This is a genomic window from Streptomyces mayteni, assembly GCF_054783955.1.
On the sequence record NZ_BAAGPR010000043.1, the window covers coordinates 1 to 56,700 of the forward strand.

53 protein-coding genes and 2 pseudogenes (1 of these 55 only partly in view) are annotated in these 56,700 nt (G+C 71.3%); 40 read left to right on the forward strand and 15 right to left on the reverse strand.

Going from position 1 to position 56,700, the window contains the following annotated elements; genetic code table 11:
• Positions 1–218: 218 nt before the first annotated feature.
• From ACYVPE_RS19715 to ACYVPE_RS19730, 4 genes are all read right to left on the reverse strand, one after another.
• On the reverse strand, positions 219–1,013 hold the full coding sequence (locus ACYVPE_RS19715; protein WP_461034964.1) for a succinate dehydrogenase/fumarate reductase iron-sulfur subunit: 795 nt from the start codon (positions 1,011–1,013) through the stop codon (positions 219–221).
• Positions 1,010–2,899 (reverse strand): fumarate reductase/succinate dehydrogenase flavoprotein subunit, encoded by a 1,890-nt coding sequence (locus ACYVPE_RS19720; protein WP_461034965.1) that lies wholly within the window; start codon positions 2,897–2,899, stop codon positions 1,010–1,012. The genes ACYVPE_RS19715 and ACYVPE_RS19720 overlap by 4 nt, the downstream gene beginning before the upstream one ends.
• Positions 2,900–3,012: 113 nt before the next feature.
• Complete coding sequence (locus ACYVPE_RS19725; protein ID WP_461034966.1) at positions 3,013–3,843, reverse strand: hypothetical protein; 831 nt, start codon at positions 3,841–3,843, stop codon at positions 3,013–3,015.
• A gap of 49 nt (positions 3,844–3,892) precedes the next feature.
• Complete coding sequence (locus ACYVPE_RS19730) at positions 3,893–4,192, reverse strand: hypothetical protein (protein ID WP_461034967.1); 300 nt, start codon at positions 4,190–4,192, stop codon at positions 3,893–3,895.
• Between the two features lie 324 nt (positions 4,193–4,516).
• Between ACYVPE_RS19730 and ACYVPE_RS19735 the strand changes: the two genes are divergently transcribed.
• From ACYVPE_RS19735 to ACYVPE_RS19805, 15 genes are all read left to right on the forward strand, one after another.
• Positions 4,517–6,460, forward strand: a complete 1,944-nt coding sequence (locus tag ACYVPE_RS19735; protein WP_461034968.1) for an ABC transporter family substrate-binding protein — start codon at positions 4,517–4,519, stop codon at positions 6,458–6,460.
• 631 nt (positions 6,461–7,091) lie between these two features.
• Positions 7,092–7,832 carry a hypothetical protein gene (locus tag ACYVPE_RS19740; protein WP_461034969.1) on the forward strand — a complete coding sequence of 247 codons (741 nt, stop codon included), beginning with the start codon at positions 7,092–7,094 and terminating at the stop codon, positions 7,830–7,832.
• A 58-nt stretch (positions 7,833–7,890) separates the two neighbouring features.
• Positions 7,891–8,361 (forward strand): hypothetical protein, encoded by a 471-nt coding sequence (locus tag ACYVPE_RS19745; protein WP_461034970.1) that lies wholly within the window; start codon positions 7,891–7,893, stop codon positions 8,359–8,361.
• Between the two features lies 1 nt (position 8,362).
• Positions 8,363–9,547: an efflux RND transporter periplasmic adaptor subunit gene (locus ACYVPE_RS19750; protein WP_461034971.1), complete on the forward strand. Its 1,185-nt coding sequence runs from the start codon at positions 8,363–8,365 to the stop codon at positions 9,545–9,547.
• The gene (locus ACYVPE_RS19755; protein ID WP_461034972.1) at positions 9,544–10,254 is read left to right on the forward strand and encodes an ABC transporter ATP-binding protein; all 711 of its coding nucleotides are present in this window, start codon (positions 9,544–9,546) and stop codon (positions 10,252–10,254) included. The genes ACYVPE_RS19750 and ACYVPE_RS19755 overlap by 4 nt, the downstream gene beginning before the upstream one ends.
• Positions 10,251–11,450, forward strand: a complete 1,200-nt coding sequence (locus tag ACYVPE_RS19760; RefSeq protein WP_461034973.1) for an ABC transporter permease — start codon at positions 10,251–10,253, stop codon at positions 11,448–11,450. Before ACYVPE_RS19755 ends, ACYVPE_RS19760 begins: the two co-directional genes overlap by 4 nt.
• 49 nt (positions 11,451–11,499) lie before the next feature.
• Positions 11,500–13,827 carry a glycoside hydrolase domain-containing protein gene (locus tag ACYVPE_RS19765; protein WP_461034974.1) on the forward strand — a complete coding sequence of 776 codons (2,328 nt, stop codon included), beginning with the start codon at positions 11,500–11,502 and terminating at the stop codon, positions 13,825–13,827.
• Between the two features lie 32 nt (positions 13,828–13,859).
• Entirely contained in the window at positions 13,860–14,237 is a 378-nt protein-coding gene (locus ACYVPE_RS19770) for a hypothetical protein (protein WP_461034975.1), read from the forward strand.
• Positions 14,234–14,890 carry a hypothetical protein gene (locus tag ACYVPE_RS19775; RefSeq protein WP_461034976.1) on the forward strand — a complete coding sequence of 219 codons (657 nt, stop codon included), beginning with the start codon at positions 14,234–14,236 and terminating at the stop codon, positions 14,888–14,890. Before ACYVPE_RS19770 ends, ACYVPE_RS19775 begins: the two co-directional genes overlap by 4 nt.
• A 210-nt stretch (positions 14,891–15,100) precedes the next feature.
• Positions 15,101–16,969, forward strand: coding sequence for a translational GTPase TypA (gene typA / locus ACYVPE_RS19780; RefSeq protein ID WP_461034977.1), 1,869 nt, complete (start codon positions 15,101–15,103; stop codon positions 16,967–16,969).
• 395 nt (positions 16,970–17,364) lie between these two features.
• The gene (locus ACYVPE_RS19785) at positions 17,365–18,993 is read left to right on the forward strand and encodes a peptide ABC transporter substrate-binding protein (protein WP_461034978.1); all 1,629 of its coding nucleotides are present in this window, start codon (positions 17,365–17,367) and stop codon (positions 18,991–18,993) included.
• Positions 18,994–19,087: 94 nt separating this feature from the next.
• A complete protein-coding gene (locus ACYVPE_RS19790) occupies positions 19,088–20,017 on the forward strand; it encodes an ABC transporter permease (protein WP_461034979.1) in 930 nt (309 codons plus the stop codon).
• Positions 20,010–20,996: an ABC transporter permease gene (locus ACYVPE_RS19795; protein ID WP_461034980.1), complete on the forward strand. Its 987-nt coding sequence runs from the start codon at positions 20,010–20,012 to the stop codon at positions 20,994–20,996. The genes ACYVPE_RS19790 and ACYVPE_RS19795 overlap by 8 nt, the downstream gene beginning before the upstream one ends.
• A 13-nt stretch (positions 20,997–21,009) precedes the next feature.
• Positions 21,010–22,044: an ABC transporter ATP-binding protein gene (locus ACYVPE_RS19800; protein WP_461034981.1), complete on the forward strand. Its 1,035-nt coding sequence runs from the start codon at positions 21,010–21,012 to the stop codon at positions 22,042–22,044.
• A complete protein-coding gene (locus tag ACYVPE_RS19805) occupies positions 22,037–23,074 on the forward strand; it encodes an ABC transporter ATP-binding protein (RefSeq protein WP_461034982.1) in 1,038 nt (345 codons plus the stop codon). The genes ACYVPE_RS19800 and ACYVPE_RS19805 overlap by 8 nt, the downstream gene beginning before the upstream one ends.
• A 65-nt stretch (positions 23,075–23,139) precedes the next feature.
• Here the strand turns inward: ACYVPE_RS19805 and ACYVPE_RS19810 are convergent, their stop codons facing one another.
• Together ACYVPE_RS19810 and ACYVPE_RS19815 are read right to left on the reverse strand one after the other, a co-directional pair.
• Positions 23,140–23,367: a hypothetical protein gene (locus ACYVPE_RS19810; protein ID WP_461034983.1), complete on the reverse strand. Its 228-nt coding sequence runs from the start codon at positions 23,365–23,367 to the stop codon at positions 23,140–23,142.
• Positions 23,364–24,077: a hypothetical protein gene (locus ACYVPE_RS19815; RefSeq protein ID WP_461034984.1), complete on the reverse strand. Its 714-nt coding sequence runs from the start codon at positions 24,075–24,077 to the stop codon at positions 23,364–23,366. The genes ACYVPE_RS19810 and ACYVPE_RS19815 overlap by 4 nt, the downstream gene beginning before the upstream one ends.
• Before the next feature lie 173 nt (positions 24,078–24,250).
• Between ACYVPE_RS19815 and ACYVPE_RS19820 the strand changes: the two genes are divergently transcribed.
• The 3 genes from ACYVPE_RS19820 to ACYVPE_RS19830 all read left to right on the forward strand — a co-directional run bounded on the left by ACYVPE_RS19820 (position 24,251) and on the right by ACYVPE_RS19830 (position 25,967).
• Positions 24,251–25,108 (forward strand): helix-turn-helix domain-containing protein, encoded by an 858-nt coding sequence (locus tag ACYVPE_RS19820; RefSeq protein WP_461034985.1) that lies wholly within the window; start codon positions 24,251–24,253, stop codon positions 25,106–25,108.
• Positions 25,105–25,305 carry a DUF397 domain-containing protein gene (locus ACYVPE_RS19825; protein ID WP_461034986.1) on the forward strand — a complete coding sequence of 67 codons (201 nt, stop codon included), beginning with the start codon at positions 25,105–25,107 and terminating at the stop codon, positions 25,303–25,305. Before ACYVPE_RS19820 ends, ACYVPE_RS19825 begins: the two co-directional genes overlap by 4 nt.
• 104 nt (positions 25,306–25,409) lie before the next feature.
• Positions 25,410–25,967: a choice-of-anchor K domain-containing protein gene (locus ACYVPE_RS19830; RefSeq protein WP_461034987.1), complete on the forward strand. Its 558-nt coding sequence runs from the start codon at positions 25,410–25,412 to the stop codon at positions 25,965–25,967.
• Between the two features lie 224 nt (positions 25,968–26,191).
• On the opposite strand, the gene ACYVPE_RS19835 is transcribed toward ACYVPE_RS19830, so the two are convergent.
• Entirely contained in the window at positions 26,192–26,659 is a 468-nt protein-coding gene (locus ACYVPE_RS19835; protein ID WP_461034988.1) for a hypothetical protein, read from the reverse strand.
• 2 nt (positions 26,660–26,661) lie between these two features.
• The gene (locus ACYVPE_RS19840) at positions 26,662–27,249 is read right to left on the reverse strand and encodes a MarR family transcriptional regulator (RefSeq protein ID WP_461034989.1); all 588 of its coding nucleotides are present in this window, start codon (positions 27,247–27,249) and stop codon (positions 26,662–26,664) included.
• Between the two features lie 128 nt (positions 27,250–27,377).
• Here ACYVPE_RS19840 and ACYVPE_RS19845 point away from each other — a divergent pair.
• From ACYVPE_RS19845 to ACYVPE_RS19855, 3 genes and pseudogenes are all read left to right on the forward strand, one after another.
• A pseudogene (locus tag ACYVPE_RS19845) lies at positions 27,378–27,566 on the forward strand (ATP-dependent endonuclease); the annotation flags it as partial.
• Positions 27,567–27,751: 185 nt separating this feature from the next.
• The gene (locus ACYVPE_RS19850) at positions 27,752–29,380 is read left to right on the forward strand and encodes a nuclease/transposase family protein (protein WP_461034990.1); all 1,629 of its coding nucleotides are present in this window, start codon (positions 27,752–27,754) and stop codon (positions 29,378–29,380) included.
• A 5-nt stretch (positions 29,381–29,385) separates the two neighbouring features.
• Positions 29,386–29,817: pseudogene (locus ACYVPE_RS19855) on the forward strand (ATP-dependent endonuclease); the annotation flags it as partial.
• 28 nt (positions 29,818–29,845) lie between these two features.
• On the opposite strand, the gene ACYVPE_RS19860 reads toward ACYVPE_RS19855, so the two are convergent.
• The 3 genes from ACYVPE_RS19860 to ACYVPE_RS19870 all read right to left on the reverse strand — a co-directional run bounded on the left by ACYVPE_RS19860 (position 29,846) and on the right by ACYVPE_RS19870 (position 31,505).
• Positions 29,846–30,460, reverse strand: coding sequence for a DinB family protein (locus ACYVPE_RS19860; RefSeq protein ID WP_461034991.1), 615 nt, complete (start codon positions 30,458–30,460; stop codon positions 29,846–29,848).
• 55 nt (positions 30,461–30,515) lie between these two features.
• Complete coding sequence (locus ACYVPE_RS19865; protein ID WP_461035016.1) at positions 30,516–30,992, reverse strand: nitroreductase family deazaflavin-dependent oxidoreductase; 477 nt, start codon at positions 30,990–30,992, stop codon at positions 30,516–30,518.
• A 96-nt stretch (positions 30,993–31,088) separates the two neighbouring features.
• Entirely contained in the window at positions 31,089–31,505 is a 417-nt protein-coding gene (locus tag ACYVPE_RS19870; RefSeq protein WP_461034992.1) for a VOC family protein, read from the reverse strand.
• Between the two features lie 51 nt (positions 31,506–31,556).
• On the opposite strand from ACYVPE_RS19870, the gene ACYVPE_RS19875 reads away from it, so the two are divergent.
• Together ACYVPE_RS19875 and ACYVPE_RS19880 are read left to right on the forward strand one after the other, a co-directional pair.
• Positions 31,557–32,369: a helix-turn-helix domain-containing protein gene (locus tag ACYVPE_RS19875; RefSeq protein ID WP_461034993.1), complete on the forward strand. Its 813-nt coding sequence runs from the start codon at positions 31,557–31,559 to the stop codon at positions 32,367–32,369.
• 110 nt (positions 32,370–32,479) lie between these two features.
• Positions 32,480–33,418, forward strand: a complete 939-nt coding sequence (locus tag ACYVPE_RS19880) for an aminoglycoside phosphotransferase family protein (protein ID WP_461034994.1) — start codon at positions 32,480–32,482, stop codon at positions 33,416–33,418.
• Between the two features lie 32 nt (positions 33,419–33,450).
• Here the strand turns inward: ACYVPE_RS19880 and ACYVPE_RS19885 are convergent, their stop codons facing one another.
• Positions 33,451–34,617, reverse strand: coding sequence for a WD40/YVTN/BNR-like repeat-containing protein (locus ACYVPE_RS19885; RefSeq protein ID WP_461034995.1), 1,167 nt, complete (start codon positions 34,615–34,617; stop codon positions 33,451–33,453).
• A gap of 231 nt (positions 34,618–34,848) precedes the next feature.
• Between ACYVPE_RS19885 and ACYVPE_RS19890 the strand changes: the two genes are divergently transcribed.
• The 14 genes from ACYVPE_RS19890 (at position 34,849) to ACYVPE_RS19955 (ending at position 51,587) form a co-directional block, all read left to right on the forward strand.
• A complete protein-coding gene (locus ACYVPE_RS19890) occupies positions 34,849–36,489 on the forward strand; it encodes a peptide ABC transporter substrate-binding protein (RefSeq protein WP_461034996.1) in 1,641 nt (546 codons plus the stop codon).
• 6 nt (positions 36,490–36,495) lie between these two features.
• Entirely contained in the window at positions 36,496–37,419 is a 924-nt protein-coding gene (locus tag ACYVPE_RS19895) for an ABC transporter permease (RefSeq protein WP_461034997.1), read from the forward strand.
• Positions 37,420–38,137: 718 nt separating this feature from the next.
• Positions 38,138–39,157, forward strand: coding sequence for an ABC transporter permease (locus tag ACYVPE_RS19900; RefSeq protein WP_461034998.1), 1,020 nt, complete (start codon positions 38,138–38,140; stop codon positions 39,155–39,157).
• A 40-nt stretch (positions 39,158–39,197) separates the two neighbouring features.
• Positions 39,198–40,202 carry an ABC transporter ATP-binding protein gene (locus ACYVPE_RS19905; protein WP_461034999.1) on the forward strand — a complete coding sequence of 335 codons (1,005 nt, stop codon included), beginning with the start codon at positions 39,198–39,200 and terminating at the stop codon, positions 40,200–40,202.
• Positions 40,195–41,223, forward strand: a complete 1,029-nt coding sequence (locus tag ACYVPE_RS19910; protein WP_461035000.1) for an ABC transporter ATP-binding protein — start codon at positions 40,195–40,197, stop codon at positions 41,221–41,223. The genes ACYVPE_RS19905 and ACYVPE_RS19910 overlap by 8 nt, the downstream gene beginning before the upstream one ends.
• 341 nt (positions 41,224–41,564) lie before the next feature.
• Positions 41,565–42,551 (forward strand): ABC transporter permease, encoded by a 987-nt coding sequence (locus ACYVPE_RS19915; protein ID WP_461035001.1) that lies wholly within the window; start codon positions 41,565–41,567, stop codon positions 42,549–42,551.
• A 106-nt stretch (positions 42,552–42,657) separates the two neighbouring features.
• Entirely contained in the window at positions 42,658–44,469 is a 1,812-nt protein-coding gene (locus tag ACYVPE_RS19920) for an ABC transporter substrate-binding protein (protein WP_461035002.1), read from the forward strand.
• A gap of 133 nt (positions 44,470–44,602) precedes the next feature.
• Positions 44,603–45,583, forward strand: a complete 981-nt coding sequence (locus ACYVPE_RS19925; RefSeq protein WP_461035003.1) for an ABC transporter permease — start codon at positions 44,603–44,605, stop codon at positions 45,581–45,583.
• Positions 45,584–45,595: 12 nt separating this feature from the next.
• Positions 45,596–46,672, forward strand: a complete 1,077-nt coding sequence (locus ACYVPE_RS19930; RefSeq protein WP_461035004.1) for an ABC transporter ATP-binding protein — start codon at positions 45,596–45,598, stop codon at positions 46,670–46,672.
• A 14-nt stretch (positions 46,673–46,686) separates the two neighbouring features.
• Positions 46,687–47,742 (forward strand): ABC transporter ATP-binding protein, encoded by a 1,056-nt coding sequence (locus ACYVPE_RS19935; RefSeq protein ID WP_461035005.1) that lies wholly within the window; start codon positions 46,687–46,689, stop codon positions 47,740–47,742.
• Positions 47,743–47,926: 184 nt separating this feature from the next.
• Positions 47,927–48,121, forward strand: a complete 195-nt coding sequence (locus tag ACYVPE_RS19940; protein ID WP_461035006.1) for a hypothetical protein — start codon at positions 47,927–47,929, stop codon at positions 48,119–48,121.
• A 66-nt stretch (positions 48,122–48,187) separates the two neighbouring features.
• Positions 48,188–49,069 (forward strand): N-acetyl-1-D-myo-inositol-2-amino-2-deoxy-alpha-D-glucopyranoside deacetylase, encoded by an 882-nt coding sequence (gene mshB, locus ACYVPE_RS19945; RefSeq protein ID WP_461035007.1) that lies wholly within the window; start codon positions 48,188–48,190, stop codon positions 49,067–49,069.
• Entirely contained in the window at positions 49,066–49,491 is a 426-nt protein-coding gene (locus tag ACYVPE_RS19950) for a DUF6113 family protein (RefSeq protein ID WP_461035008.1), read from the forward strand. Before mshB ends, ACYVPE_RS19950 begins: the two co-directional genes overlap by 4 nt.
• Positions 49,492–49,763: 272 nt before the next feature.
• Positions 49,764–51,587 (forward strand): hypothetical protein, encoded by a 1,824-nt coding sequence (locus ACYVPE_RS19955; protein ID WP_461035009.1) that lies wholly within the window; start codon positions 49,764–49,766, stop codon positions 51,585–51,587.
• Between the two features lie 20 nt (positions 51,588–51,607).
• On the opposite strand, the gene ACYVPE_RS19960 is transcribed toward ACYVPE_RS19955, so the two are convergent.
• Complete coding sequence (locus tag ACYVPE_RS19960) at positions 51,608–52,597, reverse strand: GNAT family N-acetyltransferase (RefSeq protein WP_461035010.1); 990 nt, start codon at positions 52,595–52,597, stop codon at positions 51,608–51,610.
• Positions 52,598–52,724: 127 nt separating this feature from the next.
• On the opposite strand from ACYVPE_RS19960, the gene fdxA reads away from it, so the two are divergent.
• Positions 52,725–53,051, forward strand: a complete 327-nt coding sequence (gene fdxA, locus ACYVPE_RS19965; RefSeq protein WP_132822096.1) for a ferredoxin — start codon at positions 52,725–52,727, stop codon at positions 53,049–53,051.
• A 105-nt stretch (positions 53,052–53,156) separates the two neighbouring features.
• On the forward strand, positions 53,157–54,260 hold the full coding sequence (gene dapC, locus ACYVPE_RS19970) for a succinyldiaminopimelate transaminase (RefSeq protein WP_461035011.1): 1,104 nt from the start codon (positions 53,157–53,159) through the stop codon (positions 54,258–54,260).
• Positions 54,261–54,303: 43 nt separating this feature from the next.
• Here the strand turns inward: dapC and ACYVPE_RS19975 are convergent, their stop codons facing one another.
• Entirely contained in the window at positions 54,304–54,726 is a 423-nt protein-coding gene (locus ACYVPE_RS19975; protein WP_461035012.1) for a hypothetical protein, read from the reverse strand.
• A 303-nt stretch (positions 54,727–55,029) separates the two neighbouring features.
• Positions 55,030–55,962, reverse strand: a complete 933-nt coding sequence (locus tag ACYVPE_RS19980) for a hypothetical protein (protein ID WP_461035013.1) — start codon at positions 55,960–55,962, stop codon at positions 55,030–55,032.
• Positions 55,963–55,997: 35 nt separating this feature from the next.
• On the opposite strand from ACYVPE_RS19980, the gene dapE reads away from it, so the two are divergent.
• Positions 55,998–56,700: the 5' portion of a succinyl-diaminopimelate desuccinylase gene (dapE, locus tag ACYVPE_RS19985; protein WP_461035014.1), read on the forward strand. Its footprint extends 404 nt past the window's final position; only the first 703 of its 1,107 coding nucleotides appear in the window; its start codon is at positions 55,998–56,000; its stop codon lies off the right edge, out of view.

Genomic DNA, 56,700 nt, shown 5'->3' on the forward strand with positions numbered 1-56,700 from the left:
CCCCACCCCCGGCCCGGCGGCGCAGCCGCCGAAGGCCGGCCGGGCCCGGCCCGGCCCGCCGGGGCCCCCACCGCGCGAAGCGCGGAACAAGGGGCGGGTGGGCGGGGAAAAAACCGCGCGGAGCGCGGGGTACCAACCCCAGCCGGGCGCGTCAGGGCCCACCCGCGCGGAGCGCGCGGGAAAGGGCGGGTGGGTGGGGAGAAAACCTCGGGTCGGCGTCAGGTGCGGCGGCGGCGGATCGTGTTGCCGAGCCAGACGAGGGGGTCGTACTTGCGGTCGGCCGCCCGTTCCTTCATCGGGATGAGCGCGTTGTCGGTGATGTGGATCGACTCCGGGCACACCTCCGTGCAGCACTTGGTGATGTTGCAGAAGCCGAGACCGTGGTCCTCCTGGACGGCCCTCGCCCGGTCGAGGCCCTGGCGGTCGGCCTCGTCCAGGGGGTGCATGTCGAGTTCGGCCATCCGCATCAGGAAGCGGGGGCCGGCGAAGGCCGGTTTGTTCTCCTCGTGGTCCCGAACCACGTGGCACACGTCCTGGCACAGGAAGCACTCGATGCACTTCCGGAACTCCTGCGACCGAGACACGTCCTCCTGCCGCATCCGGTACTCGCCAGGACCGACGCCCTCGGGTGGCACGAAGGACGGGATCTCGCGCGCCTTCTGGTAGTTGAAGCCGACGTCCGTGACCAGGTCGCGGACCACGGGGAAGGTGCGGAGCGGGGTCACGGTGATGGTCTGGCCCGGCTCGAAGAGCGACATCCGGGTCATGCACATCAGCCGCGGCTTGCCGTCGATCTCCGCGCTGCACGAACCGCACTTGCCCGCCTTGCAGTTCCACCGCACCGCCAGGTCGGGGGCCTGGGTGGCCTGGAGGCGGTGGATGATGTCGAGCACGACCTCGCCGTCGTGGACCTCGACCGTGAAGTCCTGGAGGCCGCCGGAACCCGCGTCGCCGCGCCAGACCCGCAGCCTCGTCTCGTAGCCGGATCCACCGGCAGCAGCCTGCTCGCTCATCGGGCCGTCAGCTCCTCGTCCGTCAGGTACTTGGCCAGCTCTTCCTTGTCGAAGAGGTCGAGCAGGTCGGGCCGCATCGGCGGCAGTTCGCGTCGTTCGAGCGCGACCCGGCCGTCGTCGCCCAGCGCGCACAGCAGGTTGACCCGGCGCCACTCGCGGTCCATGCCCGGGTGGTCGTCCCTGGTGTGGCCGCCGCGCGACTCGGTGCGCTCCAGGGCGGCCAGCGCCACGCACTCGCTGACCAGCAGCATGTTGCGCAGGTCGAGCGCCAGGTGCCAGCCAGGGTTGTACTGCCGGTGGCCCTCGACGCCCGCCCCGTCCGCGCGCTGTCGCAGCTCGCCGAGGCGGGACAGCGCCTCGTCCATCTCGGCGGCCCGGCGGATGATGCCCACCAGGTCGTTCATCGTCTGCTGGAGCTCCTGGTGGATGGTGTACGGGTTCTCGCCGCCGTCCGCCGGCTCGAAGGGCCGCACCGCCTCGGCGGCGGCTGCCGCGACCGCCGACTCGTCGGCCACCGGCCGTTCCTCGGCCGGCAGCGTGGCCGCGTGGCGGGCGGCGTGCAGCCCGGCGCGTCGGCCGAACACCAGCAGGTCGGAGAGGGAGTTGCCGCCGAGCCGGTTGGAGCCGTGCATGCCGCCGGCGACCTCGCCGGCCGCGAAGAGCCCGGGGACGCCGGTGGCGGCCGCGGTGTCCGGGTCGACGTCGACGCCGCCCATCACGTAGTGGCAGGTCGGGCCGACCTCCATCGGCTCGCGGGTGATGTCCACGTCCGCCAGCTGCTTGAACTGGTGGTGCATGGACGGCAGTCGGCGGACGATCTCCTCGGCCGAGAGCCGGCTCGAGACGTCCAGGAACACCCCGCCGTGCGGCGAGCCGCGTCCCGCCTTGACCTCGGCGTTGATGGCCCGCGCCACCTCGTCGCGCGGCAGCAGCTCGGGCGGCCTGCGGTTGTGGTCCGGGTCGGCGTACCACCGGTCAGCCTCGGCCTCGTCCTGCGCGTACTGCGCCTTGAAGACCTCGGGGATGTAGTCGAACATGAACCGGCGGTTCTCGCTGTTCCGCAGCACCCCGCCGTCGCCGCGCACCGACTCGGTGACCAGGATCCCCTTCACCGACGGCGGCCAGACCATGCCGGTCGGATGGAACTGCACGAACTCCATGTTCACCAGCGGCGCCCCGGCCAGCAGGGCGAGCGCGTGCCCGTCGCCGGTGTACTCCCAGGAGTTGGAGGTCACCTTGAACGACTTGCCGATGCCGCCGGTGGCCAGCACCACGGCCGGCGCGTCGAAGGCGAAGAACCGGCCGGACTCCCGCTCGTAGCCGAACACGCCGGCCACCGCGCCGTCCCTGGTCAGCACGCGGGTGACGGTGCACTCCTGGAAGACCTTCAGCCGCGCCTCGTAGTCGCCGGTCTGCGCGAAGTCCCGCTGCTGGAGGGCGACCACGCGCTGCTGGAGGGTGCGGATCAGTTCGAGCCCGGTGCGGTCGCCGACGTGGGCCAGCCTCGGGTACTCGTGGCCGCCGAAGTTGCGCTGCGAGATCCGGCCGTCCGCGGTGCGGTCGAACAGCGCGCCCCAGGTCTCCAACTCCCAGACCCGGTCCGGGGCTTCGCGGGCGTGCAGCTCGGCCATCCGCCAGTGGTTGAGGAACTTGCCGCCGCGCATGGTGTCCCGGAAGTGGACCTGCCAGTTGTCGCCCTCGTTGACGTTGCCCATGCTGGCCGCGATGCCGCCCTCGGCCATCACCGTGTGGGCCTTGCCGAACAGCGACTTGCAGATCACGGCCGTGCGCAGGCCCTGTTCGCGGGCCTCGATGGCCGCCCGCAGGCCGGCGCCGCCGGCCCCGACGATCACCACGTCCCACGACTCCCGCTCCACAGTGCTCACTTGTGCTCCTCGCTCGGATCGCTCGGATCGCTCGGATCGTTCTGGCCGTTCACTTCGGTCGGGTGGTCGGGTGGTCGGGTGGTCGGGTGGTCGGGCCGGTCGGGGGGTGGTGGTCAGAAGAGCCGGGGGTCGGAGAACGCGTCGACGGCCAGCAGGTAGACGTAGAGGTCGGTGAGCGCCAGGCTGGTCAACGAGGCCCAGGCCAACGCCATGTGCCGGCCGTTGAGCCGGCTGACGAGGGTCCACAGGCGGTAGCGCACCGGATGCGCGGAGAACGTCTTGAGCCGGCCGCCGATGATGTGCCGGCAGGAGTGGCAGGAGGCCGTGTAGCCCCACACCAGCGTGATGTTGACCACGGCGAGCACCGTGCCGAGGCCCATGTGCCCCCACTCGTAGTGCTCGTCGCGGAAGGTCAGCACCGTGTCGTAGGTGAGGACGACGGCGATGGCGGCCGAGGCGTAGAAGAAGTAGCGGTGCGCGTTGTTGACGATCAGCGGGAAGCGGGTCTCGCCGCTGTAGCTGCCGTGCCGCTCGGCGACGGCGCAGGCGGGCGGCGAGCCCCAGAAGCCGCGGTAGTACGCCTTGCGGTAGTAGTAGCAGGTGAGCCGGAAGCCGAGCGGCAGGGCGAGGAAGATGAGCGCCGGCGAGAGCCCCCACCAGTCCCCGAACAGCGCCCAGTTGGGGCCGCCGCGCATCTCCTCGCAGTTCGAGGCGAGGCACGGGGAGTAGAACGGCGAGACGTAGGGCGCCGCGTAGTAGTCGGCGTTGGCGAACGCCCGCCAGGTGGCGTAGACGACGAACGCCAGCAGCGCGGCGACAGTGACGGTGGGGCCGAGCCACCAGCGGTCGACCCGCAGGTGCCGCTCGGCGATCGCGGCCCGCCCGGCCCGGCCGGTCTGGCCGGCCCGCCCGGACGTGTCGGTCGTGGATTCGGTGCTGGCCACGGGATCCTCCCGGAGGGTGCGGGCTCGTCGTCAGGTCGCGGGTCAGGGCCTAGCCGGGTGCCGGGCCGTGCCGCCCGCCGAGGCCCTCGTCGTCGACGTCCACCCAGAGCCGGTGGTCGTACGGCGTGTCGGGCACCAGGACCACCTCGGCGGCGCCGGTCGGCTCGGCGGGGGACGCGGCCGCCGCCGCGGCGGCGAGCAGCGCCAGGCTCTCGCGCAGCCGCTCGGCGTCCCCGCGCAGCCGGCGCGTCTCGATCCCCGGCCCCAGGTCGCGCTCCAGGCGCAGCACCCGGCGGGTCAGATCGTCCACACAGCGCCGCGCGGCCGTTAACTCCTCGTGCAGCGACATCGCTTGCCACCTCCGTTGGTGGAGCCGCACCGGACGATGCGAGTGTGACGCGAGACACAGGCGGTTGGGAAGAGGGCCGTCACCAAGGCCCCACCCTCGGCCCCGGCCGGTGTGCGCCCGCTGCTCCCATCGGGTGGCCTGGGGCCGGCCGACGCCGTGTCGTCCCGCCCGGCCCGTGCCTCTCCCCTTTCAGTGGCCTCAGAGGCGCGCATACATGTGATCAGCGCACCGGTGAGCCGGAGGTAGGACATGTCAGGAGGGCCATCGAGACCGGGCAGCCGGCGCGGGAGCCGGGCGCGGGGGAGCCGGGCGCGCGGGACGGCCATGGCGGCGCTCGCCGCCGCCGGCGCGTTGCTGGCGCCCGCGCTGGTGACCGGGTGCAGCGGCGAGGGCGACGAGGACCAGGCGCTCGCGATGGGCGCGCAGTCGGTGCCGGACGTCGGCCGCGCCCAGCTGAAGAAGGGCGGCACCGTCCGCTGGGCCGTCGACGCCCTGCCCGCCACCCTCAACGCCTTCCAGCCGGACGCCGACCGGGTCACCGACCAGGTGGCAAGCGCCGTGCTGCCGATGCTGTTCACCATCGACGCCACCGGCCGGCCCCAGCTCAACACCGACTACCTGAGCGCCGCCGAGATCACCGAGCGCGAGCCCAGGCAGACCGTCGTCTACACCCTCAACCCCGAGGCCGCCTGGAGCGACGGCGAGAAGATCGGCGCCCAGGACTTCGTCGCCCAGTGGGAGGCGCTGCGCGGCGGGGACAAGAAGTTCCGGCCGGCGCGGAACGCCGGCTACGACCGGATCGAGAGCGTCGGGAAGGGCCCGAAGTCCGGCCAGGTCGAGGTCACCTTCGCCCAGCCCTACGCCGACTGGCGCTCGCTGTTCAGCCCCCTCTACCCGCGCTCGGTCACCGGTGACGCGGACGGCTTCAACGAGGGCAGCCGCACCGAACTCCCCGTCTCCGGCGGGCCCTTCACTCTCGGCGAGCGGGACGACAAGTCCGCCACCCTGACCCTGGAGCGCAACGACGAGTGGTGGGGCGACCGGGCGCTGCTCGACAGCCTGGTGCTCACCGCGATGCCGCGGGACGAGCGGCGGGCGGCGCTGGAGGGCGGCGAGCTCGAGGTCGCCGAGCTGGACCCGGACGACGCCGAGGGCCTGGTCCCGGCGGCCGCCGGCCCGCCGGCGGCGGACGACAAGCCGGCCGCCGACCCGGACGAGAGCCGGAGCGGCTTCGCCGTGCACCGCGCCTACGACGCGGCCTACACCCAGCTCGCCCTCAACGGCGCCGAGGGGCCGCTCGCCGACGAACGCGTCCGCTGGGCCATCGCCCGCGCCGTCGACCGCGCCGAACTCGCCGAGGACGTCCACGAACCGGCCGGCCTCCCGGTCAAGCCGCTCGGCAGCCACCTGCGGATGTCGGGCCAGGAGGGCTACCGCGACAACAGCGACGCGCTCGGCGCGCCGGGCGTCGACTCGGCCGCCGAACTCCTCGACGAGGCCGGCTGGCAGCAGGGCGAGGGCCCCGCCGGCGAGGACGGCAAGCCGGGCGCCGCCGTGGCCGCCCCGCTCGGCTCAGGATGGCCGGCGGCTCGGCAGCGCGCCGAGCTGCTGCGGCAGGCGGCGGACGCGCAGCGGGCCCAAGGGCTCGACGACCGGGCCGACGACACCGACAAGGACGCCAACGAGGCCGCGACCGAGGCCGAGGAACTGGCGGAACGGGCCGCCACGCCGGTGCGGACCAAGGACGGCAAGGAGCTGCGACTCCGGTTCGTCCTGCCGGACGGGCCAGGCGCCGGCCAGCTGCGGGACGTGGCGGGCCGGATCTCCGCGATGCTGGCGATGGTGGGGATCCGCACCGAGCTGGAGACGGTCGACGCGGGCGCCTTCTTCACCGACCACATCGAGCCAGGCGACTTCGACCTGTCGCTCTACTCCTGGCCGGCGACTTCCTACCCGGCGACGGACGCCCGCACGGTGTTCGCCAAGCCAAGGCCGGCGCCGGGCGGCGTGCTGACCGTCCAGCAGAACTACACGCGGGTCGGGACGGACTACATCGACCAGCTGCTCGACCAGGCGGTGGGGGAGCTGGACGAGTCGGAGCAGGAGGAACTGCTCAACAAGGCCGACGCCCACATCTGGGCCGCGGCCGGCTCCGTCCCCCTCTACCAGCGGCCGCAGCTGGTCGCGGCGCCGGTTGCCCTGTCGGGGGCGGGGGCGTACGGGTTGGCCACGCCGCGCTACCAGGACGTCGGCTACCACGCCGACTGACCCCGGACCGGTTGTTCTCCCTCCACTCTCCCCCAGCTAACGCTGGGAGGTGCCCCCCACAAGCCCTTCGTTCCGCGCTCCGCGCGAGGGTGGCGCTGCGCGCCGGCGGCCGCCGTGCCGGGCCCACCCACCCACCCACCCGCCATGGGGGAACCTCCCAGCCGCCAGGCTGGGGGAGTGGCCTCGCGCGGCGGCTGGCTGCCGGCCGGCCCGGCGGCGGAGCCGCCGCAGGCCAGGCCCGCACCTCCTGGCGGGGCGCAACCCGCCCCGGGCCTGGCCCGCGTGCCCCTGGCGAGCCGGGCGCCGACGCGCGGCGGTGAGAACCGGGTCGTGCTTCGCCAAACGAGACGCATGTGTGATCTGCGTCATCCGCGTTTCTCTTTGTGGCGCCATTGCTGTGGATGTTCGAGTCGCATATGGTTCTCGGGTCGGCCATGTCGGGGAGGGGATTGCCGCGTTCTTGTCGGAGGGGGCTTCGATGTTTTCTGGTGGTGTTTTGTCGCGTCTGATCCTTGTCGCGCTCTCGGTGGCTCTCGCCACTTCCTGTGTTTCGGATGGCTCTGGCGAACCGGGCGATTCAGATACTTCGTCGGAAGGGCCGGCGGGGTGGGAACTTCCATTACAGGCGTATATGCCGAACGAGGAGCAGATAGCACTCGTCGCCAATGCCAGGGAATTCCTGCTGTCTGAATGTATGGCGCGATACGGCTTCAGTTACGCGGCCGCACCCGAACTGCCGTTCTACGGGCCCGAGTCGATGACGGATCTGCGTTACGGAATTCATAACGCGGCCATGGCCGAACGGTACGGATACAAGCCACCCATCGATCTCCGGGCCGCGCGCGAGCAGGAGGCGCGTGCCCTCGCGGTGACTGCCCTCTCAGCCGAGGAGGAGGCCGTGATGACGGGGGAGCCCTCGGGGGGCGCGGCTCCCGCGCCCGAGGTACCGGCCGGCGGATGCGCGGGGGAGGCGGACCGGGCCGTCGCCACGCCTGGCGAGGAACCTGCCACGCTGGCGGCCGAGCTCAGCAACGACGCGTACCTCCGCGCCCAGCGGGAACCGGAAGTCGCGGCCGCCTTCACCGGCTGGTCCTCGTGCATGGCGGACCGAGGGTTCCGCTACGACCACCCCATGGCGCCCGTCGACGATCCCCGGTTCGCCGTGATCGACCCGTCCGCGGCGGAGCTCTCGACGGCCGAGGCCGATCTCGCGTGCCGTGCGGAGCACAGGGTCGTCGAGACCTGGTACGAGGCGGAGGTCCGGCTCCAGGAACGCGCCATTGAGAGCGACTTCGAGCAGCTCGACCTGGAAAGGGCCCGTCTCGCCGAGGCCGTCAGGGCCGCGGCGGACGTTCTCGGCACGCATTCCTGAACCGATGGCCGGCGAGAAGCCGGCCATGGGTCATCACCATCGGAGAAACGGAGACAGCATGCGAAGATTCGTCGTCCGTGGCGCGTTAGGGGCGGCCGCCACCGCATTCCTGCTCGTCGCGACATCGGCACCTGCCAACGCGGTCAACGTTCCGGAATCGCGCAACCTTCTCGATCCGCCGTCCTGTGAGTCACCCTCGGGAAGCAGCTTCCGGTTCAGCTTCCGTTACAACTCCAACCTCGCGGGCTCCTGGAAAAACCTCGGCTACGCCCACGCCAATTTCGCCGCCACCGACATCGGCGTCGGCGATCCCTTCGACTACCCCCTGGAATTCTGCTCAGGCACCGGGAACGGCGCGGGCCAGGGAATCAAGAACAACGCCGCCTCCGCGCGCAACCGGCACAGCTCGTACAGCGGTCGCGTGTACTACAACAGCTGGTGGCAGGGCGCGTACAACAACTTCCTTCCCGGCACGAGCGGGAACCTGACCTCCACCTACAACAACAACGCCTCCTTCCAGTGGTTGTGACGTGAGGTCCCCGTCGGCCACACCGGAGCGGCGGCGCCGCTGGGCGCTCGGCATCCTGATCACCGCGACGATCGCGTCGAGCGCCGGGGCCACCCTGGCGGCCCAGGTGATCAGGTCGCCGGCGCAGGCGATCGCCGAGTCCGCGCCACCACCACCGAGCCTGTTGACCGCCGAGGTCGAACTCCGGGTGCTCAGCGACTCGGTCGTGCTCCGCGGCGCGGTGACCGCCGGGCAGACCGTAGACGTCGCGCCCGTCGTTCAGGGTGACGGGATCCGGTTCCAGGTGGTGTCCAGGGCGCCGGTCGACGCGGGGGCCTCCCTCGCCCCCGGGCAGGTGATCGTCGAGGTGTCGGGGCGCCCCGTCTTCGTGTTACCGGGGGAGCTTCCGGCCTACCGCGACCTCGCCCCCGGGGCGCGGGGCGACGACGTGGCCCAACTTCAGGAGGCACTGCGGAGCCTGGGCCACGACGTCGGCGGCGACGAGCCGGGCGCCTTCGCCACCGGCACGGGCCGGGCTCTGACGGCCCTCTACGCGGACATCGGCTACGAACCGCCGTCCGCAACCACGGAGGGCGCGGGCCCCGTCGTGTCAGACGCGCCCCTGCTGCCGGCCGGGGAGGTCGTCTACCTGGCGGACTTCCCCGCCCGGGTCGACCGCGTCAGCACCCCGGTGGGTGCCGAGGTCACGGGCCCGGTGATGACGATCTCCGCAGGCGCCCTGCTGGTCCGCGGCGCGCTCCAGCCCCACCAGCGGGATCTCGTCAGAACCGGGCAGGAGGTCCGGCTCCTGTCCGAGCTCACCGGCGAGACGGTCGGGGGCCGCGTCACCACGGTCTCGGAGACCATGGCCGCCGACGGGGCGCCGGGATTCGCCCTGGTCGTCACGCCTGAGGAGCCGCTGGTCTCCGGCTGGGCCGGCCAGGACGTCCGTCTCACTGTGGAGGCCGCGACGACGGAGGACGAGGTGCTCGTGGTGCCGGTCTCCGCGATCTCGGCCCGGGCGAACGGCGAGATCTTCGTGCAGGTCCTGGAGCCGGATGGCGGTCGCCGCGACGTGCGCGTCACCACCGGAGTGACCGGCGACGGCTCGGTGGAGGTGACTCCGGTCGCCGGCGGCGAGAACGGGCTGAGGGTGGGGGACGAGGTCGTGGTTGGCACGGCGGTCGGCGGTGGTGTCGCCCCGTGACCGCTCCCGTCATCGAACTCCGGGGCGCCGCCCTGACCTACCCGGGCCCGCCGCCGGTGCTGGCCCTCGGACCGTGCGACCTCGTGGTGCGACGCGGGGAGTTCGTCGTCGTCACGGGCCCCTCCGGCTCGGGCAAGTCCACCCTCCTGAACATCCTCGGACTGCTGAACGCCCCGACCCGGGGCTCCTACCTCCTGGACGGCGTCGACACCGGTGCCATGCGGGACAGGGAGCGGACCGTGCTGCGAGGTCGCCGCATCGGCTTCGTCTTCCAGTCCAGTCACCTGCTGACGCGCCGCACGGCCGTGGAGAACGTGACCCTCGCGATGCTGCACGGCGGCGTTCCCCGTCGGGAGCGGGCCGGCCGGGCGCGGGAGGCCCTGGACCGGGTGGGGCTCGGGCACCGCGTCGAGACACTGCCCAGCCGGCTCTCCGGAGGCGAACGCCAACGCGTCGCCATCGCCCGCGCCCTGGCCGTCAGGCCGTCCCTGCTCCTGTGCGACGAGCCGACCGGCAATCTCGACACCGCCTCCACCGAGGGCGTCCTCAACCTGCTCACCGACCTGCACCGGGACGGCATCACGTTGGTGGTCATCACGCACGACCCGCTCGTGGCGGACCGCGGCGACCGGAGTCTGGTGATCCGCGACGGAGTCATGAGCCGGGGCGCGCTTGATGGCGCCGGCTGCCCGGTGGCCTCCCGATGAGGGATCTGCTGACCGAGGCCCTGGCCGGGGTACTTCAACGCCCGGCGCGCTCCGCCCTCACCGCGCTGGGCACCATCCTCGGCGTGGGCGCCACAGTCGCCGTGCTCGGTCTGACGGCCAGCGCCTCCTCGCGTATCGACGACCGGTTCAACGCCCTGACCGCGACCGAGGTCACCGTCGCCGACGTCAGCGGGGAGGCGGCCGTCGAGGGCGCGGTCACGACGGGCCTCGCCTTCCCCGACGACGCCCAGGCGCGGGTGGAGAGCCTCAACGGTGTGACCCACGCCGGGGTGCACTGGACCGTCGCGCTGCCGGACGGCGCCACGGTGCGTACCACTCCTGCGCTGACGGTGCCTCGCGGAGACGAGCCGCGTGTCGTGGCGGCGTCACCCGGTACGCTGCGCGCCGCCGACGTCATGCTCGCCCAGGGCCGCCTGTTCGACGCGTGGCACGCCGAACGAGCGCAGCACGTCGCCGTCGTCGGCAGTGGCCTGGCGGCCCGGCTCGGCATCACCACGCTCGCCGCCCAGCCGGCGATCTTCATCGGTGACGAGGCGTTCACCGTCGTCGGAGTCGTCGACGACGCGGCCCGCAAGGCCGACCTGCTGCTCTCCGTCGTCGTCCCGCACACCACCGCGGAGCGGCTGTGGGGCGCGCCAGGCGTCCCCGCCGAGATGCTGATCGTCACCCAACTCGGCGCGGCCCGGCAGGTCGCCACGGAAGCCGCGGTCGCCCTCGACCCGACGCACCCGGAACACTTCCGGGTCACCCCGCCACCCGATCCGAGCGCGCTCCGGGGCACGGTCACCGACGATCTCCGCGACCTTTTCCTGATCCTCGCGGCCGCCTGTCTGGTGATCGGGGTCGCCGGCATCAGCAACACGACGCTGGTCGCGGTTCTCGAACGGGTCGGTGAGATCGGGCTGCGGCGTGCCCTGGGCGCCCAACGACGGCACGTCACCGGACAGTTCCTGGCCGAGTCCGCGATCCTCGGCACGCTCGGCGGGTTGGTTGGCACCTCGATCGGCGCGCTCATCGTGATCGGCGTCGCCCTCGTCCGGGACTGGACCCCGGTGCTCCATCCGGAGGTGGTGGCCGCGGCGCCCGGTGTCGGACTGGCCACCGGCCTGCTCGCGGGCATCTACCCGGCCTGGCTAGCCGGGCGCGTCCAGCCGGACGAAGCGCTCCGCAGGTGACCTCCTCGTAGGCATACGAACCGGTTCACTCCCACACACTGGAGGAACAATGGATGAGATGGTCCTGGCGGCTCAGCGATGGGTCAACGCGACCTACGCGGGCGTCAACGGTTACAACCGATGCCCGGAGGACGGGAGAACGGGTTGGGCCACCATGTACTCGTTCACCCGGGGCCTACAGAAGGAGCTGGGCATCACCGCGCTGTCCGACAACTTCGGCCCCACCACACTGAGCCGCCTGGAGGCCAGGGGAGCCGTCGGTCCGAACGAGACGAACGCCAACATACGGATCATCGTCCAGTACGCCTTGTTCTGTAAGGGGTACTGGGGCGGCGACGGCCGCGGCACCTGGGACGCGCTCACCCAGAGTTCCGTCCGCGACCTCAAGCAGAACGCCGGTCTCACCGACACGACGACCGTCGTACAGCCCAAGGTCTTCAAGGCCCTGCTGACCATGGACGCCTACGTGCTCACGCCCGGTGGATCCGAAGCGGTGCTCAGCATCCAACGCTGGCTCAACGGCCGCTACTTCCACCGCGCGCAGTTCTATCTGATGCCCTGTGACGGCCACTACTCGCGCGACGTCCAGAGATCGCTGATCTACGGGATCCAGTACGAGATCGGTATGTCCGACGACGTGGCCAACGGCGTGTTCGGCCCCGGCACCCAGGCCGGGCTGCGGGCCAACACCCTGAGCCAGGGGGACTCCGGCGTCTTCGTGCGGCTCTTCCGCGCCGGGATGGTGTTCAACGGCGCGTCGCAGACCTTCAACGGCGAATTCGACACGGCACTCGCCGAGGAGGTCGACAGGTTCCAGCGCTTCTCGGAGCTCCCGCACAACGGGCGCGCCGACTTCGCGACCTGGGCCCAACTGCTGGTGTCCACCGGCGACCCGACCAGGGCCGCCACCGGCGCCGACGCCATCACCTCCGTCACGCCGGACCGGGCCAGAACCCTGTTGTCCAACGGCTACCGGATCATCGGTCGGTACCTGGACGAACGACCGAGCAACAACCCGCTCAACAAGCAGATCCAGAGCGGCGAGCTGGCGACCATCTTCGCAGGCGGACTGCGGGTGTTCCCGATATCGCAGTACTACGGGGGAGAGGTCGGCTACTTCACCTACGCCCAGGGATACACCGATGCCCAGGACGCGCACACCGCCGCCGCCCGATACGGTTTCGACGCCAGTACGGTCATCTACTTCGCGGTGGACTACGACGCGACGGACGAGGAGATCGACTCCAACATTATTCCCTACTTCAAGGGCGTCGTCGCCGGGTTGCGCGGGAAGGGAAGACGGTACCGGCACGGCGTCTATGGCTCGCGCAACGTGTGCATCCGTGTGACCGAGGCGACCGACGCGCGCTGGTCCTTCGTGAGTGGGATGTCCACCGGATTCAGCGGGAACATGGGGTTCCCGTTGCCGAGGAACTGGGCCTTCAACCAGATAGCGGAGATCTCGATAGGTTCCGGCGCCGGGGCCATGGGGATCGACCGCAACGTGTGGCGAACGGGAACCGACGCGGGCACCGATTCCGTCGGCAATGTCGGCTCCAGCGTCGACCAGTTCATCTCCTGGATCAACGAGGTATACGGCCTGGCGCTCGACTACGGCCATGGGGATCCAAGTCTTAGAGTGCTCGAATACCTCCGCGCCGACGGCTACAACTCCGTCGACTGGTGGGCACTGTTCGGATTCATCGACGTCCAGTTCGTTGACTACGTGAACGCCTCCGGGTTGCGGCGGATGACGCACTTCCGGGATCCGACCGCCGGCGATCTCTATGACGTCAGCCACTTCGGCGCCTCGTGCAACGGCGTGCTCCTCAAGGGGATACCGGAGAACAGGCGCAGCATCAACGAGGCGGATTTCGGTAGTTGGGTCGGAGACTGGATCACCTTCTACAAGAACTGGGACGCGGTACGCGGCACCGGCATATCGGGATTCGACTACTGCCGGGAGCAGTTGGCCAACATCGAAGGCGGAACCTCCTTCGGCAACAGTGACATGACCGCCGACATCGATGCCCTGGAGATCGGGTCGGCCATCAGGTTCGGCGCCACCCTGCCGGAGGAGATCCAGCGTGTTTTCGGCAGCGGGGGCCAGCATCAGAACCGGTTCAGACAGTTCTACCTGAACCGGTTCGCCGACGACATGGCGACATGCCACGATGCTGCCAGAGAGGCTTTGGTCGGCGACCTCGGCCTCATCATGAACACCGGGCGCAGCGAATTACTCGAAGGCACCGCGGTGAAACCCTGGAACATCCCCGAAGCGGAACTGGAGGATTTTGTCAGCGGTTTCGAGACGGTCCTGAGGCTGCGTCGCGCCGATGAACCCCGCCGTAGACTCCGGGCATGGCCCCTCGGATGACGCACTTATTACTCGCCTGGTCAAGGAGAGTGTTGCTGGGGATCAGCATCGTCACGATCCCACTGGCCCTGCTCTCCTTCATGATCGGCTTTCAAGTCCCCTCCAAGTTCTCGGACGAGGTGCGGACCGATCAGTGCCGATCACAGCTCGGGCTGGACGTGGCGCCGCCGACGACCGAGCCCGTCGAACTCTCCTCCAGGTTCCCGCCGCCGATCGGCGTCTGCACCTGGCCCGACGGAACCACCGTCGAGGTGCGCTACCAGTTCGTCGACGACCGCACGCTGCGCCTGCTGTCCATCGCCGCGGCCGCCGGACTGCTGTCGTGGCTCGTCCCCCTCGCCGCTCAGCGCGCGTCGAAGCCGTCCGCGCGCCCACCCGGGCGCCGACCCGAAGGGAAGCCATCCCCATGACCGCGAACACGAGCGGACCGTCACGCCGACGCATGATGACCACCACCCTCGGACTCGCCGGCGCCTCGGTGCTCTGGAGCGCCGGAGCCGGCCGTCCGGCCTTCGCCGCTTCCGGGTCCGTGTCCGGGGCCGCGCCCGACGACGCGTGGCGGAACGAAGCCAGCCTCAACGGTTGGCCGGTCCTCCCCGAGGCGGACGTCCACCGGATCCAGGGCAGTGGCCTCGACGTCACCCTGCTGTCGGGCGACGTGTCCACGGTGCTGCTCCACGTCGCACGCCGCTTCCACTACGAGGTGCACGAACTGCGGCGGAACGAGGTGCTCGGGCATCACACCGACCGCGCGGTGGCCCAGCCGTACGAGAGCAACCACCTGTCGGGGTCGGCGATCGCCCTGAGGCCCGGCGCGTACCCCGTCGGGGTCCGCGGCGGACTCTTCCCCCAGCAGCTGGCCGCCGTGCGGCACATCCTGGCCGAGTGCGAAGGGGTCGTCCGTTGGGGCGGTGAGGAGACGGTCCCGAAGGAGAGCCACTTCCAGGTCGACGTCCGCCCCGGCGACGCCCGCCTCACCCGGCTCGCCAGGACCATCCGGCGCGACGCGGCCACCCCGGGCAGGGGAGCCGGCGCGGTCAACCAGCTGGTGCCCGTCGGCTGATCTCCCACCGGCCCCGGTACGTATGTGATTCTCCCCACTCGCCCGCCGCCCCCGACCGTGGCCACGTCCGCCCGGTCGGGGCGACGTACCATGGCGGACGAGGCCGGTGCCGCGTCCTGCCGGTGCCGTCGCCGGACAGCTGGCCGGGCGGACGTCAGGCGTCCTCGACCCGCCGCCTCGTCCTCACGACTCCGGGAGAAGCCCCCAGCCATGCCTACGCGCCATGACATCCGCAATGTCGCCATCGTCGCCCACGTCGACCACGGCAAGACCACGCTGGTCGACGCCATGCTGCGGCAGGCGGGAGCCTTCGCCGCGCACCAGCATGTCGACGAGCGCGTGATGGACTCGAACGACCTGGAGCGCGAGAAGGGCATCACCATCCTCGCGAAGAACACCGCCGTGCGGTACCACCCCAAGGGCGGTGGCGACCCGGTCGTCATCAACATCATCGACACCCCGGGCCACGCCGACTTCGGCGGCGAGGTGGAGCGCGGCCTGTCCATGGTCGACGCCGTCGTGCTGCTCGTCGACGCGTCCGAGGGGCCGCTGCCGCAGACCAGGTTCGTGCTGCGCAAGGCGCTTCACGCCCGGCTGCCGGTGATCCTCTGCATCAACAAGACGGACCGTTCCGACGCCCGGATCTCGGCCGTCGTGGACGAGACCTACGACCTGTTCCTCGACCTGGACGCCGACGAGGACCAGATCGAGTTCCCGATCGTCTACGCCTGCGCCCGCGACGGCATCGCCTCGCTGACCCAGCCCACCGACGGCACGGTGCCGGCCGACAGCGACAGCCTGGAGCCGTTCTTCTCGACGCTGCTGGAGACCGTGCCGGCCCCCGTCTTCGAGGAGGACGCGCCGCTCCAGGCGCACGTCACCAACCTGGACGCGGACAACTTCCTCGGCCGGATCGCGCTGTGCCGGATCAAGCAGGGCACGCTGCGCAAGGGCCAGACCGTGGCCTGGCTGAAGCGCGACGGCAGCTCGCACAACGTCCGGGTGACGGAGCTGCTGATGACGGAGGCGCTGACCAGGAAGCCGGCCGAGGTGGCGGGCCCCGGCGACATCTGCGCGGTGGCGGGCATCCCGGAGATCATGATCGGCGAGACGCTGGCCGACCCGGAGAACCCGGTCCAGCTGCCGCTGATCACCGTCGACGAGCCGGCGATCTCGATGACCATCGGCACCAACACCTCGCCGCTGGTCGGCCGGGGCGGCAAGGGCCACAAGGTCACCGCGCGGCTGGTCAAGGACCGTCTCGACCGTGAGCTGATCGGCAACGTGTCGCTGCGGGTGCTGCCGACGGAGCGGCCGGACGCCTGGGAGGTGCAGGGCCGCGGCGAGCTGGCCCTGGCGATCCTGGTGGAGACCATGCGCCGGGAGGGCTTCGAGCTGACCGTCGGCAAGCCCGAGGTGGTCACCAGGGAGGTCGAAGGCAAGGTCCACGAGCCCGTCGAGCGGATGACGATCGACGCCCCCGAGGAGCACCTGGGCGCGATCACCCAGCTGATGGCCACCCGCAAGGGCCGCATGGAGACCATGACCAACCACGGCTCCGGCTGGGTGCGCATGGAGTTCCTGGTGCCGTCCCGCGGCCTGATCGGCTTCCGGACGGAGTTCCTGACCGAGACCCGCGGCACCGGCATCGCGCACAGCATCTTCGAGAAGCACGAGCCGTGGGCCGGCGAGCTGCGCACCCGCAGCAGCGGCTCGCTGGTGGCCGACCGCTCGGGCGTCGCCACCCCCTACGCCATGATGAACCTCCAGGAGCGCGGCACGATCTTCGTCGAGCCGGGCACCGAGGTGTACGAGGGCATGATCGTCGGCGAGAACTCCAGGTCCGACGACATGGACGTCAACATCACCAAGGAGAAGAAGCTCACCAACATGCGGGCCGCCTCGGCGGACAACACGGAGAACCTGGTGCCGCCGCGGAAGCTCTCCCTCGAGCAGTCCCTGGAGTTCTGCCGTGAGGACGAGTGCGTCGAGGTGACGCCGACCGAGATTCGCATCCGCAAGGTGGTGCTGGACCAGCGGGATCGCGCCAGGGCCACCTCCCGCGCCAAGCGCCTCTGAGCGCGCCGCGGCGGGTGGTCGGGCGGTGGCTGGCGGGCGGCGTGGGTTCGCCCCCGTTCGGCCGGGAATCGCCCTCACCTCGCCGCGGTGGCCAGCCCACTCCGCCCCGTCCCGTCAAGCGATTTGCGGTGTTCCGGGTCGCCCTCCTCGTCCGGTATTCGGACCGTTCGGCTTGATCCGCGTCACATCGGTTCGGATACCGGTGAGTAAGGTTCACCGATTTGTCCGGTTTTGGGGGTTGTCACCTTCTCATCTTCATCAAAATGAAATGGGCTATCGGTGGATGAGACGAAGGTTTATGCGCAACAGTTGTGGGCATTGCGAACCGGACGCGGGTAGACCTCCGCGGGCCGGGGTTCCTTAAGCAGTGAAAGTGGACTCCAAGGAGGCAACCCATGCGTGGTGCACGCAGCGCCAAGTGGGTCGTGAGTGCGATAGTCGTGGCCATGGCGGCGACCGCGTGCGGCGGCGACAGCGACGACGACGGCGGGAGCGGCGGCGCCTCCGGTGACGTCAACGCCGACGGCATCGTCCGGATCGACGGCGGTGAGCCGCAGAACCCGTTGCTCCCGACGAACACCAACGAGCAGTACGGCGCTTTGGTGGTCCAGAACGTCTGGTCCAAGCTGCTCGACTTCGACGACAACGGTGAGATCTTCATGGTCGCCGCCGAGTCCGTCGAGGCCAACGAGGACAACTCGGTCTGGACCGTCACCCTCAAGGACGGCTGGACCTTCCACGACGGCACGCCGGTCACCGCGCAGAGCTACGTGGACGCCTGGAACTGGGCCGCCAACGTCCAGAACGAGCAGAACAACAGCTTCTGGTTCGCGGACATCGTCGGCTACGAGGACGTCCACCCGGAGGAGGGCGACCCGGCCGCCGACACGATGTCCGGGCTGCAGGTCGTCGACGACCTCACCTTCAGCATCGAGCTGAGCAACCCGGTGTCGTACTACGACTACAAGCTCGGCTACGACGCGTTCACCCCGCTGCCCGAGTCGTTCTACGACGACCCCGAGGCGTTCGGCGCGAACCCGATCGGCAACGGCCCGTACCAGTTCACCTCCTGGACCAACAACCAGTCCATCGAGCTGACCCGCTACGACGACTACTCCGGCGAGGACGCCGCCCAGAATGGCGGCATCGAGATCACCGCCTACACCGGCCTCGACGCCGCCTACCAGGACCTGCTCTCCGGCAACCTGGACGTCATCCGCCAGGTGGACCCGCGGGACCTGCCGGTCTACCAGGACGACCTCGGCGACCGCGCCATCGCCCAGCCCTACAACGGCATCCAGACCATCGTCCCGGTCTGGTACAACTGGCCGGACACCGACCCGCAGGTGCTCCAGGGCGTCTCGATGGCGATCGACCGGGAGACCATCACCACCACGGTGCTCAACGGTTCCCGTACCCCGGCCGACAGCTTCGTCGCCCCCGGCGTCTACGGCTACCAGGAGGGCGCCTCCGGCGGCATCACGGACTACGACCCGGAGCGGGCCCGTGAGCTCGTCGAGGCGGGCGGCGGCATCCCGAACAACGAGATCACCATCCAGTACAACGCGGACGGTGGCCACCAGGAGTGGGTCGAGGCGGTCTGCAACAACCTGATCGAGAACCTCGGCGTCGAGTGCGTCGGTGACGCCAAGCCGGACTTCGCGACCGACCTGGAGGCCCGCGAGGCCGACGAGGTCGTCAGCATGTACCGCGGTGGCTGGTTCCAGGACTACCCGCTGATCGTCAACTTCACCAAGGAGCTCTACGCCTCCTACGCGCAGAGCAACTACGGCCGCTTCAACAGCCCCGAGGTCGACGAGCTGTTCGCCCAGGGCGACGCCGCCCCGACGCTGGACGAGACGGTCGCCGCCTACCAGGAGGCCGAGAGCGTCCTGTGGGAGCAGATGCCGGCGATCCCGCTGTGGTACCAGAACGTGAACGGTGGCTACTCGGAGAACGTCAGCAACGTCCGCTTCAACTCCGCGGGCCAGCCGGTGCTGACCGAGATCACGGTCAACAACTGAGCCACACGGCCAGGCACCAGCAGCGTTAAGGGGGCCGACGGGCCGTTCCGGGAGGGAACGGCCCGTCGGCCCCGCCGACTGACATGGAGGAACCATGGGGCGCTATGTCGTACGACGACTGCTCCAGATGATTCCGGTGTTCATCGGGTCCACGTTCATCGTCTTCATGATGATGTACGCCCTGCCCGGTGACCCGGTTCGGGCCCTGTGGGGCGAACGCGCCCCGGACGAGGCCCAGATGGCCGCGATGCGCGAGAACCTCGGCCTGGACGACCCGATCCTGGTCCAGTACTGGCACTACCTCACCGGACTGCTCCAGGGCGACTTCGGCACCCAGATCGCCAGCAGACGCGAGGTGATCGACGTGATCTCCGACGCGCTGCCCGCCACCCTGAGACTCACCGTGCTGGCCTTCGCGATCACGGTCGTGGTCGGCGTCGGCATGGGCCTGATCGCGGGCCTGCGGGCGGGGAAGTTCTCGGACCGCGGGATCCTCTTCGTCACCCTGCTGCTGATCTCCGTGCCGGTGTTCGTGCTCGGCATGATCTACCGGACCTACTTCGGCGTCCGCCTCGGCTGGGTCACCCCCACCGTCCAGGACTCGGAGAACTGGGGACAGTTGTTCCTCCCAGCGGTGGTACTGGCCTCGATCTCGCTGGCCTACGTGGCGCGCCTCACCCGCACCTCGATCGTGGAGAACCGGCGGGCCGACTACATGCGTACCGCCAAGGCCAAGGGCCTCACCCAGCGCCGCGCCGTCGGCGTGCACCTGCTGCGCAACTCGATGATCCCCGTCGTCACCTTCCTCGGCGTCGACCTGGGCAACCTGATGGCGGGCGCCATCGTCACCGAGGGCATCTTCAACATCCACGGGATCGGCGGCGCCGTCTACCGCGCGCTCAACTCCCGCGAGGGGTCGACGGTCGTGGGCATCGTCAGCTTCATCATCCTCGTCTACCTCGTCGTGACCCTGCTTGTCGACCTGCTCTACGCGGTCCTGGACCCGAGGATTCGCTATGCCTGAGTCCGAAGAAGTCAAGGCAGTCACCAGCGACGTGGCCATCCCGGACCAGGCGGGCCCGGTGCCCGTCGCCGTCGTGGAGGGCCCCACGGTCGTGGAGGCCGGCCCCGCGCCCGGCAAGCCGCACAGCCTGTGGTCGGACGCCTGGCACGATCTGCGCCGCAAGCCGAGCTTCCTGATCTCGGCGCTGATCATCCTGGCGCTGCTGGTGATGGCGGCCTTCCCCGGCCTGTTCACCGGCACCAGCCCACGGGCCGCCGACCTCACCAACAACTACCTGCGGGATCCCCAGCTCGGCCACATCTTCCAGGGCGACTGGCTCGGTTACAACCAGCAGGGGCAGAGCGTCTACGCGCGGATGATCTACGGCACCCGCGCGTCGATCATCATCGGCATCTCGGTCACCGCGATCGTCTTCGTCCTCGGCAGCCTGATGGGCATGCTGGCCGGCTACTTCGGCGGGTTGCTCGACACCCTGCTGTCCCGGCTCACCGACATCTTCATGGGCATCCCGTTCCTGCTGGGCACCATGGTCATCCTGGTCTCCTTCGACACCAGGACCGAGTGGACCGTCACCTTCGCGTTGGCCTTCCTCGGCTGGACCACCATCGCCCGTGTGATGCGCGGCTCGGTGATCTCCGTCAAACAGTCCGACTACGTGGCCGCCGCCCGCTCGCTGGGCGCCGGCACCTGGCGGATCCTGCTGCGGCACATCCTGCCCAACGCCATCGCGCCGGTGATCGTGGTCGCGACCATCGCGCTCGGCGGCTACATCACCTCCGAGGCGGTGCTCTCCTACCTGGGCATCGGCCTCTCCGAGCCGGCGATCTCGTGGGGCGGCGACATCAACCGGGCGCAGGACCAGATCCGGGTGGCCGAGCACATCCTGCTCTTCCCCTCGATCCTGCTGAGCATCACCATCCTGTCCTTCCTGATGCTGGGTGACGCCGTGCGTGACGCCCTCGACCCCAAGCTGCGCTGAGGGAGTGACGCGCGTGTCTATCGAAGTCACCGAGGCCGAGGTTCCCGGCGTGCCGCTGCTCGAAGTGCGGGACCTGCACGTGGAGTTCCGCACCAGGGAAGGTGCGGCCAAGGCCGTCAACGGCGTCAGCTACACCGTGGACGCCGGCGAGACGCTGGCCGTGCTCGGCGAGTCGGGCTCCGGCAAGTCGGTCACCGCCCAGACCATCATGGGCATCCTGGACACCCCGCCGGGCAGGATCACCGGCGGCCAGATCCTCTTCCGCGGCCAGGACATGCTCGCCATGTCCGAGGAGCAGCGCCGGCGGATCCGCGGCGACAAGATCGCCATGATCTTCCAGGACGCGCTCTCCGCGCTCAACCCCGTGCTCTCCGTGGGCTTCCAGCTCGCCGAGATGTTCCGGGTGCACCGCGGCATGTCGCGCAAGGACGCCAAGGCCAGGGCCATCGAGCTGATGGACCGGGTGCGCATCCCGGCGGCGAAGGAGCGGGTCAACGACTACCCGCACCAGTTCTCCGGCGGCATGCGGCAGCGCATCATGATCGCGATGGCGTTGGCCCTCGAGCCGGACGTGATCATCGCCGACGAGCCCACCACCGCCCTGGACGTCACCGTCCAGGCCCAGGTGATGGATCTCCTCGCCGAGCTCCAGCGCGACTTCAACATGGGGCTCATCCTGATCACCCACGACCTGGGCGTGGTCGCCGACGTCGCCGACAAGATCGCGGTGATGTACGCGGGCCGGATCGTGGAGAACGCCCCGGTGCGCGAGCTCTACAAGCGGCCCGCGCACCCGTACACCAAGGGCCTGCTCGACTCCATCCCGCGCCTCGACCACAAGGGCCGGGAGCTGTACGCGATCAAGGGCCTGCCGCCCACCCTGACCGCCATCCCCTCGGGCTGCGCGTTCAACCCGCGCTGCGCCATGGCGCAGGACGTCTGCCGCGGTGACATCCCGCCGCTGGCCGACGTGGCGGAGCAGGACGGTGCCCCGATCGGGGGCCGGACCAGCGCCTGCCACTTCTGGAAGGAGACGATCCATGGCTGAGCCGACTCGTGAGCCCATCCTTCAGGTGCGCAACCTGGTCAAGCACTTCCCGCTCACCCAGGGCATCCTCTTCAGGCGGCAGATCGGCGCGGTCAAGGCCGTCGACGACGTCTCGTTCGAGCTGTACCAGGGCGAGACCCTGGGCATCGTCGGCGAGTCGGGCTGCGGCAAGTCGACGGTGGCCAAGCTCCTGATGAACCTGGAGAAGCCCACCGCGGGCCAGATCCTCTACAAGGGCGAGGACATCTCCAAGCTGTCGGGCCGCGCCCTGAAAGCCGTCCGCCGCAACATCCAGATGGTCTTCCAGGACCCGTACACCTCGCTGAACCCCCGCATGACGGTCGGCGACATCATCGGGGAGCCCTTCGAGATCCACCCCGAGGTGGCGCCCAAGGGCGACCGCGAGAAGAAGGTGCGGGAGCTGCTCGACGTCGTCGGGCTCAACCCGGAGTACATCAACCGCTACCCGCACCAGTTCTCGGGCGGTCAGCGGCAGCGCATCGGCATCGCCCGCGGCCTGGCCCTGAACCCCGAGATCATCATCTGCGACGAGCCGGTCTCGGCGCTCGACGTGTCGGTGCAGGCGCAGGTCATCAACCTGATGGACCGGCTGCAGAACGAGTTCGACCTCAGCTACGTGTTCATCGCGCACGACCTGTCGATCGTCCGGCACATCTCGGACCGGGTCGGCGTCATGTACCTGGGCAAGCTGGCCGAGGTCGGCACCGACACCGAGATCTACGACCACCCGACCCACCCCTACACCCAGGCCCTGCTGTCGGCCGTGCCGCAGCCGGACCCGGAGGGCCGGGACTCCCGCGAGCGGATCATCCTGGCCGGCGACGTGCCGTCCCCGGCCAACCCGCCCTCGGGCTGCCGCTTCCGCACCCGCTGCTGGAAGGCCGAGGCCCGCTGCGCCGAGGAGGCCCCGGTGCTGGCCATCCCGACGCGCTTCGCGTCGGAGGAGTCGGGCGCCTCCCACCCCTCGGCGTGCCACTTCGCCGAGGAGAAGGACGTCGTCCACGCCTGACCCGGCCCCGTCGTTCCCGCCCACCCACCCGTTCCCGGGTGGGTGGGCGGCGGCGCGTTCGGCCCTCACCCGTCGACCTCTTCGACGCGGGTCAGCTCGTCGGCGTCTGCCGTCCACTCCCACCCGCTGCCGTCCACCGGACGCAGGTGGGCCTCGCGCCGGACGATCCGGCCGGTCCCGCGTGCCACGTACTCGAGCACGGCATCGAGCCGGCCGACGCGACCGGTCGAGTCCCTGACCCTCATACCGATCAACTCGTGCGTTCCCCACCGCAGACAGCTGTCGTGGTTCATCGCCGCTCCCCGTCCCGGAGTTCCGCCAGGAGGCACCCCAGGAGGGCGCCCGCGTGCGTCGTCGGCGTGCGGTGCGGTTCCAGCCGGCTGAGCCAGCGGCGGCCACAACACGCGCGCCGCCCGTCCGCCAGGGTCAGATCGGGCGCCGGCAGCTTGCTGCTCCCGCCGAGACCGACGCAGTACACGTTGCGCAGCTCCCGGCGGTGAGACGGCCAGACGGCCGCGGTGCCCGGCGGGACCAGGAACTCCACCGTTTCCCGCGCCGGCACCTCAAGCACCGGCCCGATCGCCGCGACGTGGTACGGGAGTTGAGAGAGAACCGTCAGCCCCACCGGACGGGAGACGCGGACCGTGTGCCACACCCGGCCGGCGGGCACCGACACCGCGCGCCGCCAGGCCCAGGCGTCGAGAACAGCCTCTTCGCACGCCCCGGCCGCCACCGCCCAGGCGACGGCCACCGTTACGTCTCCGCCGACCGGGCCGGCCGGCGGACACGTGTGGCAGACCCGCACGGCCCAGCCGAGGCACCCGTCCTGAGTGAGGGTGTAGGCGTGGCCGCCGGGCCGGAGTTCGCGCGTGGAGCCACATCGGGCGCACTCGCGCCCGTCGAGCCGCCGCTGTATCGCCGCCGTGACGTCGCCCAACTGCGAGAAGAAGGAGAGCAGATCAGGGGTGCTCGCGTAGGTGCTCATCTTGATGCCCGCGGCCATGGCCGCCTCCCGCCGTTACACGTCGTGGATGGCGTCATGATGGCGGAAGATCCTACTCAGTAGGAGTTACTTTTTGAGATCTCACCTCTTCGAGTGATCGGCGCGACATCACGGCAACGCCCTGCGTACGCTCGGTGCTTGATCGGTATGGGTGCGGCGAGGAGGAGATGTAAATGAGTCAGACACCGGTGGGACCTGCTGGCCGCATGCAGATCGCTCGGGGCCTGCTCGCCCTGCGCGAGCGCGCCGCACTCACTCAGGGGCAGGTCGCGGAACGCGCCGGATGCTCCAAGGCGACGGTCGGCCGGTACGAGGAGTGGCAGGACCGGCGAGCCGTCAAGTGGGCGACGGTCAGGGCGATCGCCGAAGCGTGCGAGGCCACCGCCGAGGAGCGCGACGCGTTGGTCGTGATGGCCCGCGAACTTGCGGCCGGTTGGTGGGTCGGCAATCCGGCGGTGCCGCCCTGGCTCGACCCGCTCGTCTCGTTCGAGGAGATGGCTGCCTACGAGCGGATCGTGGCCAACACCATCATTCCTGGGCTGCTCCAGACTCGGGCGTACGCCACCGCCGTGCTTCGCGGACACGGTGTTGACGGTGAGGCTCTGGAACATGAGGTCGACGCCCGCATGCGACGGCAGGAGCGGTTGGACAAGGGGCTGAGCCTGTGGGCGATCCTGGACGAGGCCGTACTTCGGCGCCTGGTGGGCGACGAGGAGGTCATGGCCGAGCAGATCGCTCACCTGCACGAGGTCGCGCGGCAACCGACCATCGACATCCAGCTCCTGCCGTTCGATTCAGGACCGCCGGCCGGGCTCGGGCAGTTCCTGATCCTTGGGCGGGACGATGAGCGTGACCCTCGCAACAATATGGCCGTGGTGTATTTGGAGTTGCCTCGCAGAGGCGTCTACCTCGACGATCCAGGGGATGTCACCGCCTACAAGACGATGTTCGACCGACTGCGTGCCCAGGCCGCTGGGTCGGCGCAGATCACCCGCCTACTCACCACCATCCGACAGGAGTATGAACGATGACCCGTCCCACGTCCGAAGACCTCGCCACGGCCGGCTGGTTCAAGAGCAGCGCCAGCGCCGCCCAGAACGAGTGCGTCGAAGTCGCTCGCCTCGGCCGTACCTGGGCCGGCATCCGTGACTCCAAGAACCCGGAGCACGCCGCTCTCATAGTGCCGGCCGGGGCATTCGCCGAGCTCGTCGCCCTCGTGTCGAGGTAAGCCCCAACCGACCCGTGAGCGAGGCCACCTCCCCTGGGAGGTGGCCTCCGCCGTTGTCTCGTTTTCCCGCTTCGGTCCTCCGCACCACGGGAACGCTTCCGTCCATGGGCTTACTCACGACCAAGGCGTACTGGACGGACGCCCCCGACTTGCCGGGCCTCAAGATTCGTCGGGATGACAACAGAAACCGAAGCGAAATCCGGTGGGGCAATCCCGTCGACGGCGGCAACCAGAGCGGCTACGACTTCGAGGGGCATGGCACCAGTGGGGAACTCGGCGGGGACGATTTCCCGCTGGGCACTTTCACGCACCACAACTACCCGATCATTCTGGGCTCCTTCGAGAAGTTCTCGCTGACCCTTCAGCTCCAGGTGTACTTCCAGGACCATGACCTCCTGCATGAGTGCAGGCTGGTCTTCGATCACGACGAGACGCCCAACGTGGGCGACCACTGGAACGATCAGGTCACCCTGCCGGACGTTCACCCGGACGACGCCAAGGTGCACGTCAACGGCGTCGAGTACACGGTGACCATCACCGGCTTTCTGGTGGGTAGCGGGGCGCACAAGACGAAACAGCCTTCTTTCGACACCCCCGAGGGCGAGGAGCTCAGCGCCAAGATCTTCGCCCGGTTCAAGCAGACTGGTCCGCAGGGATCCTGAACGGACAACCCGCGGCGATCCCGCTCACCGACCCAGGACGAGGTCGACGTCGGCCAGTTGGGTTTCGGTGAGCGGGCCCTTCGCGATCGCGCGAAGGGGGGCGCGCCGAACCGCCCGCACCGACTCGTCGTCGACCCGACCCCAGCCGAGCGGTTGTCTGTCGGCGGGCCGCCACGCTAGGAGCTGGAGCGCACACGAGGGCAACCCTCGCGGACGCCCTCCGCTCAATAGCGAGGCATGTTCGGGATGGCCTTCTCTGCGAGGTCGATGAGCGCCTGAACCCTGGGTAGGTCAGTGGTGATCTCCTCGGAAGTCACCGCCGGTGATTCGGAGGATCGGTATTCGACCTCGTTGCGGCGGGCTCGCATGCGGTTGAACGGCCGCAGGATCGCGCCGAGTGGTGGGTCGAGTTGGGCCCGCACGGCTTCGTAGACCGCTCGATGGCCGCCTCGGCTGGTGACTCGTAGCCCCTGATTCTGGAGGACGGCGGCGAGTGCTCTGCGCGCCGCGTCGTAGGCCAGGGTGTAGGCGCCTTCCGGGTCTGACGTGAGAAGTGTTTCCGCCGACGCGAGATGTGTGCGGCTGCGCGCGAGTTCCGCTTCGGCGGCCGGGCGTGAGGCGGGCACGCATTCCAACTCGCCGCCGGCGATCATGGCGTCGATCGTTGAGCGTCCCTGGTTCCACTGGGCCATGGTCAGTTCCTACGTGTCAGATCGAGTTCGACGAGCGGGCGCTCGCGAACGCTGGCGAGGAAGGGGTCGCTCCCGGGACTCTCCCAAGCGTCAGCGGAGATTCGGTGCGCGTTCACGTCCCGCCGTAGCCGGCGTCCGGCGTTTTCGACCGCGTCGAACAACTCGTCCGGGTCGGGGCTGCCGATGACGAGCACGTCGACATCGGCCGGTGGAGGGCCCGGGTCGCCTCGGTAGCGCGCGGCCCAGGAGCCGTAGAGGTAGGCACGCTCCACACCTGCCATGTCGCGCAGCGCATCGGCCACGAGTTGGAGGGGGCCGAACGACACGGCGATCAGATCGGTGAGCGGGCGCGCCAGCGGGGTATCGAGTCGCGCGGTCACCAGTCGTGCCCGCCCGACGTGTCGATCTGACACGATGCCGGCCTCCACGAGGCGTCCGACCTCGCGCTGCACGGCCGTGTGCGACGCGCCGAGTTGACGGGCCAGATCGGTGAGAGTGAACTCTGTTTCCGGGTGGAGCAGAACCAGAGCGAGCAGGTCTCCCTGGAGACGAGAGCGCAGTAGGGGGAGGAGAGGCGGGGAAGTCTTCATTGAGCGCACAATAAGCTGCGTCCAATGATTATTTCAATGTGTCGCCAAAGGGTTACCCAGCGTCGTTGCCGGGTTCGGTCGGCGGCAAATCCCTACCCCGTGGGGCGGAAGCGGCGGAGACTCGTCCCATGGCTGAGATGGGGGCGTTCCGGGAGGCGGTCATCGGGTGGGCGGCCGGTGGCCCGGGCGAGCCCGCGCGGGAGCTGGCCGCGCGGTTGCCGCTCAGAACGGCCGTGCTGCTCGAAGGGCCGAGCGACGTCGCGGCGCTCGACGCGCTGACCGAGCGCCGCGGCCGGGACCTGGCGGCCGAGGGGGTTGTGAACAGGTTGCGATCGATGGCACTTGAGCGTGTTCTGGCGCGCATGAGCGAGCCTCCGGGTGGTGGCGGACAATCGTCCCTGGGCGGGGAAAGGGAGTTCTTGCGTCGAATGGGTGACCTTGGCTGGTGGTGGTCGTTGGGTGTGGTGACGGATTTCTGTGACACCGGGGTGGGGGTGGCGGGGTGGGTGGGCTGCGGGAGGTGGCGGCGCCGTTCGTGGTGCCCGGTCCTTCGGGTGTCGCGATCCGTACCCGTCTCAAGCATCTGAGTGCCGTGGACGAGGAGGTTCTGCGTCTGGTCGGCGATGCGCTCGGTTCGCTCGCTTCCCGTGATCTCACAGCGCGGTGTTCGGCCGGGCTGGAGCACGACAGTGAGCGGTGGGCCGAGCGCAAGCGCGTCCTGACCGGGGAGTCCTCCTCCCGCTGGGCGGGCAGCATCACCAGGGCCACTCATGATCAGTGGGCGCTGGCCCGGCGTGGCCAACTCGCGCACATCCAGAGCCTGCGAGCCGGGATCGAGGCGATCACCCATCGGCTGTCCCGGCCCGTGGGTGAGAAGGGCACCAAACAGGCGCCGGGCGGCTACCGCAGTACGGGGGAGTGGCATGCGAAGAGGCGCCGCCTGGGTGTGCTCGAAGACCGGCTCCACGTGGTGCGGGCAGAGTGGGAGGCCGGGGTCGTGCGCGTGGTGCGCGGCGGGAAACGGCTGCTGAACACCCGCCACCACCTGGAAGAGGCGCGGCTCACCGAGGAGCGGTGGCGCGCCCGGTGGCGGGCCGGGCGCCGGTTCCTCGCCGCGGACGGCGAGTCCGGCAAGAGGTTCGGCAACGAGACCATCCGCGTCACCCCCGACGGCGAGGTCTCGGTCAAACTCCCCACACCGCTGGCGCGTCTGGCGAACGCCCCGCACGGCCGGTACGCCCTCACCGGCCGCGTGGCGTTCGCGCACCGGGGTGAGCAGTGGGCCGACCGCGTCACCGCCAACCGGGCCGTCGCCTACCGTATCCACGAGGACACCGTCCGCGGGCGCTGGTATGTGACCGCGTCCTGGACCATCCCCCCGGCCCGCACGGTGCCGATTCAGGGGGCCCGCACCGGTGGTCTGATCGGCGTCGACACCAACGCCGATCACCTGGCCGCCTGGCGCCTCGACCGGCACGGCAACCCGTGCGGCGAACCCCGCAGGTTCTTCTACGACCTGTCCGGCACCGCCTCCCACCGGGACGCCCAGGTGCGGCACGCCCTGATCCGCCTGCTGCACTGGGCCGCCCGGTACGGACTGAACATCGCGATCGAAGACCTCGACTTCGACGCGGAGAAGACCCGCGAGAAGCACGGCAGACGCAAGCGGTTCCGCAAGCTCATCAGCGGCATGCCCGTCTCCAAGCTGCGGGCGCGACTGGTCAGCATGGCCGCTGAGCTGGGGATTACCATCGTCGCGGTCGATCCCGCCTACACATCCAAGTGGGGCGCGCAGCACTGGCACAAGCCCCTCACCACCACGAAGCGGGCCACCACGCGGCACGACGCCGCGAGCGTGGCCATCGCACGGCGCGCCCTCGGGCACCGTATCCGGCGACGGACGACACCGCCCCACACCCACCAGAGCGATGGGTGTGGGCATCGGACCGCCCAGGCCGGACACGACGCCCGGGGGCGTGAGGAACGCCGCCCCCGCATCCCCGGACCACGGACACGATCCGACGGCGCTGGGTGCGTGGTGAAAGCGGCCGACCAGTGTGCCCAACACCGTTCGGGGCACACGGCTGAGCACGGGTTCTGGCAACAGGACTCACTCCCACTCAGTCTCTAGGAACGGTCTGTGTCGTGCCGATGGGCGGCGCGATGAGCGTCGGGCGCTTCGCTGGCCTGCTCGGGCCGGCTGGCCTCGGGCTGCGCCTCACGGGGCTGTGCGACGAGGCGGAGCGCGGCTACTACGCGCGGGGCTGGGAGCGGGCCGGCGCGGGGCCTCGGGGCATCTTCGTCTGCGCGGCCGACCTGGAGGACGAACTGATCCGGGCGTTGGGCCAGGACCGGGTGACGAAGCTGGTCGGGGCGGAGGGCGACCTGCGCGCCCTGGAGACCTTCCTGCGCCAGCCGGCGCAGCGCGGGCGCACCGCGCAGCGGCAGCTGCGGCGCTTCCTCGGCACCAAGAAGGGCCGCAAGATCCGCTACGGCCGCCTCCTCGTGGAGGCCCTCGACCTCGACCGGGTGCCCGCGCCGCTCGACGGCCTGCTCACCAGCCTCTGACCGCCGGGGTGTTCGGTGTCGGCCCGCCTCACCCACCGGCGCCCTCGGCGGCGCCGGCGGTGCGGGCCGCCTCCTCGACGCGGCCGCGGTGGGCCTCCCAGGCCGCCCGGTCGTCGAACGGCATGTTGTCGTTGCCCTTGGACAGGCCGGCCGTGCCGTCCATCAGCTCCCGGACGATGTCCGCGTGGCCGGCGTGCCGCGTGATGTCGCTGATGACGTGCACCAGGACGCGGTGCAGCGTGACCGCCCGCCGCTCCTCAGGCCACCACGGGACGTGGCCGACGGCGTCGAGCGGCAGCGCCTCGATCGTGGCGTCCGCGTGCTGCCACGCGCGCCGGTAGAAACCGACGATCTCCTCGCGCGACTCCTCGGCCGTGGCCCACATGTCGGCGTTGAGCTCGGCGCCCTCCCCGTACCAGGCGGGCGGTGGCCCCGCGACGAAGTACGGGCGGTCGAAGGTCTCGCCGAAGTAGCCGAGCTCCACCCCGGCCGCGTGCTTGACCAGGCCCAACAGGTTGGTGCCCGTGGGGGTGAGGGGGCGGCGGGCGTCGTACTCGGAGAGGCCCTCCAGCTTCCACAGCAGGGCGTCGCGGGCGGACCGCAGGTAGCGGACGAGGTCCGCCTTGGGGTTCGGTTCGATCACGTCGTGCAGTGTCGCACCCACCACTGACATTTCCGGCGGCCCGCCGCCCCGTCGGTCAGTGCTCCTGCGGGGCCGGCTCCAGGACGAAGACCGGGATCTCCCGGTCCGTCTTCTTCTGGTAGTCCGCGTAGGGCGGGTACGCCTCGACGGCACGCTCCCACCACGCGACCTTCTCGTCCCCGGTGACCTCGCGCGCCAGCATGTCCTGCCGCACCGGCCCGTCCTGGAGCTCGACCCGGGGGTCGGCCACCACGTTGTAGTACCAGACCGGGTGCTTCGGGGCGCCGCCAAGCGAGGCGACGACGACGTAGGCCCCGTCGTGTTCCACCCGCATCAGCGGGGTCTTGCGGATCTTGCCGCTCCGCGCGCCCAGGGTGGTCAGGATGACGACCGGCAGGTCGCGCAGGGCCGGGTCCTTCACCCCGCGGAACCCCAGCGTCGTGGCCTCCGCGCCGGCTGAGCCCTCGTACCGTTCCACCTGGTCACGCACTGACTGGTCCGTGCTCGGCTCGTACTCGCCCTTGAGTGGCATCGTGCCCCTCTCCGTGTCGTCGTCGGCGTCCTCGGTCACCGGAACACGGCGACCGAGGCGGTCATTCCCGGTAGGACACGGCTACCAGACGGAGCGTCAGGCCCCGTCGGGACGAGGCCGGTGGTGGACGTATTCGACGCTGGTTCCGTCCGGGTGGCGGGCGGAGAAGCCGGCGCCGGTGGGGACCGGCTGGAGCGGCTGCCAGATCTCCGCGCCGGCGGCCACCAGCCGGTCGTGGTAGGGGCGGACATCGTCCACCAGCAGGGTTCCCGGTGTCCCGCGGTACGGGGCCAGATCCTCGGTCGAGCCCTCGATCAGCAGGAACGAGCCGACCATGGCGAGCCGCAGCGTCCGGAACGAGAAGCGGCCGTCGGCTGGCACGCCCGTCAGGCGCTCGTAGAAGGGGATGGCGGCCTCAAGGCGGCCGGGCTCCAGGAAGACCCGGATGAACACCCGAGGCTGGGCGAGGTCGGACGAGTCGTTGCGGGTGCGCCAGAACAGTTCTTCGGTCATGCGGGCAGCCTCGCCGGCCCGGGCGCGGGCCGGAAGGTCACCGTTCATGGGGTGAGTGGGACTCATAGGATCGTCGGCATGGAGGTCGAGGCGCTGCGCCGTGAGTTGGGTGCCCATCTGCGGGCGCACCGCGCGCTGGTCAGCCCTGAGCAGGCCGGGCTCCCCGGCGGCGGCCGGCGCCGGGCCCCCGGGCTGCGGCGGGAGGAGGTGGCCGCGCTGGCCGGGGTGAGCCTGGCCTGGTACACCTGGCTGGAACAGGGGCGGGTGGCCGTCTCGCGGCAGGTCGTCGACGCCGTCTGCCGGGCGCTGCGGATGCCGTCGGACGCGCACCGGCACGCGCTCGCCCTGGCGGGCTTCCGGCCCGCCGAACCCGCCGCCGGGGACCGGGCCGTGGCTCCCGCGACGCGGGCGCTGATCGACGGCTGGCCGGACAGCGCGGCGCTGGTGCTCGACGAACGGTTCGACATCCTGGCCTGGAACGCGGCCCACCGCCGGCTCTGGGGCGACCCGGCGGCGGTGCCGGCCGAGCGCCGGAACCTGCTGCTGCTCCTGGCGGCGGCCCGCGACCGGCTGCCGCCCGCCGACGCGGAGCCGCTGCTGCGGGGGCTCTTCGAGCACTTCAGGGCCACCACAGGCCGCGCGCCAGGACATCCGCGGACGGCCGAGATCGTGCGGCTGCTCACCGCCGAACGCCCCGACGTCGCCCCCTGGTGGCAGTGCCGCGCGGTACGGGACTTCCCCGCGACCACGGCGACCGTGACGGGCGCCGGCCGGCTGACGTTCACCCTGCTGCGCCCGGTGGCCGAGCCGGACCGCTACCTCCTCGCCCAGACGCCAGACCGCCCGGTTCGGCCGGCGGGTTAGGGTGGGGCCGATGAATTGACGCCTGCCCGGACGACCCCGGGCGCCCCCGTGACTCCTTCGTTCGTCGCGTTCTCGATCCACGACCCACGCACCACGAAGGAGTCCTTCCCATGACATCCCCTGCCCCGTCGACCCCCATCGACGTCCCCGCCGCGTTCGCCGCGTCCTACGGCGCGCACGGCGCCGCGGAGCGGGCCTGGCTCGCCGAACTGCCGCGGCTCGGCGGCGAACTGCTCGACCGCTGGGACCTGCGGCCCGACGGGGCCTCCGCCTTCGGTATGGCCTCGCTCGTGCTGCCGGTGCGCCGCGCCGACGGCACGCCGGCCGCGCTCAAGCTCCAGCAGCTCCGCCCGGAGACCGCCGGCGTCGCCGCCGGCCTGCGCGCCTGGGGCGGCGCCGGCATCGTCCGGCTGCTCGAGCACGACGAGCCGAGCAGCTGCCAGCTCCTCGAACGACTCGACGCCGCCCGGCCGCTCTCCACGGTGCCCGACGAGCGCGAGGCGCTGCGGGTCGTCGCCGGGCTGCTGGCCCGGCTCACCGCGGTGCCGGCGCCGCCCGGCGTCCGCCGGCTTGCCGACATCGCGACCGACATGCTCGACCAGGCGCCGGCCGCCGCGGCGGCGCTCGCCGACCCGGCCGAGCGGGCGCTGCTGCGGGACTGCGCGGCCGCCGTCGCCGAACTCGTCGGCGAGGCGGGCGACCGGCTGCTCCACTGGGACCTGCACTACGACAACGTGCTGGCCGCCGAGCGCGAGCCCTGGCTGGCCATCGACCCGGAACCGCTCGCCGGCGACCCGGGGTTCGACCTGCTGCCCGCCCTGGACAACCGCTGGGAGGAGGTCGTCGCCGGCGGCGACGTCGCCCGCGCCGTCCGCTACCGCTTCGACCTGCTGACCGAGGCCCTCGACCTGGACCGGCACCGCGCCGTCGGTTGGACGCTGGGCCGCGTCCTGCAGAACAGCCTCTGGGACGTCGAGGACGGCAAGCCCGCCCTCGACCCGGTCCAGGTCGCCATCGCCCACGCCCTGTCGCCGGGCACGGCCCGCTGAGCCCGGGCGTCCCGCGGGGCGCGGGGCGCGGGTCAGCCGCGGCCGCTGCCCAGGATGACGGTGCGCCAGGTGAAGCCGTCGGCCGAGAGCCGGTAGTGGCCGGGGTTGGTGAGGTCGGTCAGCAGGTAGCCGGCCGGGGTGACCTCGGGGCGCTCGGGCGGTGATCCCGGGCGGCTGATCGTCCAGTCCTGGCCGTCGTTCTCGCTGCGGTAGATGGCGTCGGACGCGTACATCAGCAGGCTGCCGTCGGCCGCCGCGATCGGGGTGCCGAGGACGGTGCGCGGCGTGGTGCCCGGGTGGTACGTCCAGACCGGGTCCCAGGTCGCGCCGTCGTCCGTGCTGCGGTGGACGGCCAGGACGCCGGTGCCCTCGCCGGCCCTGGCCGTGCCGCTCTCGAAGGCGTACAGCGCGTCGGGCCCGGCGGCCAGGGTCTGTGAGGTGACGCCCGCGGTCGTCGGCAGCGGCAGCCGGTCCCAGCTGCGGCCGCGGTCGTGGCTGACGACCATGGCCCGGCGGCCGGTCGCCGGGTCGACGCCCGAGGTCCAGAACGCGCCGTCCGGGAGGATGCCGGGCCAGCCCAGGTTGTTCAACGCGGGCTGCCCGGCCAGCCGCCGGTACTCGGCGGATTCCGGCATCAGCACCTCGAGCCCGTCCTCGTCGGCCGTGAGGATCGCCTCCTCGGGGATCTCCTCGACCGTGCCCGCGGCGTTCGTGCTGGTGGCCGGCCGCCAGTTGCGGGCGCCGTCGGTGGTGACCCAGTGCCGCTCGACGCCGTCGTCGAGGATGGCGGAGATCCGGGCGACGCCGGGGCCCGCCGCCTCCAGGGAGTGCGGCACGTCGCGGCTGTCGCCGGCCGGGATCGGGGTGTCGCGGACGACCCAGCCGGCGCCGTCCTCCAGGACGGCGACCCGGTAGGCGCAGCGTTCGGCGCCCTCGGCGTCCGGCGCCCCCGCCGGCTCGGCGGCGCACTCGGTGACCAGCGCGAAGGCGTTCGCCTCGTCGACGAAGCGGAGCGAGAACGCCTGCCCTGGCAGCTCGGTGCCCGAGGGCACGTCCGGCGCTTCCGCCGACGGCTCGGGCGTGGGATCGAGGGAGGGCGGCGGTGTCTCGGTGCCCTCGCGGTCGTCGTTTCGGCTCTGCCCGCTGCCTCCTGGTGAGGTGCAGCCGAGCAGGGTGGCGGTCGCGGTGAGGAGAACCATCGGTATAACGATTAACCCGCTGCGCATGCTCGGTAGATACCCATTCGCGGCGTCCGGCAAATGGGGGGTTCTGGGCAACTCTTCGCATAGATCAGGACAGAAAAGCCGACTTATAGCGAGAGCAAATGATCTTATGTGCTCGAATGCGGTTTGCCGGTCGTGCCCCGATATTCGTCGGAGCCTGCTGATACCTGTCGATTCCTTCGATACCCGCGGTCGAGGAGGCGTCCCATGCTCGGAAGGACCCGCCGGAACCGCGCGCTGGCCGGCGCCCTCGTCATCGCCGCCGCGGTGGCCGGCCCGGCCTGCGGGGGCGGCTACGGCTCGGGCGAGGGTCCTGCCGGGGTGGTCAGGGCCTCCTGGGGCGACCCGCAGCACCCGCTCGAGCCGGCCAACACCAACGAGGTGCAGGGCGGCAAGGTCCTCGACATGATCTTCCGGGGCCTCAAGCGCTACAACCCCGAGACCGGCCGCGCCGAGGACGCCATGGCCGAGTCGATCACCACCACGGACCAGCGGAACTTCACCGTCACCATCGAGGACGGCTGGACCTTCGGCGACGGCACCCCGGTGACCGCGCGGAGCTACGTGGACGCCTGGAACTACGGCGCCCACGTCGACAACGCCCAGGTCGCCAGCTACTTCTTCCAGTTCATCGACGGCTACGACGAGGTCCACCCGACGGAGGAGGGCGACCGGCCGACCGCCGACACCCTCAGCGGGCTGCGGGTGGTCGACGACCGCACCTTCACAGTCCGGCTCAGCGAGCCCTTCTCGCTCTGGCCCGACACCCTCGGCTACGCCGCCTACGCGCCGCTGCCCCGCTCCTTCTTCGAGGACCACGACGCCTGGCTGGCCAAGCCGGTCGGCAACGGCCCCTACCGGATCGACTCCTACCGCAAGAACCAGTCGATGAAGCTGGTGCGCAACGAGGAGTACGCGGGCGCCGACCGGGCCAGGAACAAGGGCGTCGAACTCCGCGTCTACACGGACAACAACACGGCCTACACCGATCTCCAGGCGGGCAACCTCGATCTGATCGACGACGTGCCGGCGGCCCAACTGGCCAACGCCGAGCGCGACCTCGGCGACCGGTACCTGAACCGGCCGGCCGGGATCATCCAGGCCGTCGCCTTCCCGCTCTACCACGACGACTGGCGCGGCGAGGACGGCGCGAAGCTGCGCCGCGGCCTCTCCATGGCCATCGACCGCGCGGCCATCACCAACCGGATCTACCACGACACCCGCACCCCGGCCTCCGACTTCACCTCGCCGGTGCTCGGCGCCGAGGGCGGCTGGCAGGAGGGCCTCTGCGGGGAGGTCTGCGAGTACCACCCCGACCGGGCCAGGGAGCTGATCGAGGAGGCGGGCGGCCTGCCAGGCGGCCGGGTCACCCTGACCTCCAACGTCGACACCGGCTCGCACCGGCAGTGGATGGACGCCGTCTGCAACAGCATCAACAACGCCCTGGACGACACGGGCGCCTGCACCGTCGAACCGGTGCCCACCTTCGCCGACTTCCGCAACCGGGTCGGCGACCGGAAGATGACCGGAATGTTCCGGTCCGGTTGGCAGATGGACTACCCGTTGATCCAGAACTTCCTTCAACCGATCTACTACACCGACGCCTCGTCCAACGACTCCGGCTACCGGAGCGACGAGTTCGACGAGGCGGTGGACCGGGCCAACGCCAGCCCGGACGAGGCCGGCGCCGTCCGGGCCTTCCAGGACGCCCAGGGCGTGCTGGTGCGCGACCTGCCCGCCATCCCGCTCTGGTACCAGAACGGCACGGCCGGCCACTCGGAGCGGGTCAGCGACGTGCGGCTCAACCCCTTCTCGGTGCCGGTCTTCACCGACATCCGGGTGAGCTGAGGCGCCGTGGCACGCTACCTGGTGAGACGACTGGCGCAGATGGTCCCGGTGTTCCTCGGCGCCACCTTCCTGATCTTCGTGATGGTCTACGCGCTCGGCGACCCGGTCACCGCGCTCTTCGGCGACCGCGGCCCCGACCCGGCCACCGCCGCCGCGCTGCGCGCCGAGTTCCACCTCGACGAGCCCGTGTGGCGGCAGTACCTGCTCTACATGGGGCAGATCTTCTCCGGCGACTTCGGCACCGCGTTCAACGGGGAACCCGTCACCGACCTGATGGGCCGGGCGTTTCCGATCAGCTTCCGGCTGATGGTGATCGCCCTGGTGCTCGAGATGATCCTCGGCATCGCCCTCGGCGTCGTCACCGGGCTGCGGCGCGGCCGCTCGCTCGACACCTCGGTGCTGATGCTCACGCTGGGCGTGATCGCCGTGCCGACGTTCGTGCTCGGCACCACGGCCCAGTACCTGTTCGGGGTCCGGCTCGGCTGGTTCAGCCCGGCCGTCAGCCCCGACCCCACGATCCGCGAGCTGCTGCTGCCCGGGCTGATCCTCTGCCTGGTGTCGCTCGCCTACGTCACCCGGCTGACCAGGACCTCCGTCGCCGAGAACGCCCGCGCCGACTACATCCGCACCGCCGTCGCCAAGGGCCTGCCGCGCCGCCGGGTGACGGTCCGCCACCTGCTGCGCAACTCGCTGATCCCGGTGGTCACCTATCTCGGCGCCGACATCGGCACGTTGATGGCCGGCGCCATCGTGACCGAGCGGATCTTCAACATCCAGGGCGTCGGCTTCCAGCTCTACCAGGGGATCCTCCGGCAGAACTCGGCGACGGTGGTCGGCTTCGTGGTGGTGCTCGTGCTGATCTTCCTGCTGGCCAACCTGCTCGTCGACGTCCTCTACGCCGTGCTCGACCCGAGGATCCGCTATGCCTGATGACCTGCCGGATGACCTGCCGGTCGGGCCCGCAGCGTCCGACTCACCGTCGTCCCCGGACGGCACGTCGCCGTCGCCGTCGCCTGCGGCGGGCGGGCCCGACGGTGCCGAGCCGCCGCCTGCGGCGGCTCCGGCCGATGCCGGCGCTGTGCGACCGGGTGACGGGTCGTCGGCCCCGACGCCTGCGGCGGGCGGTGCCGGTGCGTCCGGCTCGTCGTCGCCTGACGGCCCGGAGGTGTCGGCGCCGGCACCTGTCGCGGGCGGGGCCGATGACGGCGCTGTGCCGCCGGGCGACGGGCCGCCGGCGCGGCCGGTGCCGGTCGGGCCGGGCCCGTGCGACCTGTCGCCGATGTCGGTGGCCGCCTCAGCCGCCGTACCGCCGGACGACGTGCCGCCGGCGCCGGTGCCAACGCCTGTGGAGGGTGGGCCCGACGACGGCATGGCGCGGGCGTGTCCGCCAGGGCCTGGCGCGTCCGACCCGTCGCCGATGTCTGTGGCGGCCTCGGCCGCCGACGGCGCCGTTCCGCCGGACGACCTGCCGCCGGCGCCAACGCCTGCGGCGGGCGGGCCCGACGATGGCGTGGTGCCGGCGGGTGACCGGGAGCCGGCCGTGCCGGTGGAGGCCGGGACGTCGGGCCCGTCGTCGCCGGACCGTACGTCGCCGTCGCTGACGCCGGCCGACCCTGCGGCGGCTTCGGTTGATGCCGGTGCGGCGCCGGTGGGCGATCGGGAGCCGGCCTCGCCAGCGGCAGCGCCGCCGCCTGCGGCGGGCGGACCCGACGACGGCACCGCGTCGCCGGCGCCTGACGGCGCTGCGGCCGGGGACTCGGCCCCGGCCTCGGCCAGGCCGGCGGATTCGCCGCCTGGCGGCCCGGCATCGCCGGCGTCCGCGCGGGGGTTGTGGACGGATGCCTGGCATGACCTGCGGCGCAACCCGGTGTTCGTCGTGTCCGCGTCGCTGATCCTCTTCCTGCTGGTGATCGCCCTGTGGCCGGGGCTGATCGCCGGGCAGGATCCGCAGCGTTGTGAGCTCGGCCGCTCGCTTCAGGGGCCGAGTGCCGAGCACTGGTTCGGCTTCGACACGCAGGGGTGCGACGTGTACACCCGCACCGTGTACGGCGCTCGCGCCTCGATCGCGGTCGGGGTCTGCGCCACCCTGGGCGTGGCCGTCCTCGGCACGGTGGTCGGCGGCCTCGCCGGCTTCTTCGGTGGCTTCTGGGACGGGCTGCTCTCCCGGCTCACGGACGTCTTCTTCGGCATCCCGATGGTGCTCGGCGCGATCGTCTTCCTCTCCATGGTCACACTGACCGGCATCTGGCCGGTGGTCGTGGTGATCGCCGCGCTCAGCTGGCCGCAGATCGCCAGGATCGCCCGCGGCGCGGTGCTCACCGCCAAGGAGCACGACTACGTGCAGGCCGCCAGGGCGCTGGGCGCCGGCACCCCCAGGGTGCTGCTGCGGCACATCCTGCCCAACGCGATCGCGCCGGTCATCGTGATGGCCACGATCATGCTCGGCACCTTCATCGCGCTGGAGGCCACGCTCAGCTACCTCGGCGTCGGCCTCAAACCGCCCAGCGTCTCGTGGGGCGTCGACATCTCGGCCGCCTCCGACGGCATGCAGTTCCGCAACGCCCCGCACATCCTCTTCTATCCGGCCGCGGCGCTCAGCGTCACCGTGCTGGCCTTCATCATGCTCGGCGACGCGGTACGCGACGCCCTCGATCCCAAGCTCCGCTGATCACAGAACCGCCAGAACCCGTCGAAAGGCGCACCTGCCCATGCTGCTCGAAGTCCGGGACCTGAGCGTGGAGTTCGACACCCGCGACGGGGTGGTCAGGGCCGTGGACGGGGTCGGCTTCGAGGTGGCGGCCGGCGAGACGCTCGCGGTGCTCGGCGAGTCCGGGTCAGGCAAGTCGGTGACCGCGCGGGCCGTGATGGGCATCCTGGAGAGCCCGCCAGGACGGATCACCGGCGGGCGGGTGCTGTTCCAGGGGCGCGACCTGCTCACCCTCTCCGCCGAGGAGCGCCGGCGGATCCGGGGCGAGCGGATGGCGATGATCTTCCAGGACGCGCTCTCCGCGCTCAACCCGGTGCTGACCGTGGGCTTCCAGCTGGCCGAGATGTTCCGGGTGCACCGCGGCATGTCGCGCAAGGACGCCAGGGCCAGGGCCGTCGAGCTGATGGACCGGGTGCGCATCCCGGCGGCGAGGGAGCGGGCCGGCGACTACCCGCACCAGTTCTCCGGCGGCATGCGGCAGCGCGTCATGATCGCGATGGCGCTGGCCCTGGAGCCCGAGCTGATCATCGCGGACGAGCCGACCACCGCGCTCGACGTGACGGTGCAGGCCCAGGTGATGGACCTGCTGGCCGAGCTGCGGCGCGAGTACCGGATGGGGCTGATCCTGATCACCCACGACCTGGGCGTGGTCGCCGACGTCGCCGACCGGATCGCGGTGATGTACGCCGGGCGGATCGTGGAGCAGGCGCCGGTGCGCGAGCTGTACCGCAGGCCGGCGCACCAGTACACCCGCGGGCTGCTCGAGTCGGTGCCGCGGCTCGACCGCAAGGGCCGGGAGCTGGCCGCGATCCGGGGGCTGCCGCCCAGCCCGTCGCGGGTGCCGAGCGGCTGCGCCTTCCACCCGCGCTGCCCGGTGGCCCGCGAGATGTGCCGGGCCGATCCGGTGCCGCCGCTCTACCAGGTGCGGGTGGCGGCCGAGCCGGCGGCGGACGTGGCGGGCAGGACGAGCGCCTGCCACTTCTGGAAGGAGACGGTCGGTGGTTGAGCCGTGGGGCAGGAGCGAGCCGATCCTCCAGGTGCGGGGCCTGGCCAAGCACTTCCCGCTGACCCAGGGCGCGTTGCTCAGGCGCCAGGTCGGCGCGGTGCGCGCCGTCGACGGGGTCTCCTTCGACCTGCGGGCCGGCGAGACGCTGGGGATCGTGGGGGAGTCGGGGTGCGGGAAGTCCACCGTGGCGCGGCTGTTGGTGAGCCTGGAGCGGCCCACGGCCGGCGAGATCCGCTACCGCGGCGAGGACGTCGCCAAACTGTCGGCGCGGGCGCTGCGGGCGGTGCGCCGGAACATCCAGATGGTGTTCCAGGACCCCTACACCTCGTTGAATCCGCGGATGACGGTGGGGGATATCGTCGGGGAGCCCTTCGAGATTCATCCCGAGGTCGCGCCGAAGGGCGACCGGCGGCGCCGGGTGCGGGAACTCCTCGACGTGGTCGGGCTCGATCCCGAGTATCTGAACCGGTATCCGCACCAGTTCTCCGGCGGGCAGCGGCAGCGCATCGGCATCGCGCGAGGCCTCGCGCTCAATCCGGAGATCATCGTGGCCGACGAGCCGGTCTCGGCGCTCGACGTCTCGGTGCAGGCGCAGGTGATCAACCTGATGGGGCGGCTCCAGCGGGAGTTCGGCCTCTCCTATGTGTTCATCGCCCACGACCTTTCGGTGGTGCGTCATATCTCGGACCGGGTCGCGGTGATGTACCTGGGGAAGATCGTGGAAATCGGTTCGGACCGGGAAATCTACGAACACCCCACGCATCCCTACACCCAGGCGCTGCTCTCCGCGGTTCCGACGCCGGATCCCGGCGCGAGCCGGCGTGACGAGCGGATCATTCTGGTGGGGGACGTGCCTTCGCCGGCCGATCCGCCCTCGGGATGCCGTTTCAGAACCCGCTGTTGGAAGGTGGGGGAGCGGTGCGCGGAGTCTGCGCCGCCGCTGGCCGTGCCTCTGGCATTCGCGGCAGCGACGGACGCGGCCCGCCACGAGTCCGCCTGTCACTACGCGGCGGAGGGCTAGCGGGTGCGCCGTCGTGCAACCGGGGCGGTGGACTCTCGGCCGCACCGCCCCGGTCTACGGCACCCGCACGGCCGTACCGCCTCAGTCTGAGACGTTCGCATATCGGTGTAGCGTCTGGCAGGTTGCCGCCTTGTTAACACCCCGGGGTCCTCGTTTGTCGGCACATTTCCGAAAGCATCCGACCCCGTCAAGCACGATTCTGCGTCAATCCGCATAACCTCGGCTCACTATTCGACCATCATAGGTTGATACCACTGCTACCTCTTGACGGGTTAGTCAGTGCCTTGCCACAGTCCCGCTCTACACGCATCGCGTCATGCGACCACAGTCGGGGGGACTTGATGTCCAGCCAAACCGAGGCCGTCGAGGCCGAACTGGTAGGGCGTTCGCCGGGGCAGCTGATGTGGCGTCGTTTTCGGCGCGACCGGGTCGGCGTCATATCCGCCTGCGTCGTGGTGCTGTTCTTCGCGCTCGGCCTCCTCGCCCCCGTGATCTCCGGGCTCTACGGCAAGGACCCCTACACCAGGTACGGGCAGTTGGAGCAGGGCCTGCTCAACCAGTACGGATATCCCGTCAAGCCCAACGGCGGAATCGACGGTGAATTCTGGTTCGGCATCGAGCCCTTCACCGGCCGCGACGTACTGACGACGCTGCTCTACGGAATACGCACCTCGCTGCTCATCGCCCTCGCGGTGACCGTGCTCGCCGTGCTCACCGCCATCGTCCTCGGTATCGCGGCCGGTTATCTCGGCGGCCGCTGGGACTTTCTCATCAGCCGCTTCATCGACCTGCTGATGGCCTTTCCGCAGCAGCTGTTCTTCGTGGCCTTCCTGCCGATCATCGCCACCCTCTTCGTGGACCCGAGGGAGGAGACCCCCACCTACGTCAAGGTCGTCTCCATCATCCTGGTGCTCTGGGCCCTGGGCTGGATGACCCTGGGCCGCATCCTGCGCGGCGCCACCCTCGCCCTGCGGGAACGGGAGTTCATCGAGGCGGCCCGGATCAGCGGCGCCTCCCCCTGGCGGATCATCCGCCGGGAGCTGCTGCCCAACGTCGTCTCGCCGATGCTGGTGCAGGCCACCTACATGCTGCCCAACTTCGTGACCACGGCGGCCGCCCTCTCCTTCCTCGGCGTGGGCCTCACCGAACCCACCCCCGACTGGGGCCGGATGTTCGCCACCGCCGCCGAGGTCTACCGCAGCGACATCACCTACATGTTCTTCCCCGGTGTCTCCATGGTGATCTTCGTGGTCGCCTTCAACCTCCTGGGGGATTCGGTCCGGGACGCGTTCGACCCCAAGACCGTGCGCCATGGCTCCGCCGGTTGACCGCTCGAGCCAGGACCGCGGGACGCCCCGGCCCGCACCGCGAGAACCGAGAACTCCGTTGACCTTCGTACAGCCGACCAACGAACGGGCAGGTGGGAACGTACCGATGAGCACCAGAGCACCACGCAGAGCACGCGCCGCCGCAGTCTCCCTGGCCATGGCGGGGGCACTGGTCCTCAGCGCCTGCAGCAGCGGCGGAGGCGGCGGCCCCGCCGAGGAGGGCGAGGAGTCCGCGGGGCCCGAGACCTCGGCGGCGATCTCCTTCGGCGACGTCGCGGCCTCCACCGGGCCCGCCGAGGAAGTGCCGGGCGCCACCCAGGGCGGCACCGTCCAGGTGCTCCAGCAGACCTCGCCCGACCACCTGGACCCGGCCCAGATCTACGTCTCCCACGAGTCCAACATCGCCCGCCTGATCCACCGCGGCCTCACCTACGTGCGGCTCGACAACGAGGGGAACTACACGGTGGTCGGCGACCTGGCCACCGACTCGGGCACGGTCTCCGACGACGGCCGCACCTGGACGTACACCCTCAAGGAAGACATCTTCTTCAACGACGGCACGCCGATCACCTCGGCCGACCTCCGGCACACCTTCGAGCGGCAGTTCGCGCCGTTCATCACCCAGGGCCCCAGCTACGTCCAGCAGTGGCTGGCCGGCACCGGCGGCGCCGACTACCGCGAACTGCTGCCCGAGGGCCCCTACGAGGGCGACCACCTGCCCGACTCGGTGCTGGAGACCCCGGACGACCGGACCATCGTCTTCCACTTCCAGGAGCCGCAGAACGACCTGCCGTACGCCCTCGCCACCCCCGGCTACGCGGTGGTCTCGGCCGAGGGCGACACCCAGGAGGCGTACGACCAGGACCCGGTCACCTCGGGCCCGTACCAGATCGAGGACTACCGCTCGGGCCGCTCGATGACCCTGACCCGCAACGAGTACTGGCAGCCGGAGACCGACCCGGCGCGCAACGCCTACCCGGACAGCTACGAGATCTCGTTCGGCCACAGCCTGGAGGACTCCACCGCCCGGCTGATGGCCGACAACGGCGACAACCAGTACGCCACCAGCTTCAACAACGGCCTGGACGCCGGCAACGGCCCCACCGTGATGGAGGACGCGGAGATCCGCGAGCGGCTGGTCGACGGCTTCCAGCCCTACGTCGCCACCCTGGCGATCAACGTGGACCGGGTCACCGACGAACGGGTCCGCGAGGCGATCATCCGCGCCGTGCCGCTCAACGGCGTCCTCAACGCCTACGGCGGCACCATCGGCGGCCAGTACGCGGGCGGCATCGTCTCGCCGCTGCTGCCCGGCTACCAGGAGGACTACGACCCGTTCGGCAAGCTCGCCAACCCACAGGGCGACGTCGAGGGCGCCCGCGCGCTGCTGGAGGAGGCCGACGCCGTCGGCTACCAGCTCAACTACGTCAACAACACGGCCCCCGAGGACCAGCAGGCCGCGGTCGCCATCGCGGACGCCCTGGAGTCCGCCGGCTTCGACGTCAACCGCACCGAAGTGCCGCCGGAGACCTACTACGACACCATCGGCGTGGTCGACAGCGAGCTGGACATCTACCGCAGCAGCTGGGGCCACGACTGGCTCTCCGCCGCCACCGTGATCCCGCCGCTCTTCGACGGCCGGCAGATCCAGGACGGCGCCTCCAACTACAGCCACCTGAACGACGAACACGTCAACTCGGAGATCGACCGGATCCGGACCATCACCGACCCGGCGGAGGCCGCCGAGGAGTGGGTCGGGCTCAGCCAGTACATCCAGGAGGAGACCCTGTCGTTCGTGCCGACATTCTACTACCGGCAGACCATCCTGCACGGTTCCCGAATAGGCGGCGCCACCTTCAACGACGACCTCGGCACCATCGACATGCAACGGCTCTTCGTCATCCAGGACGAGGGCTAGACCACGGCCGGGACGGGGCCAGGTCCTGTCCTGTCGGTCTTGTCGGGCCCGGCAAGATCGGCAGGACAGGGCCTACCGCCCCGGCCCGGCGCCCGTTCCCCGGCCAGGCCGACACCGAAGGCTGCTACCGACGATGCTCCGCTTCCTCCTCAGGCGATCGCTCGGCGCCGTCGCCATCCTGGTGATCATCAGCGCCGTCACGTTCTTCCTCTTCTACGCGATCCCGCGCAACCCCGCGCTGCTCGCGTGCGGCAAGGGCATCTGCACCGACGAGCAACTCGCGGTCGTCGAGGCCAACCTGGGCATCGACCGGCCGGTCCCGGTGCAGTACTGGGAGTACATGGTCGGGATCTTCGCGGGCCGCGACTTCCCCGCAGGACACTGCCCGGCGCCCTGCCTCGGCTTCTCCTTCCGGAACAACACCCCGGTCCTCGACACCATCCTCGACCGGCTGCCCACCACGGTCTCGCTCACCGTGGGCGGCGCGGTGGTCTTCCTCACCCTCGGCCTGGCCCTCGGCATGCTGGCCGCCTGGCGGCAGGGCGGGCTGCTCGACAAGACCATGAGCTCCACCTCGCTGGTGGTCAGCTCGATGCAGATCTACTTCCTCGGCCCGCTGGCGCTCGCCATGCTCGTCTACAACAACCAGATCCTGCCGCAGCCGACCTACGTGCCGTTCACCGACGACCCGCTCGGCTGGTTCCAGGGGTTGCTGCTGCCGTGGCTGGTTCTGGCCACCATCTTCACCGCCAACTACACCCGCATGGCCAGGGCCACCCTGATCGAACAGCTCCAGGAGGACCACGTGCGCACCGCGCGGGCCAAGGGCATGAGCCCCCGCTTCGTGTTCTTCCGCTACGCCTGGCGCGGCTCGCTGATACCCATCGTCACCATCTTCGGCATCGACCTCGGCTCGCTCTTCGGCGGCGCCATGATCACCGAGTTCACCTTCGCGCTCCCCGGACTCGGCCGGCTCGCCGTGGACTCCGTCACCCAGTCCAACCTCCCCATGCTGATGGGCGTGATGCTCTTCGCCGCCCTGATGATCGTCCTCTTCAACATCGTCGTCGACGCCTGCTACGCGCTCATCGACCCGCGCGTGCGGCTGGCCTAGGAGCTGACCGACGTGACCACCACAAGTCAGGCCCCGGACGGCGAGACCGCCGGCACGACCACGGGGGCGGCCGAGGGCCCCTTCCTCTCCGTGCGCGACCTGCGCGTGCACTTCGCCACCGAGGACGGCACCGTCCGGGCCGTCGACGGGCTCTCCTTCGACGTCGAACGCGGCAGGACCCTCGGCATCGTCGGCGAGTCGGGCTCCGGCAAGTCGGTCGCCAACCAGGCCGTGCTCGGCCTGCACAACCCGAGCAACACGTCGATATCCGGCCAGATCCTGCTGGACGGCGAGGACGTGACCACCGTCGGCGAACGCCGACTCGAACGGCTCCGCGGCAACAAGGTCGCCATGATCTTCCAGGACCCGCTCACCGCGCTCTCGCCCTACTACACCGTGGGCCGGCAGATCGGCGAGCCCTTCCGCAAACACCGCGGCGCCACCAGGCGCGAGGCGCGCGAGCGCGCCATCGACATGCTCGGCAGGGTCGGCATCCCCCACCCGCGGCGGCGCGTCGACGACTACCCGCACCAGTTCTCCGGCGGCATGCGGCAACGCGCCATGATCGCCATGGCCCTGGTCTGCGACCCCGACCTGCTGATCGCCGACGAGCCGACCACCGCGCTCGACGTGACCGTGCAGGCCCAGATCCTCGACCTGCTGCTCGAACTCCAGCGGGAGTTCGGCTCGGCGATCATCATGATCACCCACGACCTGGGCGTGGTCTCCCGCGTCTCCGACGACATCCTGGTGATGTACGGGGGCCGCGCCGTCGAGCGGGGCGCCGCCCGCGAGGTGCTGAGCCGCCCCCAACACCCGTACACCTGGGGGCTGCTGAGCTCGATGCCGCGGCTCGGCGGCGACGTGGGCCAGGACCTCGTGCCCATCACCGGCTCGCCGCCCAGCCTGCTCTCCCCGCCGCCCGGCTGCCCCTTCGAGCCCCGCTGCGGCTTCACCGGCGAGGTCGAGCCGCACCGGTGCGCCACCGAGCGACCCGACCTGCCGGCGGGCCGCGGCGCCGCCTGCCACCTCACGGGCGAGCAGCGCCGCGCGCTGTTCGTCGAACGGATCCGGCCCCGACTGCGCTAAGGACGAACTGACCGATGACCACCGAGCTCATGACCGTGACCGGCCTCACCAAGTACTTCCCGGTCCGCGGCGGCTTCCCCATCCGGCGGACCGTGGGCGCCGTCAAGGCCGTCGACGGGCTCGACCTCACCGTGCGCGAGGGCGAGAGCTTCGGTCTGGTCGGCGAGTCGGGCTGCGGGAAGTCGACCACCGGCCGGCTGCTGGCCCGGCTGATCCCCCCGACCGGCGGCAGCATCGTCTACCGCGGCCAGGACATCACGCGGGCCGGACGCCGCGCGATGGCGCCGATCCGCTCCGAGATCCAGATGATCTTCCAGGACCCCTACTCGTCGCTCAACCCCCGGCAGACCGTGGGCACGATCATCGGCGGGCCGATGGAGATCAACGGGATCGCCCCGCCCGGCGGCCGGGAGCGCCGGGTCCGCGAGCTGCTGGAGACCGTCGGCCTCAACCCCGAGCACTACAACCGCTTCCCGCACGAGTTCTCCGGCGGCCAGCGGCAACGCATAGGCGTGGCGCGGGCGTTGGCGCTCGAACCCCGGCTGATCATCGCCGACGAGCCCGTCTCCGCCCTCGACGTCTCCATCCAGGCCCAGGTGGTCAACCTGCTGCGGCGGGTCCAGCGCGACCTGGGCATCGCCTTCCTCTTCATCGCCCACGACCTGGCCGTGGTGCGACACTTCTCGCAGCGGGTCGCCGTCATGTACCTCGGCAAGATCGTCGAACTCGGCGACCGCGAGGCGATCTACGCGCGCCCGAGGCACCCGTACACCCACGCCCTGCTCTCCGCCGTGCCCGAGGTGCGGCTCGCCCCCGAGGAGGGCGAGGAGCCGCCCCCGGCGCGCGAGCGCATCCGGCTCGAGGGCGACGTGCCCTCGCCGTCGGATCCGCCCTCCGGCTGCCGCTTCCGCACCCGATGCTGGAAGGCCGCCGCGAAGTGCGCCACCGAGGAGCCGCCGCTGGTCCGGCTGTCGGGCGACGCCGAGGGCCACCTCACGGCCTGCCACTTTCCCGAGGAGGGCACCACGGTGGCCGCACCGATCTCGGACGCCCCGGCGGTCACGCCCTGAACCAGGGGGTGATCACCTCCACGCCGGGGGCGTGCGCCCCTCCTCTGCTCCCGTGCACCGCGACATGCTCACCGAGATGATCGTTATGATCCATCGCGCGTGGTGGGTAAGACACTTCCAAGCAAGAACGGACGCGTCGCTGGCCTGCCCTGAACCGGGCACGACTTCATGGAGGTGATCTTGGGTGGCGCTTTCCGTCTCCGCGGTACTGCTACTCGCGGTCATTGTCGTACTGCTGGTCAGGAGGGCTGGCCTGAACGTCATGCATGCGATCGTCTGCGTGCTGTTCGGCTTCTACCTCTCGAGCTCGAACATGGCTCCGACCATCAACGACTTCAGCAACGGCATCGCCAACATGATCAGTTCCCTCAGTTTCTGAGGGTGCCCCCCGGTCACCGGCCGCCCCGCCCCGGCGGGCGGCCCCCGGGGACGTAAGCTCGCCCGCATGAGTTCCGGCCAGGCGGGTGTGCTGCTGGTCCACGCGCACCCCGACGACGAGTCGATCAACAACGGCGCGACCATGGCCGCCTGCGCGGCCGCCGGCGTCCCTGTGACGCTGGTCACCTGCACGCTCGGCGAGGAGGGTGAGGTCATCCCGCCCGCGCTGGCCCACCTCGCCGCCGACCGCGACGACACCCTCGGCCCGCACCGGGCCGGGGAGCTCGCCGCCGCGATGCGCGCCCTCGGCGTCGCCGACCACCGGCTGCTCGGCGGCGCGGGCCGCTGGCGCGACTCGGGGATGCTCGGCCTCCCGCAGAACGACCGCCCCGACGCCTTCTGGCGCGCCGACCTCGCCGAGGCCGCCGCCGCCCTCGCCGCAGTGATCGACGAGGTGCGCCCCCGGGTCCTCGTCACCTACGACCCGAACGGCGGCTACGGCCACCCCGACCACATCCAGGCCCACCGGGTCGCCATGCGCGGCGCCGAGGCCGCCGCCCACCGGGTCGACCGGGTGCTGTGGAACTGCGTGCCGCGCGGCGCGGCCGAGACCGCGCTCGCCGGCCTGCGGGCCGCGGGGGCCGGCCGCTTCGCCGGCGTCGCCGAGGTCGCCCACGTCCCAGGCGTCGTCCCCCAGGACCAGGTGGCCCTGGCCCTCCGGCCCACCCCGGAGGCGCTGGCCGCCAAGCGGGCCGCCATGGCCGCGCACGCCACCCAGGTCGAGGTCGACGGCCAGCACGACGTGTTCGCCCTCTCCAACGGCCTCGCCCAGCCGCTGTGGGCGGTCGAGTACTACCGGCTGGCCGCCGGGACGCCGTTCCCGCCGGGCGCCACCCACCTCCTCGCCGGGCTGGACGAGGCCGACCAGGCCGCGGGGGAGGGCGCGTGAGGATCCTGGCCCACCTGGCGCTCGGCGCGCTCGGCGTGCTGGCCGGCGTGGCCGGCTCGCTGGCCCAGGGCGGCTGGGCGCCGCTCGGCCTGCTGCTCGCCCTCGGCGGCTCCGCCGGGCTCTTCTGGGGCGGCGCCCTGCTCACCCGCAGCCGGGTCGGCGCCGCGGCCCCCGCCGCCGGCTGGGCGGTGGCCGTGCTGTCGCTCACCGTCAACCGGCCGCAGGGCGACTTCGTCTTCGCCGCCGGCACCGGCAGCTACCTGTTCCTGCTCGGCGGGATGACGCTGGCCGTCGCCTCCGCCGCGCTCGCCCCGAGCGACCGGCCGCTGTTCCTCTTCTCACCCGACCCCGCGGCCCGGCGGACGGAGCACGGTAGGATCGGGCACAACAGGGACAAGTCGCCGCCGGAGCAGGGTCGTTGACCCTCGTCGGAGTGGATCGACGGTGAACCGCGCGGGCCGCCATCCCGTGTACGGATGTGCCAATCCTGTGGTGGGGCCGTCCCGCGGCTCCGTCCCCAGTATCGTGGGGCCAGTCGCCCGCGCCCGGTCCGCCCGGGACGGACGGCGATGGCCAACCGGGAGATCCTGCCTTGAGTCGAGAAACTGACAGCCCATCCCCCAGTCCCCTGGGGGGGGATGGCGACGCCCGCCCGGGAGCCCCGCAGGCGGAGGAGAAGAAGACCGAGACCACGATGACGACCCGCGCCAGGATCAACATCCCAGGATCCCGGCCGATTCCGCCCATCGTGGTGCGGGAGCCCGTCAACGAGTCGGCCATGAGCGCCACGTCCCCGCCCGCGCCCGCCCCGTCGACCGCCGCCGAGCCGGCGGCCCAGGGCGGCGCCGTGGGCGGCGGGAAGCCGGCGGGCAAGAAGACCAGTTCCTGGTTCGAGCCGCGCAAGACGCCGCCGTCCAGGGCCGGTTCCGCGGCGGACCACACGCCGTCCGGCGGGCACCCCGTGGTCACCGAGACCCCGCCGTCCGGCCTGCCAGGCGTGGTCGGGCATCCGGGCCAGGGGAGCGCCCCGGGCGGCGAGCCGGGGGCCGGCTGGGCGCGGGTGCCGCAGCGCACCGACACCCCGGCCGGCGGCATCCCGCAGCTGCCGCCCCGCCCGGTCGGCACCGGCGGCCCCTCCGGCCCCACCGTGGGCCCGATGACCGGCACCATGCCGCTGCCGACCCGCGAGCCGCTCGGCGGCCCGCACGCGAACGAGGAGCCGGACGGCTCCACCATGGACCTCGGCGGCCCGTTCCCGCCCCCGCCGCCCTCCGACGCGCTGGCCGCGACCGGGCCCATGCCCCGCATCTCGGACAGCACGGGGCCGATGCCGCGGATCACCGAGGCCACCGGGCCGATGCCGCGGATCACCGAGAGTACCGGGCCGATGCCCAGGATCTCCGACACCTCAGGATCCATCCCCCGGCTGGCGGCCGGCGGTTCGGCCTTCCCCCCGGTGACCCAGCGCACCCCCGTGCCCGCCCCGCCTCCCGAACTCGTCGAGGAGCCCGAGCCCTCGGCGCCCAAGCCGCCGGCCCCGGCCAAGCGCAAGGGCCGCTCGAAGACCCGGCTGCTGGTCGTCGGCGTGCTCGGCCTCGCCGTCGCGGCCTACGGCGTCGGCCTCTTCATGTCCCCGCAGGACGTGCCGCGTGGCACCACCGTGCTCGGCGTCGACGTCGGCGGCCTCAGCTCCCAGGAGGCGCAGAGCCGGCTCGAGACCGAGCTGGACGCGGCCAACAACACGCCGCTCACGATCCTGGTCGGCGAGCAGGAGATCGAGCTCAAGCCGAGCGTCGCCGGCCTCGCGGTGGACGTCGAGGGCACCGTCCGCGCCGTCTCAGGGCAGGACTACAGCCCGGTCTCGGTCTTCGGCTCGCTGATCGGCGCCGAGCGCGTGGAGAACGCGGTGTTCGCGGTCGACCGCGAGAAGCTGACCGTCGCCCTCCAGGACGTCGTGGGCACCTCGGGCGGCGCGGGCCCCGTCGAGGGCACCGTGGTCTTCGAGAACGGCGAGGCCATCGGCCGCGCCGGCGAGCCGGGCGGCGCGATCGACGTGCGCACCGCGGCGGACGCCGTCGAGGCGGCCTTCCGGGAGCGGGCGGCCAGCGGGCGCAACCCGGCCGTCGAACTGCCGGTCACCACCCAGGAGCCCGCCGTCGGCGAGGAGCAGATCCAGCAGGCCCTCACCGAGTTCGCCGAGCCGGCGATGTCGGGCTGGGTCTGGCTGATGGCCGGGAACGCGGAGCCGCTGCCCATGAGCCCGGGCACCATCGACGACTTCCTCTCCATGGCGCCAGGCGAGTCCGGCGCGCTCCAGCCGGTGATCGACACCGAGGCGCTGGCCGAGATCTACGGTGGCCGCTTCGACGGCGTCACGATCGACGCGGGAGGCGGCCCGGTGCCGATGACCGTGGACCACGCCGCCGCCGCGCTGATCCCGGCGCTCCGCGAGACCGCCGCCGTGGACGACGGCCCAGGCCGCCGGGAGGCCATCGTCGAGGGCGCCGTCGGCCCCTGACCGCACCCCGCGCCGGTCGCCTAGGCGACCGGCGCGGTCCGGTAGTGGTAGTGGTGGTGGTCGGCGAAGCCCAACCCGTCGTACAGCGTGCGCGCCGGCGCGTTGTCGGCCTCCACCTGGAGATAGGCGGCGCTCGCGCCCTCCGTGAGCGCCGCGCGGGCCAGTTCGCGCATCAACGCGGTGGCCACGCCGGCCCTGCGGTGCGCCGGCTCGACGCGGATCGCCGCGAACCCCGCCCACCGCCCGTCCACGACGCAGCGGCCCACCCCGGCCAGCCCGCCGTCGCCCGCCCTGGCCACCGCGAACAGCGGCGCCCGGCCGCTCGTCAGCACCAGCCTGGCGGCCTCCGGCGCCTCGGCGGCACGCGGGAACCCGGCCAGCCAGTCATCCGTCGGCTCCCGGCCCACCTCGACCCGCACCCCGGCCGCCAGATCGGCCAGCGGGGCGAGCGCCGCCACCCGCACCGTCGAGTGGCCGCCGGCCTCCCAGCCGCGCTCCGCCAGCTCCGCGGCCAACCGCTCGCCCGCGCCGTCGGCGCCCGTGGTGAGCTGCAACGACGTTGGCAGCCCGCGCGCCGCGAACCAGGCCCCCAGCCGGTCCAGATCCGGGGCCGTCTCCCGCAGCGGCACGGCCGAGTTGGCCCGCCGCGTCCAGCCGCCGCAGGCCCGCGCCAGCCAGCCGCCGATCTCCTCGACGTCAGGACCGCACCAGCCTCGGGCGGCCACCAGCGTCAGCTCCCCGACGCCCGCCGCGGGCACTCCGCGCCGCCGCGCCGGGGTCGGCGGCACCACCTTGCCGGCCACCAGATCGGCCTCCGCGAGCCGCACGATCCGACCGTCACGCCGCGTCACGCTCAGCTCCCCGCCGGCCCAGGACGTCAGCACGCCGACGGTGTCCGTGAATCGCGCGCCGGGCTCCCGCGCGCCGGTCAACGTCCGCACGGATACGCGTTTTCCCACGTCAGCGCGGGTAATCCGGACGATAAGGTGTCCGCTCGTGGTGAACTCCACCGTCTAGCCAGCCCCCTGAAGGTCACGCTGTTGTCCTGACCGGAGATACTAGGGCTGAGCACCGACGACGCCGCGCTCCCGCGCGCCATCAGGCGGACCGCCGCCCCCAACGAGGAGGACTGACAGCGTGACCTACGTCATCGCGGAGCCTTGTGTCGACCTGAAGGACAAGGCATGCATCGAGGAATGCCCTGTCGACTGCATCTATGAGGGGGAGCGCGCCCTCTACATCCACCCCGACGAGTGCGTCGACTGCGGTGCTTGCGAGCCGGTCTGCCCGGTGGAGGCCATCTTCTACGAGGACGACGTCCCCGAGGAGTGGAAGGACTACTACAAGGCCAACGTCGAGTTCTTCGACGAGCTCGGCTCGCCCGGTGGGGCCAGCAAGCTCGGCCTGATCGAGCGCGACCACCCGCTGATCGTCGCGCTGCCCCCGCAGCAGCACGACGAGTGACATCCTGGCCTCCTTGCGTGTCAGCGGTCCCGTGCGGCACCAGCCGTACGGGACCGGAGCTTTTCCGCAAGAGGCCGCCCAGCCCGTGAGAGAGTGAGCCACCCCGTGTCGTCGTCCCGTGTCTCAGCCCGCCTGCCGGTCTTCCCCTGGGACCGCCTCGAGCCCTACAAGGCCACGGCGGCCGCGCATGACGGCGGCATCGTCGACCTGTCCGTCGGCACCCCGGTCGACCCGGTGCCCCAGCTGATCAGGGCCGCGCTGGCGGCCGCCGCCGACAGCCCCGGCTACCCCACCGTCTGGGGCACCTCGACGCTGCGCGAGGCGATCCTGGGCTGGCTGGCCCGCCGCACCGGCGCCGCCGGCCTCGACCACCAGAACGTGCTGCCGGTGATCGGCTCCAAGGAACTGGTCGCCGCGCTCCCCGCCCAGTTGGGGCTCGGCCCGGGCGACCGGGTCGCCTACCCGGAGCCGGCCTACCCGACCTACGAGGTGGGCGCCCGCCTGGCCCGCGCCGAGCCGGTGCCCTACCGGGGCGACCCGACCGAGCTCGACCCGGCGGGGCTGCGGCTGCTCTGGCTCAACTCGCCAGGCAACCCGACAGGTCGGGTGCTCTCCGCCGAGCGGCTGCGGGCGATCGTGTCCTGGGCGCGGGAGCACGGCGTGCTGGTCTTCAGCGACGAGTGCTACCTGGAGCTCGGCTGGGAGAGCGACCCGGTGTCGGTGCTCCACCCCGACGTCTGCGGCGGCGACCCGACCGGGATCGTGGCCGTCCACTCGCTCTCCAAGCGGTCCAACCTGGCCGGCTACCGGGCCGCCTTCCTCGCCGGCGACCGGGCCGTCCTCGGCGAGCTGCTCGGCGTCAGGAAGCACGCCGGGATGATGCTGCCGGCGCCCGTCCAGGCGGCGATGGCCGCCGCCCTCGGCGACGACGCGCACGTCGCGGAGCAGCGGGCCCGCTACGCGGCCAGGCGCGCGGCCCTGCGGGGCGCGCTGACCGGCCGCGGCTTCCGGATCGAGCACAGCGAGGCGTCGCTCTACCTCTGGGCCACCAGGGGCGAGCCCTGCTGGGACACGGTGGGCGAGCTCAGCAAGGAGGGCATCCTGGTGGCGCCAGGCGAGTTCTACGGCACGGCGGGCGAGCGGTTCGTCCGGGTGGCGTTCACCGCCACCGACGAGCGGGTCGCCGAGGCGGTGCGCCGGCTGTCGTGACCGCCGCCGGGCGGCTGGTGCACGACGGCCGGCGGCGGCCAGGTCAGAGCAGCGAGATGTCGTTCATCTTGTCGTCGACGGTGGGCACGTTCGCCAGGAAGTCCTCCACGGTCGGCGGCTCGCCGGTCACCGTGGTGACGACGTCCTCGACCAGCGGCGGCCCGTCCTGCGCGGCGCTCTGGGCGACGTCGCGGACGACCGGCATCAGCACCGGCATCGCCTCCATGACCACCGGCCCCACGAGCCGCTCGACCGTCGGCGTCGCCAGCTCGTTCAGCGTGGTCGCCGCCTCGTTGACCGTCTGTTCGTCCATGGCGAGCAGCTCGGTGGCGCTCCCCAGACCGTTCGCGTTCGGGTTCAGCGCCGGCCCGGCCGCGTGGGCCTGGCCGGCCGCGGCGACGGGCGCGGCGGTGGCCGCGAGCAGCAGCGCGGCCTTGGCCATGCGCTTCCTGAGGGGGTTCGTCATGATGCTCCTTCACCCGGGGCTTCGCCCTGGGATTCGCCCTGAGATGGACCCTGAGTGAGACGCCGTCACGGCGGAGGCGTCGTCATGGCGCTGTGCCTATCGGTCCCGGGCGGGCCGAGGTTGCGGTTCGCAACGGTAAAGGATTGGTAATGCGTCGCATTATCGAGCCCGCCGTGGCGCGCCCGCGTCGTCAGGAGAATGGGCGCCGGGTGTGCGCCGCGGGAGCCTCCCCGCTATCCGCCGGACGGCCCGCGGAATTCCCCCGTACCGCCGTTCGCCGGAACGCCCTTCCGACAATCCGGGTTACTCGGCCACCACCGAGAGCCGGAGTTCCGCGCCGGAATCCGCCGCGTTCTCCGTGCCTTCCACGCCTTCCGTTCCTGTTTCCCGCCAGCCCTCGCGCGACCTGTCCGCCTCCCACACCACGTTTCCGAACGTGATCCGCTCGATGCCGAGCTCCACCGAGTGGGCCACCGACCAGTGCGCCAACTCCCACCCCCGGACGGCCTGTTCGTCGGCCGGCACCGGGACCGTGAGACTTCCGCCGGCGCCGGTCGGCGCGACGCCGGCCCCGAACTCCCGCACCATCAGCTCGTGCACCGCGTCCCGGCTGCCGACCACCCTCCCCCAGCTAACGCTGGGAGGTGCCCCCAACTCGGGCGCCGTGTCCGCCTCGCAGTTCAGCGCCCCTGGCGCCCGGCCGGTCAGCGCGGCGGCCAGCAGCGTCGCGTCCTCCTCGTGCCTGGCGTACGCGTCGGGGAAGGCGCTGCGCTGCACCTCCTGCGCCGCCTCGGCGAGCGGCAGCGACTCGTAGTCGGGCACCTCGACCAGCGCGTCGTAGAAGGCGCCGGCCGCGTACACCGGGTCGAGCACCTCGTCCTCGGTGCCCCAGCCCTGGGACGGCCGCTGCTGGAAGAGACCGAGCGAGTCGCGGTCGCCGAACTCGATGTTGCGCAGCTCGGACTCCTGCATCGCGGTCGCGACGGCTATCGTCACCGCCCGCTCCGGCAGCCCGCGCGCCGAGGCCACCGCCTCGATCGTCGCGGCGTTCGCCGCCTGCTGCGGCTCCATCGCCCACGTCCGGCCGCTCTCGCCGGTCACCACGCAGCGCGGCCGGCCGTGCTGGTCGGACTGGTGGTACACGAGCACGTACGCGCCGATCCCCACCAGGACCACGGCCGCCGACGAGGCGCGCGCGATCCGGCGGTGGCGTCTTCGGGTCCTCCGTTCGGGCATCCTCGGAGGGTAGCCGCTCCGGGTACCGTGAGCGCATGGAACCGCCCCCTCTCGACCTCGGCCTCGACGCCGCCGCGCTCACCGCGCGGCTCGTCGACATCCCCTCCGTCAGCGGCACCGAGCGGCCGCTCGCCGACGCGGTGGAGGCCGCGCTGCGGCCGCTGTCCTGGCTGCGCGTCGACCGCCACGGGAACAACGTCGTCGCGCGGACGGAGCTCGGCCGAGGGGAGCGGGTGGTGCTCGCGGGGCATATCGACACCGTGCCGATCGCCGACAACGTGCCCTCCCGCCTCGACGCGGACGGCGTGCTGTGGGGCTGCGGCACCAGCGACATGAAGTCGGGCGTTGCCGTGCAGCTCCGCATCGCGGCCACCGTGCCGCGGCCCAACCGCGACCTCACCTTCGTCTTCTACGACAACGAGGAGGTCGAGGCCGAGCGCAACGGCCTCCGCCACCTCGCCGCCGACCGCCCCGACTGGCTGGCCGGCGACTTCGCGGTGCTGCTCGAACCCTCACTCGGCGAGGTCGAGGGCGGCTGCCAGGGCACCCTGCGGATGCTGCTGCGGCTGCCCGGGCAGCGCGCGCACTCGGCGCGGAGCTGGATGGGCGCCAACGCGATCCACGCGGCCGCGCCGGTGCTTGCCAGGCTCGCCGAGTACACGCCGCGCCGCCCCGTCATCGACGGCCTCGAGTACCACGAGGGCCTGAACGCGGTCCGGATCACCGGCGGCGTCGCCG

What these genes read in the sequence shown, in the direction of transcription:
- ACYVPE_RS19715 (WP_461034964.1), bottom strand. Translation starts at nt 1,013, where the DNA reads ATGAGCGAGCAGGCTGCTGCCGGTGGATCCGGCTACGAGACGAGGCTG.
- ACYVPE_RS19730 (WP_461034967.1), bottom strand. Translation starts at nt 4,192, where the DNA reads ATGTCGCTGCACGAGGAGTTAACGGCCGCGCGGCGCTGTGTGGACGAT.
- ACYVPE_RS19735 (WP_461034968.1), top strand. Translation starts at nt 4,517, where the DNA reads ATGGCGGCGCTCGCCGCCGCCGGCGCGTTGCTGGCGCCCGCGCTGGTG.
- ACYVPE_RS19740 (WP_461034969.1), top strand. Translation starts at nt 7,092, where the DNA reads ATGCCGAACGAGGAGCAGATAGCACTCGTCGCCAATGCCAGGGAATTC.
- ACYVPE_RS19745 (WP_461034970.1), top strand. Translation starts at nt 7,891, where the DNA reads ATGCGAAGATTCGTCGTCCGTGGCGCGTTAGGGGCGGCCGCCACCGCA.
- ACYVPE_RS19760 (WP_461034973.1), top strand. Translation starts at nt 10,251, where the DNA reads ATGAGGGATCTGCTGACCGAGGCCCTGGCCGGGGTACTTCAACGCCCG.
- ACYVPE_RS19765 (WP_461034974.1), top strand. Translation starts at nt 11,500, where the DNA reads ATGGATGAGATGGTCCTGGCGGCTCAGCGATGGGTCAACGCGACCTAC.
- ACYVPE_RS19775 (WP_461034976.1), top strand. Translation starts at nt 14,234, where the DNA reads ATGACCGCGAACACGAGCGGACCGTCACGCCGACGCATGATGACCACC.
- typA (WP_461034977.1), top strand. Translation starts at nt 15,101, where the DNA reads ATGCCTACGCGCCATGACATCCGCAATGTCGCCATCGTCGCCCACGTC.
- ACYVPE_RS19785 (WP_461034978.1), top strand. Translation starts at nt 17,365, where the DNA reads ATGCGTGGTGCACGCAGCGCCAAGTGGGTCGTGAGTGCGATAGTCGTG.
- ACYVPE_RS19790 (WP_461034979.1), top strand. Translation starts at nt 19,088, where the DNA reads ATGGGGCGCTATGTCGTACGACGACTGCTCCAGATGATTCCGGTGTTC.
- ACYVPE_RS19795 (WP_461034980.1), top strand. Translation starts at nt 20,010, where the DNA reads ATGCCTGAGTCCGAAGAAGTCAAGGCAGTCACCAGCGACGTGGCCATC.
- ACYVPE_RS19805 (WP_461034982.1), top strand. Translation starts at nt 22,037, where the DNA reads ATGGCTGAGCCGACTCGTGAGCCCATCCTTCAGGTGCGCAACCTGGTC.
- ACYVPE_RS19810 (WP_461034983.1), bottom strand. Translation starts at nt 23,367, where the DNA reads ATGAACCACGACAGCTGTCTGCGGTGGGGAACGCACGAGTTGATCGGT.
- ACYVPE_RS19815 (WP_461034984.1), bottom strand. Translation starts at nt 24,077, where the DNA reads ATGGCCGCGGGCATCAAGATGAGCACCTACGCGAGCACCCCTGATCTG.
- ACYVPE_RS19820 (WP_461034985.1), top strand. Translation starts at nt 24,251, where the DNA reads ATGAGTCAGACACCGGTGGGACCTGCTGGCCGCATGCAGATCGCTCGG.
- ACYVPE_RS19825 (WP_461034986.1), top strand. Translation starts at nt 25,105, where the DNA reads ATGACCCGTCCCACGTCCGAAGACCTCGCCACGGCCGGCTGGTTCAAG.
- ACYVPE_RS19830 (WP_461034987.1), top strand. Translation starts at nt 25,410, where the DNA reads ATGGGCTTACTCACGACCAAGGCGTACTGGACGGACGCCCCCGACTTG.
- ACYVPE_RS19835 (WP_461034988.1), bottom strand. Translation starts at nt 26,659, where the DNA reads ATGGCCCAGTGGAACCAGGGACGCTCAACGATCGACGCCATGATCGCC.
- ACYVPE_RS19840 (WP_461034989.1), bottom strand. Translation starts at nt 27,249, where the DNA reads ATGAAGACTTCCCCGCCTCTCCTCCCCCTACTGCGCTCTCGTCTCCAG.
- ACYVPE_RS19865 (WP_461035016.1), bottom strand. Translation starts at nt 30,992, where the DNA reads ATGCCACTCAAGGGCGAGTACGAGCCGAGCACGGACCAGTCAGTGCGT.
- ACYVPE_RS19870 (WP_461034992.1), bottom strand. Translation starts at nt 31,505, where the DNA reads ATGACCGAAGAACTGTTCTGGCGCACCCGCAACGACTCGTCCGACCTC.
- ACYVPE_RS19880 (WP_461034994.1), top strand. Translation starts at nt 32,480, where the DNA reads ATGACATCCCCTGCCCCGTCGACCCCCATCGACGTCCCCGCCGCGTTC.
- ACYVPE_RS19885 (WP_461034995.1), bottom strand. Translation starts at nt 34,617, where the DNA reads ATGGTTCTCCTCACCGCGACCGCCACCCTGCTCGGCTGCACCTCACCA.
- ACYVPE_RS19890 (WP_461034996.1), top strand. Translation starts at nt 34,849, where the DNA reads ATGCTCGGAAGGACCCGCCGGAACCGCGCGCTGGCCGGCGCCCTCGTC.
- ACYVPE_RS19905 (WP_461034999.1), top strand. Translation starts at nt 39,198, where the DNA reads ATGCTGCTCGAAGTCCGGGACCTGAGCGTGGAGTTCGACACCCGCGAC.
- ACYVPE_RS19915 (WP_461035001.1), top strand. Translation starts at nt 41,565, where the DNA reads ATGTCCAGCCAAACCGAGGCCGTCGAGGCCGAACTGGTAGGGCGTTCG.
- ACYVPE_RS19920 (WP_461035002.1), top strand. Translation starts at nt 42,658, where the DNA reads ATGAGCACCAGAGCACCACGCAGAGCACGCGCCGCCGCAGTCTCCCTG.
- ACYVPE_RS19925 (WP_461035003.1), top strand. Translation starts at nt 44,603, where the DNA reads ATGCTCCGCTTCCTCCTCAGGCGATCGCTCGGCGCCGTCGCCATCCTG.
- ACYVPE_RS19935 (WP_461035005.1), top strand. Translation starts at nt 46,687, where the DNA reads ATGACCACCGAGCTCATGACCGTGACCGGCCTCACCAAGTACTTCCCG.
- mshB (WP_461035007.1), top strand. Translation starts at nt 48,188, where the DNA reads ATGAGTTCCGGCCAGGCGGGTGTGCTGCTGGTCCACGCGCACCCCGAC.
- ACYVPE_RS19955 (WP_461035009.1), top strand. Translation starts at nt 49,764, where the DNA reads ATGACGACCCGCGCCAGGATCAACATCCCAGGATCCCGGCCGATTCCG.
- ACYVPE_RS19975 (WP_461035012.1), bottom strand. Translation starts at nt 54,726, where the DNA reads ATGACGAACCCCCTCAGGAAGCGCATGGCCAAGGCCGCGCTGCTGCTC.
- ACYVPE_RS19980 (WP_461035013.1), bottom strand. Translation starts at nt 55,962, where the DNA reads ATGCCCGAACGGAGGACCCGAAGACGCCACCGCCGGATCGCGCGCGCC.